This window comes from Yersinia vastinensis (assembly GCF_902726565.1).
GTDB classification, from domain to species: Bacteria; Pseudomonadota; Gammaproteobacteria; order Enterobacterales; family Enterobacteriaceae; genus Yersinia; species Yersinia vastinensis.
Map to the genome: position 1 here is coordinate 230,687 of NZ_CACVAF010000007.1, position 46,277 is coordinate 276,963.

Here is a 46,277-nt window from a genome sequence, read left to right on the forward strand (position 1 = left end):
TCGGTTCATTGGGGGAATTGAGTAGCCCGGTTATTTCCGCCTTTGCCTTGTTTCCTCTGGTCGCTATTTTTTATCAATTTGGCTGGAAAACAGCGGTTATTTCCGCGTTCATCGTCCTGCTGACCCGCTTACTGATTACTCGTTTTACTGGGCTATTCCCAGAATCCATTGAAATTTTTGTCGGGATGATTCTGCTTATTGGCATCGCCATCGCGCAAGATTTGCGAGCCAAAACCCACTTGGGAGGGGGAGGCGGGCACTCTGTTTTCGAAGAGCGAACCCAGCGAATAATTAAAAACTTGCCGATGTTAGCCATTGTCGGTGGGTTAATTTCAGCGGTGGCCAGTATGAAAATCTTCGGCGGTAGCGAAGTGTCAATTTACACGCTAGCAAAAGCCTACGCACCGGGGATCACACCCGAAGAGTCACTTGCATTGATTCATCAGGCATCATTGGCCGAGTTTATGCGTGGCCTTGGCTTTGTGCCGCTAATAGCCACTACCGCACTGGCGACGGGTGTCTATGCTGTTGCAGGCTTTACATTTGTGTTTGTCGTCGGTTATTTGGTGCCAAACCCATTGCTAGCAGGAATAATTGGTGCCGCAGTCATATCGCTGGAAGTGTTGATGCTCCGCTCTATCGGCAAATGGCTGGGCCGTTTCCCCTCAGTGCGTAATGCCTCCGACAATATTCGTAATGCGATGAACTTGTTGATGGAATATGCGCTGTTGATCGGGGCTATTTTTGCATCGATCAAAATGGCCGGTTATACCGGTTTCACTATCACGACAGCGCTCTACTTCCTCAATGAAGCTATTGGTCGCCCGGTTATGAAGATTGCCGCGCCTGTGGTGGCCGTGATCATCGCCGGTGTTGTGCTTAACCTGTTCTATTGGTTAGGGCTATTTGTTCCCGCTTAATCCATGATGCTTGAAGCCGCTGAAATTTAAGTTAAAAAGCCCGTTCGTCGCAAAACGAAACGGGCTTTTTACTGCATCACGGACGGCAATTAAATTGCTTCTTCATCCTGTTCGCCAGTACGAATACGCACTACGCGTGAAACATCAAAGACAAAGATCTTACCATCGCCGATTTTACCGGTCTGAGCAGTTTGCATAATCGCTTCTACACAGGTATCAACGATATCGTCAGCCACAACAATTTCAATTTTGACCTTTGGTAGGAAATCCACCATATACTCAGCACCACGGTACAACTCGGTATGCCCTTTCTGGCGACCAAAACCTTTCACTTCGGTTACCGTCATCCCGGTGATACCGACTTCAGCCAGTGCCTCGCGGACATCATCGAGTTTGAATGGCTTAATAATCGCGTCAATTTTTTTCATGGTGAATCCCTGTTTACCAATTCTTGCGGCCAAAGCCTGATGTAATCGGATAGCGTCTATCTTTGCCAAAATTGCGGGCGGTGATACGCGGCCCAACAGCTGACTGACGCCGTTTGTATTCATTGATATCTACCAGGCGGATGACTTTACGCACGATAGCTTCATCAAAACCGTCAGCAACCAAATCAGCAACTGACTTATCCTGCTCGACATACCCTTCGAGAATGGCGTCCAAAATATCATAAGGTGGCAGGCTATCCTCATCTTTCTGATCCGGAGCCAGTTCCGCAGATGGTGGGCGAGTGATAACCCGTTGCGGAATCACATAGGAAACAGTATTACGATATTCGGATAATTTGAAGACCAGCGTTTTGGGCACATCTTTCAGGACGTCAAAGCCCCCCGCCATATCACCGTACAGTGTGGCATAGCCTACGGCCATTTCGCTTTTGTTACCGGTGGTTAATACAATACTGCGGCGCTTATTCGACAAGGCCATCAACACCACACCACGGCAGCGCGCCTGAAGGTTTTCTTCGGTTGTATCGCGCGCAGTACCAGCAAACATCGGTGATAATTGGCCCATAAAGGCATCAAACATTGGCTCGATGGAGAGCACATCAAATTCAATGCCTAGGATTTCTGCTTCTTCTTTGGCATCAGCAATACTGATATCTGCGGTGTAACGGAACGGCATCATCAATGCCTGAACTTTATCTTTACCTAACGCATCCACCGCAATCGCCAGTGTCAGTGCCGAATCAATCCCACCGGAAAGGCCAAGAACTGCGCCATTGAAGCCATTTTTTGTAACGTAATCACGTACCGCCAATACCAGCGCTTCATAGACTTGCGCCAGTGGTGGTAACTCTGCGGCGGGGGCCATCATCGGCACCACTTCACACTCATTGAATTCTAATAGTGTGGTTTGTTCAGCAAAAGCAGCCAAACGATGTGTCATATTGCCTGCAGCATCAAACACTTTGGAGCAGCCATCAAAAATCAGCTCATCCTGCCCACCAATCTGATTGAGATACACCAGTGGCAAACCGGTACGCTGGCAATGCGCTGCCATCAGCGTTTTGCGGATATACGGTTTTTCTCGGTTATAAGGCGAGGCATTGATCGATAATACTATTTCCGCACCTGCGGCTTTAGCCGCATCGACCGGGCCATCGAACCAAAGATCTTCACAAATCAGCAGGCCTAACCGATAACCTTTTAGTGTCACCACACAAGTGTCGTGGCCAGCAGAGAAATAGCGTTTTTCGTCAAACACACCGTAATTCGGTAATTGCTGTTTGAAATAGCGCGCTTGCAATTTACCGTCAGCAAACAGCGATAACGCGTTATACAGATTGCCCTCTTCCCGCCATGGATGCCCAACCAGCACTGCCGTGTGTTGTGCTGCCGCCTGCAAACGATCCAACTGAGCCTCGCAGCGTTGATAGAAATCATTACGGTACAGTAGATCTTCTGGCGGATAACCGGACAGCGCCAGCTCGGAGAACATAACCAGATCCGCCCCCGCCTTCTGCTGCTCATGCAAGGTTTGCAACATACGTTCAGTGTTGCCTTCGATATCACCGACCAGCCAATTCAACTGGGCCAGTGCAATGGAAAGTTTTCTGCTCATTTGTATTTAAACTCTGTTTTGTCAGGGAACAATGGCTGTGGGTTAACAACCATTATTATTCTTTAAAATCATTCGCATCTAGCTCATGGCGTGACAACAATTTATAAAATTCGGTCCGGTTACGTCCGGCCATACGAGCCGCCTGAGTCACATTACCTTTGGTGATTTGTAATAGTTTACGCAAATAATTCAATTCAAATTGATTGCGCGCCTCTACAAAGGTCGGTAATGCCGTATTTTCCCCTTCCAATGCCTGCTCAACCAACGCTTCACTGATAACTGGGGCTGAGGTTAATGCTACACATTGTTCAATAACGTTCACCAACTGGCGCACGTTGCCCGGCCAACTGGCGGTCATCAGCCGTTTCATGGCGTCAGTGGAGAAGCTACGGACAAAAGGCTTATGACGTTTGGCGGACTCACGTAACAAATGATTAGCCAACAACGGAATATCTTCTGCGCGCTCATGCAGCGCCGGGATTTTGAGATTCACGACATTCAAACGATAGTAGAGATCTTCACGGAATTCATTCTTTGCCATCGCTTTTGGTAAGTCGCGGTGAGTGGCTGAAATCACCCGCACATCAATACTTAAATCGCGGTTACTGCCTAATGGACGCACTTTGCGTTCCTGCAATACGCGCAACAATTTTACCTGTAGAGACAACGGCATATCGCCAATTTCATCCAAGAATAGCGTGCCACCCTCTGCGGCCTGGAATAGCCCTTCACGGCTACTGACCGCACCAGTAAACGCCCCTTTGGCATGACCGAATAACTCAGATTCCAGCAACTGTTCCGGCAATGCACCGCAGTTGATCGCGATGAAGGCTTTTTTCGCCCGAGGACTGGCGGCATGAATCGCTTGAGCCAGCACTTCTTTACCGGTGCCGCTTTGCCCATTAATCAGCACGCTGACATCCGATTGCGCCACCATTTTAGCCTGCTCGAGCAAACGCAACATCACCGGGCTACGAGTCACAATCTCTTCGCGCCAGCTATCATCACCAGCAGGAATAGACAGTTCTAACGCTGCATCAATTGCTTTATATAAAGCGTCGCGATCCACTGGTTTGGTTAGGAAGCTAAATACCCCCTGCTGTGTGGCGGCCACTGCATCAGGAATGGAGCCATGAGCAGTCAAAATAATCACCGGCATACCGGGCTGATGCTTCTGAATTTCAGCGAACAGCGCCATGCCGTCCATTTCATCCATTCGCAAGTCGCTGATAACCAGATCAATCTTCTCACGCATTAACAGACGCAATGCTTCCTGCCCACTTTCCGCAGTGGTGACATTAAACCCTTCACTGGTTAAACGCATTCCCAGCAGCTTAAGTAAGCTGGGGTCGTCATCAACCAGCAGTAGATTGGCCGGTTTGCGTGGCGTCATGAGATTCCTTATTCGTCGCAGGTGGGACATCTGTAGGTGGTACGGCTGGCGGCGCATAGGTATCAGCCGGTTTCTCTACCGGTTGCGGCGCAGGTTTGCTGTCGACTTGAGGCGCCACTGGCTTATTCTCAGCCGGTGTGGTTTCCGCAGGCTTGGCCTCAGTTGGCTTAGTCTCCGCAGGTTTGACCTCGGCTGGCTGACTTTCAGCAGGCTTCACTTCCGACTTAGTATCTGATGGTTTACTTTCTACAGCTTTGCTTTCAAGTGGTTTAGCCTCAACAGGTTTAGCGGGTTCCGCTTTTGGTTGAGGTTTGACTTCGGCGGGTTTAGGCACCGCAGATGCTGCTGCCTTGCTATCCACGTCAGTCTCAGGAATTTCATTTTGTAACTGCTTGCGCGATGAAAGTTGGCGTTCGATATCGGTAAGGTTTTCTAACTTACGAGTGGTATCCAGCAAATTGTATTGCAAGCGAACCTGACTTTCTCGCAGCCGGTCAATTTGAGCATCAGACTCCTCTTGTAAGCGCTGATAACGCGTGCGTTCTTCCGCTAAGGAGATGCGCAGAACTTGCTGCTCACGCCACAATTGAATCAGTGGACGTACCGCACCAGGGAAGCTTTGGCTATAACTGTTCAAGCGCTCAACCACTTGGCGACGCTCTGCAATCGTAGGCTCAGAGCTACTCAGCAAAATGCCCTGTTTAAAGGCAGCAGACCACGTTACGACCGATAATGTTTTCGCCAGCGCGCGCGCTTGAGTTGAGCCTAGTCGCTCGGCACAATCCATCGCCCGCAACCAGTAAAGGGAGTTTTCAAGTGTCTCTTTATCATCGAGATCCCACAGCACATCACAGGATAGTGTCCGGTAATCAACGATTTTAGTTTCGGGTATCACCATCTGAACCGCTTGTGAAAAACGGCTACTGGCCGGGTTATCCGTACACCCGGTAAGTAATAGAGGGGCCAGCAATAAAGCTCGCCAAAAAACACCCATGCCAAGCCTGCCCATAGGCATTGCCGTTACCGTTGGCGTAGGACATAAAAAGACGGTCTTTTTAATAATGTTGCGCATAGACCATTTGTACATTAGTTATTCATTCTCGGCGGTTAATGGCAATTCAATACGGAAGCAAACTGCGGCGTAATCCACAGACACCAATTGCAAGTCGCCCTGCATACGTTTGATGCAGTCTTGAGCAATACTCAAACCCAGCCCGCTGCCTTTGACGGCCCCTTTTCGCTGATGGCTTCCCTGAAAAAAAGGCTCAAATATCATGGTTTCTTCTGATACCGGAATCGACGCTCCAGTATTAGCGATATCAATTTGTACGCGGTTATTCACCTGACGGCTACGGATCCAAATGGTACCGGATTCCTCGCCATAGTGCACCGCATTGGAGTAGAGATTATCTAATACCCGCATCAATAATGTCGGATCTGCCCAACAAATGTCCGCCTGAAGATCCATCTCAGTACGAATCATCTTTGCTCGGGCTGGTAGGCTGTGCGCGGCAATCACATCTTCGACCATCTCAAGTAGTTCCACATTTTCAAGTTCACCGGGGCCATCCGCTAATTTACGGTTATAGTCCAATAATTGCTCAATTAATAATTGTAGATGGCGGCTACTATTGTCGAGGATGGCGACCACCTCTTTTTGATCTTGAGTTAATGGCCCGGCAACTTCATCGGCAAGCAGTTCCGTTCCTTCACGCATACTGGCCAATGGTGTTTTCAACTCATGGGATATATGGCGCAAAAACTCGTGGCGCTGCGATTCTAACCAAGCTAAACGTTCACTGAGCCAAATAATACGCTGCGCTAATGAACGTAACTCTCGTGGCCCTTTAAATAACGCCGTATTACCCAGTGGCCGCCCTTCTCCCAAGCGGTTAATCATTCGTTCTATGCCTTTAACCGGCCCGATAATCATACGGGTGAATAGCACCACCAGCAGCACACTCACCAAAAACAGTAATAGGGATTGCCAACCAAAGAATTGGCCGCGCTCGGCGATATCTTTTTGTAACTGTTGCCCACGGGAGAAAATCACATCACGGGTGGCCTGTACCATTTCGGCATTTGAGCGAGAGAACTGCTCTAATAAAAGAGAAGCATTTTGCTCTGGCCCACTATTTTTACATTGGATATCAGAAAGTTGTGTCAACAAGTCACGTAAAGTCTGGTAATAACGAACATCGGGCAGAATAGAGGCATGAGCATCAAGCATTTGGGCATATTGTTTACGCTGATGCTGATAGAGCTTCGCCAATGTTGCATCATCAAGTACACAATATTGACGATAACTGCGTTCCATTTCGAGCGCGATACTGGTCATCGCCTCACTACGCCGTGCATCTGCCAGCGTCGTGCGATTAATATCAGCCGCCTGAGTGCTTAAATGGTCAAGGCTCTGATACGCCTGATATGCCAGCACCAATAAAGGGAGCAGCACCAACAGAAACGCCATGAGCACCAATTGACGTAAAGAACGGGGGAACAAACGCCATCTTTTCAACGAAATCATCTCATTACCTATCATTCTGTTGTGATGCTAACTGACTCTGTCAGGATTACAATGCTTGTGATTCATTTAACGCTGACATGCCCAGAGTCGAGATAAAAAAAAAGCACTTAGCGTTGAGCAAAGTGCTTTAAATTGATGAATATAATTTATCCATTATCGTCAGAATCATCATCAGACCTGCTTTTATAATAAGTTGCAGCGAAAATGGAGAACTTTATCTATCTTTAACAGTAATCAGATGTGACAACGGGGCAATAAATTGCCCCGTCGCAGAATATGTGGATGCCCTTAAACATCGTCTCCAGTTTGATGAAGCCAAGGCAATCATCGGGAGGATGAGACGAATAGCATCCAGACATGTCCAAAATTGATGAACCATTCATCACAGTAGGACATAGGCGGCACCTCACTCAACGTGTCGTCCGATGTTTGATAAAGTGTATTCACACGATATCGGTTTAGGTGGACGATAGGTACCAGTCTTAGGCATCATTCGGTGGCTTATGAAGCGCATATTCCGCTTTACAGCGGGACTATCATAAAAAGTGAATGAGCAACTGATAGTAATAATGCAGTTAGCGTGCCAAGTTTCATAAAAATCATATAACACAATGATTTTAAATAAAAATAAATATTATCAGGAAACTAACTTTGGCATCATGTTCAGTAATTTGAGTTATTCATCTCTATTTTGTCGCTATTTCCCGACACCTAACCTGACATAAAATAAAAACCATATAAATCAATTAATTAAACGTCTCCTTTTTGAGACAGGCTTTATCCCTGTTGTCGCAATTTGCCGACAATTAAAAATAGTTATTTTAAATCAATAAGTTGAGATGGAAAGAATAAACGGCGATGAAAGTTATCCTTAGCCTCACTATCAGCCCCTTCCCCACCGCTGACCACTGCTTAAATAATTATCACGTTATAAATTATGAGATTTAATCACTTCTATAAATGAGTCACGCTAATGACCTGACTCTGGTTTCTGATGAAAAGATCGCCAAAGTGCAGAAAATAAAATACCGACAACGACTATGCCCATGACAAAGGGGCTTCATCGGTATCTGTCTCGGCGTTTCACTGACCTGTCATCTGGGAAACACTCATATGAAAATCCACTTTATCGTCATGGCCAGTGCACTGGTGGTCAGCGCCTTCGTCACCACCCAGCCATTGGCTACCCCACGCGTAAACCCAGAGTTGATCAGCATGGGTTCGGCTGCTGATAATTTTTCGGTATATGGGATCCTAACAAGTTATTGGCTCAAGGATAAACGCGGTGAGATCCCAATAATGGTGACAACCCAAGAGCACTTATTGATTACTGCTCATATATACGATCAATATGACAATGAAAAAGCGCAGACCGCGACACTGATTAATAACCGTTCAAAGGGAATGACATTGCCATTAGAAAACTTTTCTGCCGGAGACTACCGATTAGTTATTACCTCATTAGATACAAATCATAGACATACGGATAAAACCTACTATATGACATTAACAAATACGACTGGCGAGGATTAACCTCATTAATAAAATATAAATCTGTCATACAAAGGAATCTACAGCATGATAAACATTACGGTCCTGTTATTTCCCGCAGTTATCCTTTTCTCTCCTTTAGCCTTATCCAGCTTTGATAACCTCCGTAGTAGCACTAAAATATACAACGCCGTATCCACTGAAATTGCCCACTTACTGACGATAGCAGCAAAGCAACAACAGAACACTTTAATTAACTATAATAGTTTTCCCGAATTTGATATTGAGTTTACCGGTTCATATTATAATAAAGAGTCAGCGGTGTATGAAATTTCATTTACATTGGAATCACAGGGAATGTTGAATTACAACGCATATATTATCAATAATAATGACATGGAAATGGATAATGATTTCGGATACATTAACAATAATAAGAAGAACGTAAAGTTAAAAATGAACAGTGTTCAACCGGGAACATACCAGCTCATTATTGAACTTACAGATAATAGAAAAGAGACAAAGACCCGAACCCGGACAATAAACATTTTATAAATAATTCAATACCGCTATTTGAGATTAAGGGGGCATATTGCCCCCTCTTTCAATTAGCCTAATTGCTTACGCGCATTACGGAACATACGCATCCACGGGCTATCCTCGCCCCACTCTTCTGGGTGCCAAGAGTGACTGACTGTGCGGAAGACACGCTCAGGATGCGGCATCATAACCGTTGCACGGCCGCTAGCACTGGTCACGGCCGTAATACCATGAGCCGAACCATTCGGGTTAGCAGGGTATTGCTCGGTGACTACGCCTTGGTTATTAACAAAGCGCAATGCCACCAGATTGTTCTGCTCTATTGTTGCCAAATGGGCCGCATCACGAACTTCAACCTGCCCTTCACCGTGTGAAACCGCAATTGGCATACGAGAACCGGCCATATCCTGCATAAACAGTGATGGGCTATTCGCCACTTCCACCAGACTGAAACGCGCTTCAAAGCGATCAGACACGTTGCGAACAAAGCGTGGCCAGTGCTCAGCACCGGGGATAAGATCACGCAGATTAGACATCATCTGGCAACCGTTACACACCCCCAACGCAAGCGTTTCGGAGCGATGGAAGAACGCTTCGAACTCATCACGTACACGCGTATTGAACAGGATAGACTTCGCCCAACCTTCACCTGCACCTAATACGTCGCCGTAAGAGAAACCACCACAGGCCACTAAGGTCTGGAAGGATTGCAAATCCGTGCGCCCTGCCAGTAAGTCACTCATATGCACGTCAACGGCATCAAAACCAGCGCGGTGGAAAGCCGCCGCCATCTCAACGTGCGAGTTGACCCCTTGCTCACGCAGCACCGCTACTTTTGGTCGCGCTTGCTTGATAATGTAAGGTGCGGCGATATCTTCAGACGGATCAAAGGTTAGCTTCACATTCAGGCCAGGATCACTTTCATCCTGTTTCGCCAGATGTTCCTGATCCGCACAATCCGGGTTATCGCGCAGACGCTGCATTTGCCAAGTGGTTTCAGCCCACCACAAGCGCAGGGTACTGCGTTTTTCGCTGTACACCACCTCGGTGCCACTGCGGATATCAAAGATATCCCCCTCAACCGCACGCCCCAGATAGTGAATACAGTTTGCCAGACCATGCTCTGCCAACACTTTTTCCACTGCTGCTTGCTGCTCGGCACGCACTTGAATCACAGCACCCAGTTCCTCATTAAACAACGCAGCCAATGCATCGTCACCCAAGGCCTGAATATCCGCTTGCACGCCACAATGACCGGCAAAGGCCATTTCAGCCAACGTCACCAGCAGACCACCATCGGAGCGGTCGTGATAGGCCAGTAATGCCTGATCCGCCACTAAACGCTGCATCGCATTGAAGAAACCAGCCAACTGTTGCACATCACGCACATCAGCAGGTTTATCCCCTAACTGACGATAAACCTGTGTCAGGGCAGTGGCCCCCAGAGCATTGTGACCTGCGCCTAAATCAATCAACAGCAGCGCATTATCACCCTTATCAGTTCGCAATTGCGGCGTGACGGTGTGGCGCACATCTTCGACGCGAGCAAATGCCGTGATTACCAGAGACAACGGCGAAGTCATTTCACGCTGCTCATCGCCCTCCTGCCAGCGGGTTTTCATCGACATAGAGTCTTTGCCCACCGGGATGGTGATTTCCAGCGCTGGGCATAATTCTTCACCCACAGCACGCACCGCGTCATACAAACCGGCATCTTCACCTGGGTGCCCAGCAGCAGACATCCAGTTAGCCGACAGTTTGATGCGCTTGAGTTCACCAATTTGCGTCGCCGCAATGTTGGTCAACGCTTCACCCACAGCCAGACGAGCAGAGGCCGCAAAGTCCAGCAAGGCTACTGGCGCACGTTCGCCCAGAGACATGGCTTCGCCATAGTAGCTGTCCAAACTGGCACTGGTGACGGCACAATCAGCGACCGGAATCTGCCACGGACCGACCATCTGGTCGCGAGTTACCATGCCGGTAACAGTGCGATCGCCGATGGTTATCAAGAAGGTTTTCTCAGCAACCGCCGGCAAATGCATCACACGTTTTACTGCATCAGCAATACTGATTTCAGCCCGTTGTAGCGCCTCACCCTGTGCCTGGAGGCGGGTCACATCACGCAGCATTTTGGGCGTTTTGCCTAATAGCACATCCAGCGGCATATCAATGGGCTGATTGTTGAAATGGCGGTCATTCAAGGTCAAATGTTTTTCTTCGGTGGCTTCACCGATAACAGCATAAGGCGCACGTTCGCGACGGCAAATTTCATCAAATTGCGCCATCTGTGCTGGAGCTACTGCCAGAACATAACGTTCTTGAGATTCGTTGCACCACACTTCCAACGGACTCATGCCCGGCTCATCGTTAAGGATGTCGCGCAGCTCAAAACGACCACCGCGACCACCGTCACTGACCAACTCAGGCATGGCATTAGATAAACCGCCCGCACCGACATCATGAATAAACAGAATCGGGTTGTGATCGCCTAACTGCCAGCAACGGTCGATCACTTCCTGACAACGGCGTTCCATTTCTGGGTTATCGCGCTGTACTGAAGCAAAATCCAGATCCGCATCTGACTGACCGGAGGCCATGGAAGAAGCTGCACCACCGCCCAATCCAATATTCATCGCTGGCCCACCAAGCACCACCAACTTGGCACCGACGACTATCTCACCTTTTTGCACATGATCAGCACGGATATTACCTATCCCACCAGCCAACATAATAGGCTTATGGTAGCCACGCAATTCGGTACCGTTATGGCTATTGACGCGCTCTTCATAGGTACGGAAATAGCCCAATAATGCAGGACGACCAAATTCGTTATTAAATGCCGCACCGCCTAGTGGGCCTTCGGTCATAATATCCAGCGCGGTCACAATGCGTTCTGGCTTACCGAAATTCTCTTCCCATGGCTGTTCAAAGCCCGGAATACGCAGGTTAGAAACGGAGAAACCCACCAATCCAGCTTTAGGTTTAGCGCCACGCCCGGTAGCACCTTCATCACGGATTTCGCCACCTGAGCCGGTCGCCGCCCCCGGCCACGGTGAAATGGCTGTTGGGTGGTTATGGGTTTCTACTTTCATCAAGATATGTGCCGCTTCCTGATGGTAGCCATAGACACCATTTTCTGGTGCCGCAAAGAAACGTCCAACCTGAGAACCTTCCATGACCGCCGCATTGTCTTTATAAGCAGACAGCACGTAATCCGGTGTGTGTTCAAAGGTATTTTTGATCATCTTAAACAGTGTCTTAGGCTGATTCACACCGTCAATTATCCAGTCCGCATTAAAAATCTTATGGCGGCAATGCTCGGAGTTTGCCTGTGCGAACATGTACAGCTCAATATCTGTCGGATTGCGCCCAAGGCCAGTAAAAGCAGTCAGCAGATAATCGATTTCATCCGGTGCCAGTGCCAGACCCAATTTAATGTTGGCCTGCTCTAATGCACTGCGGCCCTGAGTCAGAATATCGACCCGCTGTACCGGGGCTGGCTGATGATGAGAGAACAACTGCTCAGCCTGCTGCAAATCGGTAAACACCGTTTCCATCATGCGGTCATGCAGCAACGCCGACAATTGTTGCCATTGGCTGTCATTCAGGCCCGGGCCTTGTATATAGAAAGCCAGACCGCGCTCAAGACGCAGAACCTGCGGTAAAGCACAATTGTGTGCAATATCTGTCGCTTTGGAAGACCACGGGGAAATGGTTCCGGGCCTTGGAGTAACCAGAAGTAAGCGCCCTTGTGGCGCATGTTCCGGGAGAGATGGCCCATATTGAAGCAGCCGTTGGAGTCTGGCGTGTTCTTCAGCGCTCAATGGGGCGCTGACATCGGCAAAGTGAACATATTCAGCGTAGATATCATCTACCGGCAGATGAGCGTCCTGACAACGGGACAGCAGTTTGGTAATACGAAAAGCCGACAAAGCGGGCGAACCACGCAGTATTTCCATAATCTAAGTTTCTCTCGTCTTCGAAGCGACTGGAACAGCACTTCATTGGGCGCAACAGGGGAAAACGCGCGCCATTATAGTGAATCTAAGCCGCCGACGAAACCGTTTGCGTATCTATTATTAATAATTGCGTCAGAAACCTCTGTCAGAGATCTACAGCGAATAGCGGATAAATAAGCACGCAATAAAGTTGCACACTGACGATTTGTTGCGCAAAATGCCACTCCCCTGGGGATTTAACCATGTTGATTTTCGCTTTACAACGCACATATAAAGAGCGCTGCCGAGAGATAACTATTTGACGCGCATAAAATTAAATTACTTTGTCATCGGTGTAGTTGCCATACTTCTGGCCCTCGCGCTGTGGCCCAATATTCCTTGGCGCAATGGCCAAGAGGGGCAACTGGACCGTATAAAAGCCCGTGGTGAACTGCGAGTTAGCACAATAAGTTCACCGCTGATTTACTCAACCGGAAAGGATGGCCCTTCCGGTCTCGACTATGAGCTGGCAAAACGTTTTGCTGACTATCTAGGGGTCAAGCTGGTGATGACTCCGCATCATAATATTAACGATCTATTTGATGCTTTAGATAGCGACGATGCCGACATGCTGGCCGCTGGGCTGATTTATAACAGTGAACGCCTTAACCGGGCGCGCACCGGCCCCGCTTATTATTCTGTGTCACAACAATTGGTATACCGATTGGGCCAACCACGACCAAAATCATTCAGTGATTTAAAAGGTCAACTGATTGTCGCCTCCGGTTCCGCCCATATGACCACCTTGAAGCAGCTCAAACAGAGCAAATATCCGGACCTTAACTGGGGTTCATCCATTGATCGCTCGGGAAAAGAGCTGCTCGAGCAAGTCGCTGAGGGCAAACTCGACTATACCCTTGGCGATTCTGTCACTATCGCGCTGCTGCAACGCATCCACCCACAATTGGCAGTGGCTTTTGACGTGACAGATGAAGAACCCGTCACTTGGTATTTCCAGCAAGGTAATGATGACAGCCTGTATGCTGCAATGCTCGATTTCTATAGTCAGATGGTTGAGGATGGCAGTTTAGCGCGGCTGGAGGAAAAATATCTGGGCCATGTCGGCAGCTTTGATTATGTCGATACTAAAACTTTCCTGTCGGCCATCGATAATGTGCTGCCCGCCTTCCAGCATCTGTTTGAAAAACACGCTGGCGAAATCGACTGGAAATTACTGGCAGCAATTGCTTATCAGGAATCCCACTGGAACCCACAGGCCACATCACCGACTGGAGTTCGCGGTCTGATGATGTTAACCCGTGCCACCGCCAGTGGGTTGGGAGTTAAAGACCGGGTTGATCCTGAGGAAAGCATTAGAGGCGGCTCCATTTATTTGCAGCGCTTGATGAAAAAAGTACCGGATACCATTCCAGAAGATGAGCGAATCTGGTTCGCACTGGCCGCCTATAATTTGGGTTACGGCCATATGCTGGATGCCCGCCGGCTGACCAAAAGTCAGAACGGTAACCCGGATAGCTGGGTTGACGTAAAAATGCGGTTACCGATGTTAAGCCAAAAACGCTACTACCCAAGCACCACTTATGGTTATGCCCGTGGTCACGAAGCCTATAACTATGTCGAAAACATTCGCCGTTATCAGGTGAGTTTGGTGGGATATTTGCAGGAAAAAGAGAAAAAAGCAGCCCAACATGCCGCTATTGAGGCTGAACTGGGCAAAGCTTATCCGGTTGTCGGTCCTGGCTGGTCAATCAATAATTAGTGAGTTTCAGCTTTGACGTTGCAAAAGCAACGGCGCAGTCAATCACATCGTGTATGCGTCATTTGTTATCAGTTGTGGCACGTTTTAATGCTTTTTGCTGCTCACGGCGTAGACGGAAAAATGCGCTCAACTGATGAGAGCAGGCATCAGCCAGCACTCCCGAACAAACGTCTATCTGATGATTCATGCCGGGATGACGCAAAATATCCACCAGCGAACCGGCTGCACCGGTTTTCAAATCATTCGCGCCGTACACCAAGCGGCGAATTCGGCTATGTACCATCGCTCCGGCACACATCACGCAAGGCTCCAGCGTGACGTATAAAGTGGCATCGATTAAACGATAATTCTGCACGGCTTGCCCACCTTGGCGTAGCGCCATGATTTCGGCGTGAGCTGTCGGGTCGTTATCGCGAATAGGACGGTTCCACCCCTCGCCGATGACCTGATTATCCAGCACTAAAATAGCTCCTACCGGCACTTCACCCTCGTCTTGTGCACGCAATGCTAATGCTAACGCGCGCTGCATCCAGTACTCGTCACTGTACTCAGGGGGTGAAACACATTCAGCAGACAAATTATTATCGATAGACACATTAACCTCACTGGCACTTTTGCGGCGTGCATTATACACAGCCATGGCGGCCTCCAACCAATATAAAGTAGCGAGGCATATAATGATCAGTTAATGTTCAGACAGGATAAAAATCATTCAGACCAATGGATGCCAAACAGATGAAGCTCAGCAAGAAAAATGCCGCGACTGTACGCAAAACCCTTAAGGGATGGGCTAATGAGGGTGTGATTGGGGAAGAAGAGCATCAGCGCCTATTGGCAAATATTGATGTTCAGCCCTTTGATTGGCGTCGGCTGGCCGGTTATGCCTTTCTTGCCGCACTGGCTTCGCTGGTCATCGCCATTGGCAGCCTGATGGCCGATACTTTCCTATTAGATTGGATTAGCCAGTTCTTCCGTTTTGATCCCCCCGTGAGAGTTGCAGTCACAAGTGTGCTGGCGGCGGCTTTCTATGCTTGGGGTTTTTACCGCCGCCGACAAGACCCCAGCAAAATCTATAGCAATGAAGCGGTATTATTTCTCGGTGTCATCATGACCGCTGCCGCCATCGCCCAACTTGGCGTGTGGCTGGATAATGGCAGTGGTCGTATTTCTGCGTTATTACTACTGGGCACGGTTATCTATGCGCTGGTGGGTTGGTTTGGTCGCTCGCCACTGGTATGGCTGTTCGCCTTGCTGTCATTGGGGAATGCCTTTGGTGCAGAAACCGGTTACCTCTCAGGTTGGGGAGCTTACTGGCTAGGCATGAGTTATCCCATACGCTTTATTGCCTTTGGTTTGTTGATGTGTGCGTCAGCACTGGCATTGCAACCTCAACTGGCCGCTCGCAGACTTGAGAGAGTTTCACTGGCCATGGGGCTGCTTTATCTGTTTATCGCCTTGTGGTTGTTGTCTATTTTTGGCAATTACGGCGACATAGACCATTGGTATCAGGTGCGCCAGATTGAGCTGCTTCATTGGAGTCTCTTGTTTGCCATTGCAGCGGGTATCGCGATTTGGTTGGGGCTAAAACGAGATGATGCCATGCTGCGCGGCTTTGGCCTGACATTTCTTGCCATCAACCTCTATACCCGCTTCTTTGAGTTCTTTTGGGATGCCATGCCAAAGACCATTTTCTTCCTGCTGTTGGGTATCAGCTTATGGTTGCTCGGTAGGCATGCCGAACGGATTTGGCGGTTAGGGCATCATGAAGATGATGTCACTCATTAACGTATATTCTCTTCGTCTTTGAAGCTGCAGGGGTGTTAGCTGCGCACACCCCTGCAGCTTCAAGAGCGAAGGGTTACTCCAACTGCTGCAACTCACCCGTTCCACTCACCCGCCAGCGGTGCTCACAATATTTCAACAGCGGGTTGTCCTGCTTACTGTCACTGTACCCACTGTAGAGTTTCAAAGGAGACCCCAGCCGCTGCTCTAATTGCACCACTTTCTCTGGCCCTAAGCAGCGCAGTGGTAGCACCCAGCCGCCATTACGCCGCGCCATACGGCTACCGACCAACTGTAAACGTGGCATGAATTCCGAGTCGTGATAAACCTGTTCGACCAACTGTTGTGGCGAGCCGGTAATCAACCATACATCGGTGTCTGTACGGTCCAGATATTGACGCAAGCGCATCATGACAACCGGAAACTCCGTCACTTTCTGTCGAAACTCCTGCACAAAACGTAATTCCAGATCTTTCAGGTGCGCTTCAGATCGCCCAAAGGTTATCGCCCACAGCAGCAGGCTCACCGGCCAGCGTGCGCAGCGCCCTCCCACCAGTAATCCCAGCCCAATGACTGGCAAGAGTGGAATAACCAACAAAAGATTCAGTGGTAAATGACGCAACAGAAAACGCAAAAAGCTGCCAAACATATCCTGCTGATGCAAAGTGCCATCTAAATCAAAGAAAACAACCCGTTTAACACTTTCCGGCTGAGGCTCTGCCCTGTGTTCAAAGGCCGATTTGGCGTGCTTCACACTCAAAACATCACTCCTATTTTCAATACAAAACCCACCTTATACCCAATAGATTTCATGATACAGGAAGGCGACTTACAAGCTCACCCCATGAGCTGATGACTCTGGTGACCACGAGCAGCCAACCCACCAGCAAATTGAAAGATGAAAGGTATTACAATGCTGCGCGCAGATACCCGTTATGTCGCTGTAAATCCGAATTAGCCTGCTCAGCACTGACACCTTTTAAGATCATCAAAATAGCGGGTTTCACTTCAAATCCCGTTTGTGACAAGGCATTTTCAGCCTCTGCGCGGCCGGCTCCGGTAGCTTCAACAACAATACGACAAGCACGATCAACGAGTTTTTCATTGGTCGCTTTCACATCGACCATCAAATTTTGATAGACCTTGCCCAACTTAACCATAGCTCCGGTGGATAACATATTCAGCACTAATTTCTGAGCAGTCCCTGACTTCATACGGGTAGAACCCGTCAGAGCCTCCGGCCCGACAACGGGTGAGATTGCTACCTGAGCCTCTTGTGCGATAGGAGAATCTGGGTTGCAGGAAATTGCGGCCGTTGGACAACCGAGCTGGCGGGCATAGCGTAGCGCACCAATGACATAAGGTGTACGCCCCGAAGCGGCCAATCCAACAACCATATCTGTTGGCGTCAGTTTTAAATCTTGTAAATCTCGCTCACCAAGCAAAATATCATCTTCAGCGCCTTCGACCGCTTTGAGCAACGCTCCGGGGCCTCCAGCAATGAGTCCTACCACCATGCCATGCGGTACACCGAAGGTCGGTGGGCATTCTGATGCATCCAAAACCCCAAGCCGGCCACTGGTTCCGGCTCCAAGATAAATTAAGCGCCCCCCCTGCTTTAAAGCTTCTGCCGCTAAATCGACCGCCTGAGCTATAGCCGGAATAACCAACCGGATCGCTTCAGGTACTTTGCGATCCTCATCATTAAAGCGAGTCAACATCTCCAATGTGGAGAGCTTATCTAAATCCATCGTGGCCAGATTGCGACTTTCAGAAATCAAAGCGCCCAAATTCATGATTTTTTCCTCATTGGATTTTTCACTCATCATAATTTAGTTGTAGCCGAAAGGTATCAAAACGCGTGTTTTCTTGTTCCAGTCATCGGAATCTTACAAAAAAAGAGTGCTATTCTCCCTGACTTGACCTTCGACTTAATTATTTATGGGTATTATTAACCAACTTGGCAGAATAATTTCCCCTATTCAGGAACTGATTTATGAGTAGTCTTCTTCGCATTCGTCAGCTCTATCCAACGCTGGCACAAAATGATCGTAAGCTGGCCGATTTCCTGCTGACCCACCCCGAGCAAGCACGCCAACTCAGTTCACAAAAGCTGGCGCAACAAACTGGCATCAGCCAATCAGCAGTGGTGAAATTTGCCCAAAAACTTGGTTATAAGGGCTTCCCAGCACTAAAGCAGGCTCTCAGTGAAATCATCGCGGCTCCTGAGCAGGCGGTCACGCTCCACAATCAAATATTGAGCACTGACAGTTTAAAGACGGTCGGAGAAAAGTTACTCAGCGAAAAAGCCGCCGCATTACGGGCCACGCTAGACATCAACAGCGAACAGCGCCTTGCCCAAGCACTGGAGATGTTAAAAGGCGCACAGCGGGTGATTTTGACCGGTCTGGGTGCTTCTGGATTAGTAGCAAAAGACCTTGCCTATAAGCTATTAAAAATTGGCGTGATGGCGGTATCAGAAACGGACATGCATGCGCAACTGGCGGCAGTACAGGCGCTGGATACGCGAGATTTACTTCTGGCAATTTCATTTAGCGGCGAACGCCGTGAGATAAATTTGGCGGCAGAAGAAGCGCAACGCTGTGGCGCCAAAGTGCTGGCGCTGACCAGTTTTACGCCCAACAGCTTGCAGCAGCGCGCTGACCACTGTTTGTATACCATCTCAGAAGAACCCGCGATTCGTAGTGCCGCCATCTCCTCCAGCACGGCACAATATGCACTGACCGACCTGCTCTTTATGGCCATGATCCAGCAAAACCTTGAAAGTGCACAGGATCACATTAAGCACAGCGAAGCACTGGTGAAAAAACTGGTCTAAGGACTCCAGAGGGGTATAATCCCGCGCTGTTGTGAATACTCAAGCTAAGGTATGAGAAATTATGGCCCTGTTGATCACTCGTAAATGCATCAATTGCGACATGTGTGAGCCGGAATGCCCGAATGAGGCAATTTCCATGGGAGCTGAGATCTATCAGATTGACCCAATGCGTTGCACGGAGTGTGTTGGCCATTACGAGACGCCAACCTGTCAGCTGGTTTGCCCCATTGATAATACGATTTCTATCGATCCTGCTTGGGTTGAAACTAACGAACAGCTATGGGATAAGTTTGTCCAACTGCACCACGCTGATCGTCTGTAATCTCAGTGATTTTCCCGTGAAATGGATGATCAGTGCCTCGGTTGAAGCACTGATCATAAAATCAACTCAATACTCAATCCGCCACTAAATAAACAAGCTGATCAGCAGCACCATCGCCAAGCCAACGACTGAGTTTGTCAATTCAAGCAAGCCCCAAGTTTTCAGAGTGTCCTTAATCGACAAGTCGAAGTAACCTTTAAATAACCAGAATGATGCGTCATTAATATGGGTAAAGGTATTCGAACCCGCCGCGGTCGCCAGCACCAACAACGCGGGATCAACAGACGTAATGGTATGGGTCACTGGGTCCATAACAGCGGCACCAATAATCCCTGCCGCCGTCATTGCCGACACCACACCCTGCCCGGTCGCTAGGCGGATTAGCACGGTAATTAGCCAAGCCATAATATAAGGTGATACACCACCTGCTGACATCAACATACCAATAGTGTCGCCGATCCCGGTATCAATGATGACTTGCTTTAGCGCACCACCGGCACCGATGATCAAGATGACCATGGCAATCCCTTTTACAGCCCCCTCAAAGGAGTGCATGACCCATTCCATCTTATGGCCACGCCCGGTGCCGAAGAGAACAAAGGCCACCAGCATCGCGATAAACATGGCGATCGGCGATGACCCTAGGAAGTTGAAGATAATGTATGACGTCGTCCCTTTCACCAGCCAGATGTTCGCGACGGTGGTGAAAATCATAATAAAAGCAGGAATTAACGGGACTAAAATAGACGTACCAAACGATGGCAGATTATTTTCATCAAGCGGATTATCCGCCTTCAGGAACGTTGGGATTGGGCGTTCCAAGTTGCCCAAGAATTTTGGCAAAATCAGCCCAGCACAAACAACTGAAGGGATGGCAACCAAAACACCATAAATATAAACCATGCCCATATCAGCGCCATAAGCGCTCACCAACGCAACCGGACCGGGTTGTGGTGGGAAAAGGGAGTGCGCGGTTGTTGCCGCAGCAACTGCAGGGATCGCTAATTTGAGGAATGGGATCTTAGCTTCGACGGCAATCGCAATGATAAGTGGAGCTAAAATAATAAAGGCAACTTCATAGAACATTGCCAAACCAAAGATCAAACCGATGATAATGACTGCAAACTCAACATACTTGAGTCCGAATCGACGCAGTAGCGTCTGAGCTATCTGGTGAGCCGCTCCAGAATCGACCATGAGTTTGCCGATCACCGCACCAAATACCACAATGATTGCCAGTTCGCCCAGTGTGCCACCAAACCCCGCTTTAATGGTATGCAGCAGTTTTAGCAGATCCATCCCAGCGAGAGTCCCCACCAGCAAAGCCGCTAGCAGCAAGGCAATCATTGAGTTAATTTGATAGCGGATATTAAGCAATAGCATCAAACCAATGCCCAATACGACCCACAGGATATTAATCCATTCCATCTTTTATTTTCCCCAGTAGTTAAAATCAATTTTTCTGGTATTACGGTTTTTATATTGGTCAGACCAAACTTAATCGTTGTTGTGAACAAAAAATCGCCTTATTACCGCCGTTTTTTACGTTACCCTCGTGCTACTGAACGCAGACTATCGACTTCATTGTGCAATTTGGTATTACAAGTAGCATCAATTGGGCGACCAAATGAAGCATTGGTTAACCAACTTGTCGAACAGATCGCAAAATTAAGATTTATTCTGGGGAGTTTCTTCGTTGTGCAATTGAGAGTGCACAAATGCCGAGTGGTAAAACCGAAGTGAGAGATAAGAAAACGGCTGATAGCGGGATAAAATGCATAACAAAAAAGGGCGACATTTTCATGCGCGCCCTTCAGTTTCCGCTCGCCACATTTTAGTGACGATGAACAGTGTCAACCTTCAAGAACATCAACTTTCAATAATAACGGTCGCACAGGCATAACGCCGTTCGTCAGCCAGAGTCACATGCAACGATTTCACGCCCAGCTCAGCGGCTAACTCTGCTGCACGCTGGTGTAAACGCAGTGTTGGCTTACCAAGGACATCATTAACCACTTCGAATTGATTAAATGCCAAACCATTACGGATACCCGTACCAAATGCTTTAGCTGCCGCTTCTTTGACGGCAAAACGTTTAGCCAAAAAACGTATTGGTTGTTGGTGCTGCTGATAATGTTGCCATTCCGATGGGCTGAGGATGCGCCGAGCCAGCTTGTCACCGCTGCGCTCAACTACGGCTTCTATCCTCGAAATTTCGACAATATCAGTGCCTAACCCAAGAATGGCCATTAACGACGCGCTTCCCGCATCAACACTTTCATATCCGTAACAGCAGCAGCGAGGCCAGACATAACGGCCTGACCAATAATAGCATGACCAATATTCAGCTCATGCATCTCTGGTAAGGCAGCGATAGGTTGGACATTATGATAAGTCAGACCGTGGCCAGCATTCACTTTCAAGCCTTTGCCCGCGGCGTAGGTGGCCGCTTTCGCGATCCGTACTAATTCTGCCTGACGAGCCAAATCTGAAGTAGCATCTGCATAAGCGCCGGTATGAATTTCAATGTAAGGCGCACCGACAGCAACTGCAGCATCAATTTGGCGCATATCTGCATCGATAAACAATGAAACCAAAATACCTGCCTCGGATAATCGGCTAACTGCTACGGTCATTTTATCAATTTGACCTGCCACATCCAGCCCACCTTCGGTCGTTACTTCCTGGCGTTTTTCCGGCACTAAGCAGCAAAAATGAGGTTGCAATTCGCAAGCGATATCCACCATTTCATCGGTCACCGCCATTTCCAAATTCATGCGAGTCTGAATAGTTTTACGCAAAATACGTACATCTCTGTCAGTGATATGACGGCGATCTTCGCGTAAATGTACAGTAATACCGTCAGCGCCAGCTTGCTCGGCGATGAACGCTGCCTGAACAGGATCGGGATAAATGGTGCCACGTGCATTTCGTAACGTCGCAATGTGGTCAATATTAACGCCCAGCAACAAATCAGCCATAACAGCCCTCCAGATATGGGTGCATCTTGAAAGATGACGGGTATAAGTGCTCCGCAGTTTACACCGAGTAAGCGGCTAGCGGATAGGCTACTGAATGGGAAAGTTGAAGACAGACACTGTAAACCATCGGAATACAAGACACTAGGTCAAAGGTTCAGCCGGTGGTTTAATCACAAATTGACGGAACAGCTCGCGGCTTTTTAGTGGCTTGCCCCCCAGATAAGGTTTCAGGGCAATACGCGTAAAGCGCTTGGCTGCACGCAATGTATCGGCATCAGGGAATTCACGATGTGCCAGCGCCAATAATTGACGACCGGTAAAGCTATAATGATCAATCACTAAGCTGGCGATAAAACCTTTCTCCTCCCGATACCGGTAAGTCATTGTATCTGATACTGGCTGACCGCTGCCTGCACAATGAAGGAAATCCACGCCATAACCCAAATGGGCTAATATCGCCAATTCAAACTGACGCAAAGCATATTCAGGCGATCCATCACTGCCAGCTAATGCTTGTAAGCAATGTAAATAATCGAAGAATAATGCAGAGTAATTGGTTTGATGTTCCAGAACGCGGGAGAGCAGCTCGTTAACATATAAACCGCTATATAACATAGAGCCGCTCAATGGAAGAGCCAGAGACACTGGCTCGGCACTGCGTAATGTTTTGACTTCACCACGCCCCGTCCAGCGGACCAGTAATGGTGTAAAAGGCTGCAAGCAGCCTTTTAAGTTGGAGCGGCGACCTCGCGCACCTTTTGCTAACACCCGCATACGGCCTTCCCCCTCAGTGAATAAATCCAGCATGAGACTGGTTTCACTGTAAGGACGCCCGTGCAGGACAAATGCGCGTTGCCAACCGTCCATCGGCGAGCCTTATTTCAGGTCGTCGGTATAGCCTAAGCTGCGCAATGCACGTTCGTCATCTGCCCAGCCTGATTTCACTTTTACCCACAGCTCAAGATGTACCTTGGCGTCGAACATCTGTTCCATGTCCTGGCGGGCTTCAATACCGATCGTCTTGATTTTTGAACCTTTATTACCGATGACCATTTTCTTCTGGCCTTCGCGTTCAACCAGAATCAGCCCGTGGATGTTATAACCACCGCGCTCATTAGGAACAAACTGTTCAATTTCAACCGTCACCGAGTAAGGTAATTCCTCACCCAAGAAGCGCATCAACTTTTCACGGATAATTTCTGACGCCATAAACCGCTGAGAGCGGTCAGTGATGTAATCTTCCGGGAAGTGATGTTCCGCTTCCGGTAATAACTTACGCACGATGTTGGCAATAGTATCCACATTCATGCCTTTTTCGGCGGAAATTGGCACAACATCAAGGAAATTCATCTGCTGGCTAAGGAACTGAATATGTGGCAACAGCTTGGTTTTATCCGTTACGTTATCCACTTTATTGATAGCCAATAACACCGGGCACTTCAGACTGCGTAGCTTGTTCACTACCATCTCGTCATCAGCAGTCCAGTTCGTTCCTTCAACCACAAAAATCACTAACTCCACATCACCAATAGAGCTACTTGCCGCGCGATTCATCAAACGGTTAATAGCGCGTTTTTCTTCAATATGCAGCCCTGGGGTATCAACATAGATAGCCTGATAAGGCCCTTCAGTATGAATCCCCATAATACGGTGACGTGTGGTTTGCGGTTTACGTGAAGTAATGGAGATTTTCTGCCCCAATAATTCATTCAGCAAGGTCGATTTGCCCACATTTGGGCGACCTACAATTGCAACAAAACCACAATACGTTTTTTCTACTTCGCTCATTCAAGCTCCAACTGTTTCAGCGCTTGTTCCGCTGCCGCCTGCTCGGCTTTACGGCGACTTGAGCCAGTACCAACGACCGGTTCATTCAAGCCACTCACCTGGCAGTGGATAGTAAATTCCTGATCATGTGCTTCACCACGAACCTGCACAACCAGATAAGAAGGTAATGGCAGATGTCGGCCCTGCAAATATTCTTGCAGGCGCGTTTTTGGGTCTTTCTGCTTATCACCAGGGCTGATTTCCTCTAAACGACTGCGATACCAGTCGAGAATCAGCCGTTCAATCGTATGAATATCGCTATCTAAGAATACACCGCCAATTAAGGCTTCTACTGTATCTGCCAAAATTGACTCGCGACGAAAACCGCCACTTTTTAATTCACCCGGCCCAAGGCGTAAACATTCACCGAGGTCAAACTCACGGGCCATTTCGGCTAGTGTATTACCTCTTACCAATGTTGCTCGCATCCGACTCATATCCCCTTCATCGACACGAGGGAAACGACGGTACAACTCATTGGCAATAACGAAACTTAATATAGAGTCACCCAGGAACTCCAAACGCTCATTGTGTTTGCTACTGGCGCTACGATGAGTCAGTGCTTGCAGCAAGAGCTCCTGCTGTTGAAAAGTGTAGCCCAGCTTCCGCTGTAGCCTATTTATTACGATGGGGTTCATGAGTTACCAATAGATCAAGAATGCGTCAAAAACTACAGCAGACGGAACAGGTCTGATTGGCCAATATTACCAAAACAAAACTGTTTCGTGTGCAGTGGCCCCCATAAAAGAGCCAACTCTTATCGCTCGAAAGGTTATTCTACAACGAGTGGAAATATAATGCTGCGTTTAAATACCCTGCTTACTTGAAGTTACAGCAGTGTTAGCTGCTCTTACCCACCCAAATCACTGACTTTTGTCAGCTCATTGGGATGCGCTCATTTGCTGCCTTGCTGTAACATCAATTACTTTGGGTAAATACCCTGCTTACTTGAAGTTACAGCATTGTCAGCTCGATTGCTCACAACGCTGTAACGCCAATGATGCAGGTATAACCAGAATTAATGAATTCCACCAATCCGGCTTAAACGAACTCCCGTTGGCCATTCACCTTCTTGCTTTTCAAAACTCATCCAAATAGCAGTGGCTTTCCCTACCAAATTGCGTTCTGGTACAAACCCCCAGTAGCGGCTATCTGCACTATTATCCCGATTGTCGCCCATCATAAAGTAATGGCCTTCAGGAACAACCCAAACCCCTAATGGTTGGTTAGGTTGCTGATAATAAGCGCCCAGTTGCTCTTGGCGACCTGGAACTGTCAGAATTTGATGTGCAACCGGCCCGAGGCTCTCGGTACGCTCACGTAGGCGCACACCACCATCAGGTACTGCCTGATTCAACGGGATCTGGAAGAACCCGGCAGAAGCCTCACCATTACCGCTATAACGGAATGTCTGTACAAATTCGCTTGGCTCCGACGTACTGTAAGTAATCGGCAAGGCACTATCACAAGAGGTGCCAGTATTACATGCAGGCTGAACCGTCACTTCTTTGCTGATTGGATTGTAACTAACCCTATCCCCCGGTAAGCCCACCACACGTTTGATATAATCCAACCGTGGGTCTAATGGATATTTAAAGACAGCGATATCACCACGCTTAGGATGCCCAGTAGGGATTAATGTAGTTTGGGTAATCGGGTCTTTAATACCATAAGCAAATTTCTCAACCAGGATGAAATCACCGATCAATAGCGTTGGCATCATCGAACCAGAAGGAATCTGGAAAGGCTCGTAAATAAACGAGCGCACGATAAACACCAATGCCAGCACCGGGAACACTGAGGCGCAAGTCTCGATCCAACCTGGCTGTTTTGCCGCAGGAGCTAGAGTCTTGTTATCTACAGCACAACCTGTTTGTGCCTTGATCGCCGCAGTTTGCGCATTAACTGCCGCAATTTTTGCCTGACGAGCCGGGCCCCATTTGAACCTCTCGAAGCACCAGATAACCCCAGTCACCAGCGTTGCTATCGCTAAAATCAAGGCAAACATGTTAGCCATCAAAACTCCTTATTTACTGTCTTTTCCGACATGCAGAATAGCCAGGAAAGCTTCTTGCGGTAATTCAACGTTACCGACCTGCTTCATACGTTTTTTACCGTCTTTCTGTTTCTGCAGAAGTTTTTTCTTACGGCTAACGTCACCGCCATAACACTTCGCCAGTACGTTTTTACGTAACTGTTTCACAGTTGAGCGGGCAATGATGTGGTTGCCGATAGCCGCCTGAATGGCAATATCAAATTGCTGGCGTGGGATCAGCTCTTTCATTTTCTCAACCAAATCACGGCCTCGATACTGGGCATTATCACGGTGAGTGATAAGCGCCAAGGCATCAACACGCTCATTGTTGATCAACACATCAACACGCACCATGTCTGAGGTCTGGAAGCGTTTGAAGTTGTAATCCAGTGAGGCATAACCGCGAGACGTTGATTTCAGACGATCGAAGAAATCAAGCACCACTTCAGCCATCGGAATTTCATACGTCAGCGCCACTTGGTTACCGTGGTAAACCATATTGGTCTGCATACCGCGTTTTTCAATACATAGTGTAATGACGTTACCGAGATATTCCTGCGGCAACAGCATATGACATTCAGCAATAGGTTCGCGCAGTTCTTCAATATTGTTCAGTGCAGGTAGCTTGGAAGGGCTATCTACATAAACAGTTTCTTGAGCGGTCGTAATCACCTCATACACTACGGTTGGTGCGGTAGTGATCAGTTCGAGATCATACTCACGTTCCAAGCGCTCCTGAATGATTTCCATATGCAGCAAACCGAGGAAGCCACAACGGAAACCGAAGCCCAGTGCTGTGGAGCTTTCTGGTTCATAGAACAAGGAGGCGTCATTCAGGCTCAACTTACCCAATGCGTCACGGAAAGCTTCATAATCATCAGAACTAATTGGGAACAGGCCGGCATAAACCTGAGGTTTGACTTTCTTAAAACCAGGCAAAGATTTTTCGGCTGGGTTACGAGCTAATGTCAGCGTATCGCCGACTGGCGCCCCCAGAATATCTTTGATAGCACAGACCAACCAACCCACTTCACCGCAATTTAGCACATCGCGATCAACGCGTTTTGGTGTAAAGATACCCAAGCGATCTGCGTTATAGGTTTGCCCTGTACTCATCACCTTAACTTTGTCGCCTTTGCGCAGCGAACCATTCTTGATGCGAATTAATGACACCACGCCCAGATAGTTATCAAACCAAGAGTCAATAATCAGGGCTTGCAATGGCCCTTCAGGATCACCTTCTGGTGGCGGAATATCGCGCACCAAACGTTCAAGAATATCAGGCACACCTACGCCAGTTTTTGCCGAACAACGGACAGCATCAGTCGCATCAATACCGACGATATCTTCAATTTCTTCAGCTACACGCTCCGGATCGGCAGCAGGCAAGTCGATTTTATTCAGAACTGGAACGACTTCCAGATTCATTTCCATCGCGGTATAGCAGTTTGCTAATGTCTGAGCTTCAACACCTTGCCCTGCATCAACCACCAATAAAGCCCCTTCACAAGCCGCTAAGGAGCGAGAAACTTCATAGGAGAAGTCAACGTGGCCGGGAGTATCGATAAAGTTAAGCTGATAGGTTTGACCATCTTTGGCGTGATAATCCAGTGTCACACTCTGCGCTTTGATAGTGATGCCGCGCTCACGCTCCAGATCCATAGAATCCAGAACTTGAGCGGCCATTTCACGCTCTGATAAACCGCCACAAATCTGAATAATACGGTCCGACAGTGTCGACTTACCGTGGTCAATATGGGCAATAATAGAAAAGTTTCTTATGTGCTTCATTTATATGAATTTTTCTCTAGTCGTTGTCTTTAATTAATTATTGGTGGACACAGCGATGGACTCAAACCCAAAACTACCCACATAAATATGCACGCATCTTACACTGTAAGTCAGCCTCGTGAAAGGCATCACACTTAGCTTGTTGCCTGATTTATCCTGTTAAAATGTATCAGCCGCATTCTGTTCGTTGCTATATAGGTTCGTCGCAATATAAAACAGAGGGCCTCCTGCCCTAGAGGCGAGTGCATTCTTATTTCAGTATGAATATCTGTTAAGTCACTTTAGGAAAATGCTCATATACCCAGTGGGTAGATAACCTAGAGTATTAATGTGATTTAATCACAACCAAGTGAAATATCCTCTTGGCGGCCCAATGGAGAATATTATGATTGACGAAGGAAAAATACTTAGCCGTCATGAATTGAGAAATAAAAACTCAAATTTAAACATTGGTGCAATAGTATTCATATTAGCATTAAGTTTTATAATTATTACACTGTCAATTACAACATCTATCTTTTCAAGCCCATCAATCCTTTCTATTTTATGTGTTGCTATCGCAGGAATTTCATTAAGTTCATGTCTTTACTTTCGGTTATATAACAACCCAATGTTTACCTATTTTCTTTACGAGAAAGGTGTGCGAGTTTTCAACCATCATAATGAAAACGTTTATTTCATTCCATTTAATAAAATAGAATACATTTATAAATATCACGCTGGAATAAATCCTAATGGTGGAATTAATGCCATGGCATTTCGCACATCAAAAAAACAGCAATGGAATATTATTATTAATAATATAACCAATGCTTACCCACTTATAAATACAATAATTCACCAACAAGTTATGCACGTAGGTGTAATTAGCTTAAATTCGTTATCTAGAGGAAAAACAATTGTATTTGATATAGTCAAAAAAAATGACAATGACTTTAAATCACTAATTTTAAAAATTGCCAATATGAAAAAAATTCAGGTAGACACAACGCCACTGTCACTCAGTGCGCAGTCTTTGATAACAACAAAAGGGGTAATTAATATCGAAGATATTTTACGTATTGAGACATTACGTGAAGCACATCATGACAAAATACGGCTATTTGACGCTAAGGGTAACATACTCTTTTCTGTCGATTACTCATCGCTTATCAGCGCTGATCTTTTTATTGCACTACTGGAGCATATGATACAAAACCGAATTCCAGCCTACTATGGCTAAAATTAATCTTGCTGGATACGTAAAGCTGTTGGTGGTAAACCAATCTGTAAAACAGTTGGTTGATAATCACTCTCTCCTTCAATTTTCGCAGCTAATGCCCTAGCCAATAAAAAACCGAGTACCGCACCTGAAATAGCGCCTAGAGCAGTAAAAGCATCAGTAATAAATAAGGCTTGAAACAATGCTCCTCCAGCAATCAACCCAGCAAGTGGTGTCAAATATACCAAGGAAGCAGAACGTAATAAGCTACCTTCGCTAATTCCAACTTCAACTTTCTGCCCCGGCTCTAGTGGCTGAGAAATCGCAACTTCTAATTGATGTTCAGACTCAGGCCCCAATTCATTTAATAAATGACTGCCGCATCCAGAACGTGCATTACAGCTCCCACAACCAGAATGTGGTTCGCAACGCAGAAGCGCAACCCCATTTTGCCATGAGATGACTGTCGCCCATTCTTTCATCATTTTGTTGGCTCCAAAATCACACTATCAGCAATACGTTTTGCTGTAGAAGGAGGAAGCTCACCGACTACCGTAATTTCTACATTATTCCGAGTTTCGGAATGAACTGTCCGCCGCCCTTGACGCAGAGACTGTTCTGAAGGTGCATCCTTACCAATAGGATTTACATTAACCGAGAAACTGAACAAACCATCTGTATATAACCGGGATTCAGTTGGTGCATCCATGTTAGGTAGTGTGCGACGACTACGTGAAACCTCAGTAACCCCTTCTGGCAACCAACGTGGGGCCCAATCAAAGTCCACCTTGGTTTTTGCCGGTAAGGTAAGTAATGGCGGTAAAGACAATTTTAATACACCTTGCAGGATCTCCTGAATAGGTTCGCCGACTGCAAAAGAAATTACCCGAAACTGCTCAAGAGTCTCACCATCGCGATCTAAAAGGTCTACTCGCATTGGGAGTTTTGTTGTCTCGTCCATCCAAATAATATAGCTGTATCGCGAACTGTCACGGGAGACGACTCTAATAACCTGACATGGTCGGTCAGCGACACGGGCGCGACCAAGCGCAATATAGTTATAGTATTTTGACAGTTTTTCAAAATCGGGGAAAACAATAGAAGGTAAGGCATCGATAATATGCTCACCGCTCAACGTGAAAGAGTCAAATCCAGGCTCGAAATAACTTATCTCATTGCCACGTTGAATAATCTCAGTCCGCGGGCCATCCATTCGCAGTAATTGCGCTAGTGTTTTTTTATCTTGGATAGCATGGCGATAGCGAAGAGAATCAATCCCTTGCTTATTAACATTGATGTAGGATAGCTCATAATTGAGCGACTGACTGGCACTGCTCATTTCTTGCAACATTGCTATCGGCGGGGTTTCCGCCGATGCAATTGTTGGCATGAACAGGCTGCCCGCCATTAAACAGACGGAAAACCAAAATTGCTTCATTACTGCTGCTGCATTCCTAAGGACTGAGTTCCAGGGACCTGAATAGCGGCTTGTGTAGATGATGAAGGTTCCTGCAGCGTACCAGTTTGTGGCAAACGACGTTGTAATTCAAAATCTTGCAGCTGAGTCATCATATTGACACGGCGACGTTGCTCTTGAACCTGATGCTGCTGAGATGTCCCGAAAGAGCCATCAGCAGGTACGCCGAAGCTGACTGGCGATGCTTTACCCATCATCGGTAATGTATTAAATGCAGGCGCTTCTGGCTGTAAGTTGCTAGATGTGGGCTGGTTATATTGTTGAACCCCCACAATAACAGCGAGAGAAACACACGCGGCAACCCCAACCTGAGTAATCTGGCTGGCCCATGGGCGAACTTTTTGCCAGAAAGGCATTTTCTGCCAGACATGAGGTTGTGGCTGAGATTCAGGTACAGCAATAGGAACAAAACGAGCTGGCTCATTTTTGAGCGCCTCTGCGACACGGCTGGCGATATCCAGATGCAAGACTTCACCAACATCCCCCCGCAGGGTATCACGGATTAAATGATAGCTCTGCCAGCTTTGCTGCAAGGCTTTATCTTTCGACAAAGAACCTATCAGCTCACTATCAAGAGTTTCTCCGTCCATCAGAGCGGAAAGCTTTTCTTTCTGCATGCCAAATACCCTTTATGTGTCCGCTTATCGCTGAATCAGCGGCTGAACTTTGTTATCGATAGCCTCTCTGGCGCGGAAGATACGGGAACGAACAGTACCAACCGGACAGTCCATAATAACAGCTATCTCTTCATAGCTTAGACCATCTAACTCCCTGAGTGTAATCGCCATCCGGAGATCTTCAGGAAGTGACTCTATGGTTTTAAAAACTATCTGCCTCAATTCCTCAGACAACATTAAGTTCTCAGGGTTCGATATTTCTTTTAATGCACCCGCATTTTCGTAATTTTCAGCATCATTTGCATCCACATCACTGGATGGCGGGCGCCGCCCCTGAGCGACTAAATAATTTTTTGCTGTGTTAACAGCAATACGGTAAAGCCAAGTATAAAACGCGCTATCGCCACGAAACGACTCTAGTGCACGATATGCTTTAATAAAAGATTCCTGAACCACATCAGGAACATCGCCCTGAGGCACATAGCGGGATACGAGGCTCGCAACCTTATGCTGGTATCGAATTACCAGTAAATTGAACGATTGCTGATCACCTTTCTGGACCCGTTCAACCAGCATCTGATCCGTTAACTGCTCGCTCATCCGAGGTGAACTCTCCCGAAATCTATCCCCACGCTAAAAGTTGTACTGCCAGCCATATCTTTATTTTCCTGAGCAAGCACACGCTTGGAGTTTATAAAAAGTGCAAAGTTCCATGTTGCCAGATTATTTGTCTGAATATTCTTTAGACATCTTATAGCCATAGCTTTTGCTCTGGCAGATAGGCTAACATGAATTTCACTCTTCTTCTGCACACATCATACGATATGCAATCATCATCTGAACACGTTAGCGATGTATTGATCATCGGGAGTGGCGCTGCCGGTTTATCACTGGCTTTACGTCTTGCGCCACATTGTAAAGTCACTGTTCTGAGCAAAGGGCCCTTGAATGAAGGCGCCACTTTTTATGCTCAGGGAGGTATTGCTGCCGTTTTTGATGAAACAGACAGCATCAGCTCACATGTCGATGATACCCTGATTGCCGGGGCCGGCCTTTGCGATAAAGAGGCCGTAGAGTTTATCGCCAGTAATGCTCGCTCTTGCGTGCAATGGCTTATTGATCAAGGTGTCCTTTTTGATACCGAGACCAACGCCAGTGGCGAAGAACGTTATCACCTTACCCGCGAGGGTGGTCATAGCCATCGCCGTATACTACATACAGCAGATGCAACAGGCAAAGAAGTAGAGACCACTCTGGTAGGCAAAGCAAGTACTCATCCCAATATTTTAGTTAAAGAACGCTGCAATGCCGTCGATCTTATCACGTCCAATAAAATTGGGCTGGCGGGGACGAAACGCGTCGTCGGTGCATACATCTGGAACCGCGAGCTTGAGAAAGTGGAGACATTCCGCGCTAAAGCTGTCGTTTTAGCCACTGGCGGTGCGGCAAAAGTCTATCAATATACTACCAACCCAGATATCTCTTCTGGTGATGGGATTGCAATGGCGTGGCGTGCTGGGTGCCGGGTCGCTAATTTAGAGTTTAATCAGTTTCACCCCACCTGCCTATTTCACCCGCAAGCACGTAACTTTTTGCTGACTGAAGCATTACGTGGCGAAGGGGCCTATCTCAAACGGCCTGATGGCACCCGCTTCATGCTCGATTTTGACCCGCGTGGCGAACTCGCTCCTCGCGATATCGTCGCCCGTGCCATAGACCATGAAATGAAACGTCTGGGTGCCGATTGCATGTATCTGGATATTAGCCATAAACCCACTGATTTCGTGATGCAGCACTTCCCGATGATTTACGAAAAACTATTGTCATTGGGTATTGATCTGACCAAAGAAGCGATTCCTATCGTTCCAGCAGCACATTATACCTGCGGTGGTGTTATGGTCGATCAGCATGGGCGTACGGATCTGGACGGTTTATATGCCATTGGTGAAGTTAGCTATACCGGTTTACACGGGGCTAATCGTATGGCCTCCAACTCATTGCTTGAGTGTTTGGTTTATGGCTGGTCTGCCGCAGAAGATATTCTGACGCGCTTGCCGACGGCCAAATTAGCCAAGCAATTACCTGATTGGGATGAAAGTCGGGTTGATAATTCAGACGAAAGGGTTGTTATTCAGCATAACTGGCATGAATTGCGTCTATTTATGTGGGATTACGTTGGCATTGTTCGTACAACCAAACGCTTAGAGCGTGCCTTGCGCCGGATTAATACCTTGCAGCAGGAGATTGACGAATATTATGCCAATTTCCGCATCTCAAATAATCTGCTGGAATTACGTAATTTAGTGCAGGTTGCCGAGCTGATTGTTCGTTGTGCTATGGATCGCAAAGAGAGCAGAGGGTTGCACTACACCCTTGATTACCCTGACCAACTTGAGAATCCAAAACCAACCATTCTCCATCCGTAAGGTTTTTTCAGGGCGCGATGTTTTTCAAAACACAGAATATCGCGCCCTATTAACTCATACATCTCACTACCTCGCCAGTCCGTGGCTAATAATTTAGGTAAAACTCACTGATTAGCGCGCAGAATTCTGGTGAATAGACGCCTTCAGATTGGCGCAGGTCCAAATGCTGATATTGAGTCTCGCCTGATTGGCGCGATAATGTTAGCAGCATCCGATGCAGCGGCTTACCGGGGCGATCTCTGATATCAACTTGGCAGCGAACGAACCAATGTTGTGCGACCGCAAGGCGAGCAAGTTCGCCCCCCAAATCGTGGGGTAAAACCACACAAAAGATCCCCTCCTCTGTGATAAGCTTCTCCGCGCAATTCAGTAAGGCGTCATGAGTGAGTGAACCGGTATAACGTGCGGTATCCCGGGCTTCATCACGACAAGCCACCGCCGGCGCAAAATAGGGTGGATTACTGACAATAAGGTCATACTGATGAGGATGATTTTCGGCGAACTGGTGTACATCTTGTGCATAAATACAAACTCGTTCAGCCCAAGGAGATTGCGCTACGTTGCTGCTGGCCTGCTCTGCCGCTGCCGGCTCCAACTCAACACCGTCAATCATCACTTCAGAGTTCGAACGCTGGGCAATCATCAGCGCAATCAGCCCACTGCCACAGCCGATATCCAGTACTTTGCGAGCTTTTTCTACTGGAACCCAAGCGCCGAGCAGAACGCCATCAGTCCCCACTTTCATTGCGCAGCGATCATGCGCCACAAAGAATTGTTTAAAAGTGAAGCCACCACCACGCAACGCCGGTTTTTTTTTCAATTGTTCGCCCACATTAGTCACCAGAATCTATAACCGGCGTAGCATAGGACAATATGATTGAAGGGAAAAGACATCATTACCGCTTAAACAGGTGAAGAATTCGGCTAACCCGTCTATAATCGGCGCCCCAAGTAGAGGAAGACCATGACTGTAACCAATTTTTCCGAACTCGATCTCGATGAACGCCTGATTGACGCATTGCGCGACAAAGGCTATGAGCGCCCAACAGCCATTCAAGCTGCGGCTATTCCGCCAGCTATGGATGGGCGCGATGTATTGGGTTCGGCACCAACAGGTACGGGCAAAACTGCCGCCTTTTTGCTGCCTGCCTTGCAGCATTTGCTGGATTTTCCACGCAAAAAATCTGGCCCACCCCGCATTCTGATCCTGACGCCAACCCGTGAACTGGCCATGCAAGTAGCAGATCAAGCGCGTGAGCTGGCCAAGCATACACAACTGGATATCGCGACGATTACCGGCGGTGTGGCATATATGAACCACGCGGAAGTCTTTAGTGAGAATCAGGATATTGTGGTTGCAACCACAGGCCGCTTGCTGCAATACATCAAAGAAGAAAACTTTGATTGTCGCGCAGTCGAAACGCTGATTCTGGACGAAGCTGACCGTATGCTGGATATGGGTTTCGCCCAAGATATTGAAACTATTGCCGCAGAAACCCGCTGGCGTAAGCAGACATTATTATTCTCTGCCACCCTAGAAGGGGAAGCTATCCGTGAATTTGCGGAGCGCATTCTGGAGGAACCAGTAGAACTGGAAGCCGATCCATCGCGGCGAGAACGCAAAAAAATTCTGCAATGGTACTATCGTGCGGACAATATCGAACATAAAACCGCCTTGCTAGTGCATCTGCTCAAGCAGCCAGAAGTGCAAAAATCCATCATTTTCGTTCGTACTCGTGAAAAGGTACACCAACTGGTCAGTTGGCTACGTGAAGCAGGGATTAACGCTTGGTTCCTCGAAGGCGAAATGGTTCAGGCCAAACGTACTGAAGCCGTTATACGTTTAAGTGATGGCCGGGTTAATGTTCTGGTTGCCACTGATGTTGCCTCACGCGGTTTGGATATCGATGATATCAGCCACGTGTTCAACTTTGATCTGCCACTAACTGCTGATGTTTACCTTCACCGTATTGGCCGTACGGGCCGTGCCGGGCGTAAAGGTGTCGCTATATCATTGGTTGAAGCGCATGACCATTTGTTGCTGGGTAAAATTGGCCGTTATCTGAAAGAGCCTCTGAAACCACGGGTGATTGATGAACTGCGCCCAACCAGCAAAGCACCAAGCGAAAAAACCACGGGTAAACCGTCGAAGAAAGTTTTAGCAAAACGTAAAGAACTAAAAGAAGCTAGTAAAGAGAAAGCAAAGGTTAAGGTTCGTCATCGTGATGCCAAAAATGTTGGTAAGCGCCGTCAACCCAAGGATAAACCTGCTAGCAAATAGAGTGGTGATTAACACCGCATTCAAGTAAAAAAGCCGCTGATAAATAGCGGCTTTTTTTATATTTATCTGATAAACATGAACTCTATTGCTGATAAATCTCGGCTAATCTTTTACCCCGCAGCCAGATATCCAACTGCCGATATTTTTGCTGCACTTCAGTGCTGTGCATACTCAATGGCGTCGTCGCCAAATACTGCTGGAAGGTCGCGCCCTGCTGGTTACGTAATTTAGGATCAGCCCCCGCTTTTAGCAGACGCAATGCTAAATCCGGGGCATTCGTCTTACCAGCCAGATGCAATGGAGTGTCTCCCATCCGATCAGCAAGATTGGGATCAACACCAGTGACCAACAACAAGATCACCTGGATCTCGCGCCCGGCCATCACTGCAGCAGCCAAGGGTGTCGCGAGTGTCACACTATTTCTCACATCGGGTCGAATAGGGTTTCTGAGTAGGATCTGCATGTAATGAGCATCTTGAACGCTTGCTGCGGTATGCCACGCAGTATCACCCTGCATCCCCGGCTGAAAAGGATCTGCATTTTCTTGCAACAATGCAGCCAAACTTTCGGGTTGTTGATTGAGAATAGCCCACTGCATCAGTGTGACAGACTGCTCGCCTTGTTGTTGTAGCAAGGTTTTATTAGCCAATTGATGGATCTGTTTTACATCTCCGTGAACAATAGCATCAGCGATTGGTATTACTGCAGGATCAGTGAAAGCAGTCGTAATCTCAGCCATTGCCTGCCCCTCAAAACTGATTAATGGCATCAAAACACCGTAAATGGCGTAACGTAAATTGCGTCTCACCCTCATTATCAGTGCTGATCCAGACATACTACCGCTCCCTAACTTATTGTTATATCGATGAACTAGACACGCTACCTCTACTTTTCACCACCTGGCTACATAAAGTGCTCTAAAGATAGTCTCAATACTGAGTTATGCTCAATAAATTTATCTATCGACACGTCGGATGAGTTCTTAAGTGGAATTGGTAAAATTTATTTATATAAAGGCAAAGATGTGATCAGACTCTAACTTATTGATTAATAAAATACAGATACAAAAAGGGAGCCATAAAGGCTCCCTAATATTTTTGAGATGTCATTGCTATAACATGAATTACAGACTTTCGGTGAAAGTACGAGTAATGACATCACGTTGCTGTTCAGGTGTCAGTGAGTTGAAACGCACGGCATAGCCAGATACACGAATCGTTAGCTGAGGATATTTTTCTGGATTCTTCACTGCATCTTCCAGAGTTTCGCGGCGCAGAACGTTCACGTTCAAATGCTGACCACCCTCAACACGCACAGTCGGTTGCACTTCCAGTGGAACTTCACGATATTCGATCTGACCTAATTCACTGACTGGAACGATTTGGTCTTCTGCATAACCTGATTTAGCGCAAACACAGCGCAGTTCATCTTTTTCGTCATCCAGCAGCCAGAAAGAGTTCAGTAAGGCTTCATTGTTAGCTTTAGTAATTTGAATACCAGTAATCATTTGGTGCCTCCGTAATACGGCTATAAATTCCAAGGGGGAGAAAACTATCTTGGTTATTTGGTAAAACCATTGTTGTCTTATTGTTCTATATACCAGTCAGACTGCCGCAATTCTTTGACTTAAATCAATCTTTCAAGCGTGGCGACAATCACGTCACTGGCAAATTTTTGTTTTATATCAATTTTATCAAATCAGTCCATCGCAATTATTTTTGTAAATTTTCAACATTTTTTATGTTAATCGAGCAAAAAACAACCATCGCGTCACAGACTCAGGTTTAACGGTTTCACTCGTAAGGGCGAACCGGTAAGCTAACGCACATCAATATCTTACCGAAACAAGGAGAGTGTTTATGACCGCCTCCCTTAGCTGGCACGATGTGATCGGCCAAGAAAAAGAACAGCCTTATTTTAAAGATACGCTAGCCTATGTGGCAGCAGAGCGCAGTGCAGGTAAAATCATTTATCCGGCACAAAAAGATGTATTTAATGCGTTTCGCCTAACCGAGTTGGATCAGGTAAAAGTGGTTATTTTGGGCCAAGACCCTTACCACGGGCCTAACCAAGCTCACGGACTATCATTTTCAGTCTTACCTGGCGTACCAGCACCGCCCTCATTGGTGAATATGTACAAAGAGCTGGCTACTGACATTCCCGGATTTCAGCGCCCCAATCATGGCTTTTTACAAAGCTGGGCCGAACAAGGCGTGCTGTTACTGAATACCGTGCTAACGGTTGAAGCGGGTAATGCCCACTCGCACGCTAACCTTGGCTGGGAAACCTTTACTGATAAAGTCATTGCGGCACTGAATGAACATCGTAACGGGGTTATTTTTATGCTGTGGGGAGCGCATGCACAGAAAAAGGGCCGAATCATTGATGCCCAGCGCCATTTTATTTTGAAGGCTCCACACCCCTCACCACTCTCGGCACACCGTGGTTTTCTTGGCTGTAAGCACTTTTCACAAGCTAACCAGCTATTACAACAGCAAGGTCTACCGCCTATTGACTGGCAGCCTAAATTGCCTACGTTAGAATAAAACGTTATTCACTTAGCCACAGACATAAAAAAGGCACCACAGAGGTGCCTTTTATCTGTCAGGACACCTTAGGCTTTCGCTTTAGATACCGCTACCATCGCCGGGCGCAGCAGACGGCCATTCAACGTGTAACCTTTCTGCATGACCATCATGACCTGATTTGGCTCATGATCAGCTGATTCAAGCATCGTCATTGCCTGATGAACTTCAGGATTAAATGGCACGTTAGTATCACCGACAACCTCAATACCGTATTTGCCAACTGCATCAAGTAATGATTTTAGGGTCAGTTCTACACCTTCAATCATGGCAGTCAACTCGGTATTGCTCTTATCGGCAGTATCCAGCGCGCGTTCCAAGTTGTCGATTACTGGCAATAATTCAGCTGAGAATCGTTCCAAAGCAAACTTATGTGCCTTTTCAACATCCAATTCAGTACGACGACGGATATTTTCAACTTCGGCCTTGGCGCGTAGCAAGCTTTCGCGCTCACGCTGTAAGGCTGCAGCCAACTGCGCTTCAAGCTCGGCAACACGCGGATCTACACCTTCACCCGTCTCTTGTGTCGCTTCCACTTGCTGCTCTGCTGCATTTTCCATTTCTTCCGAGACTTGCTCGTTTGGTGTTTTCTGTTCTTTACTACTCATGGATATCTCCGCGTTTTAGCATTAATCTCGCTACTTGGCTTATTATGGGGATCAAAACCGGGGATTCAAGGGAACCGGTCATAATGTGGGGTAAAAGACACCCCCAGTGAGGAAAATCACGGCAATGAATAATAAAAGATTCAATTGTATTGGTATTGTCGGTCACCCACGGCACCCAGCTGCACTTGCCACTCATGAAATGCTCTACCACTGGTTAAACGCTAGAGGTTATGACGTGATGGTGGAACAACAGATTGCTAAAGACCTCAAGTTAACCAACGCTGTGACTGGCAGTTTGGCTGACATCGGCCAAAAAGCTGATTTAGCTGTTGTCGTCGGCGGCGATGGCAACATGCTCGGTGCTGCTCGGGTACTTGCTCGCTATGATATCAAAGTGATCGGTGTCAACCGAGGCAACCTAGGCTTTTTGACCGATTTAGACCCAGATAACGCCCAGCAGCAACTTTCTGATGTGCTGGAAGGCGAATACCTCAGCGAACAACGCTTTTTGCTTGAAGCGCAAGTCACACGGACAAATCAGCAAAGCCGCATCAGCACGGCCATCAATGAGGTGGTTTTGCATCCTGGCAAAGTTGCCCATATGATTGAATTCGAAGTGTATATTGATGACCGCTTCGCATTTTCACAACGTTCTGATGGGCTGATTATCGCCACCCCTACGGGTTCTACCGCTTACTCACTCTCTGCGGGCGGCCCCATTTTAACACCAACACTGGATGCCATTGTATTAGTTCCCATGTTCCCTCATACGCTGACAGCTCGCCCACTAGTTATTAATAGTAGCAGCACCATCCGTTTGAAGTTTTCTCAAATTACCAGCGATCTGGAAATTAGCTGTGACAGCCAGATAGCCTTGCCAATTCAAGAGGGGGAAGAGCTTTTAATTCGGCGTAGCGATTTTCACTTAAACCTAATTCATCCTAAGGACTACAGCTATTTCAATACGTTAAGCACAAAGTTGGGCTGGTCAAAAAAATTATTCTAAAAAACGCCTCAAGGACTTTACTGTATATAAAACCAGTTTATACTGTATTCAAATACAGACATGTGTTTATGTACAGGAGATTTACCATGCTGGCCCAATTAACCATCAGTAATTTTGCTATTGTGCGTGAGTTAGAAATTGATTTTCAGCCCGGAATGACTGCAATTACTGGTGAAACAGGAGCGGGTAAATCTATCGCTATAGATGCATTAGGGTTGTGTCTTGGTAGCCGCTCAGACGGCAGTATGGTGCGTTTAGGGGCAACACGTGCGGATATCTGTGCACGCTTCTCACTCGCAGATACTCCCTCAGCTCGCCAATGGCTAGAAAACAATCATCTCGATGACAGCAATGAATGCCTGCTGCGGCGTGCAATAGGAACCGATGGCCGCTCAAGAGGATTTATTAATGGGACTGCCGTTCCTTTGTCCCAATTACGGGAATTGGGGCAGCATCTGATTCAAATCCACGGCCAACATGCACATCAATTATTGTTAAGACCAGACCATCAAAAACAATTATTAGACGCTTACGCAGACCAATCCTCTCTGTTGGCTGAAATGAAAGCGTCCTATCAAATATGGCATCAAAGCTGCCGCGCATTAGCCCTGCATCAGCAACAATCACTTGAGCGAAATGCGCGTCATGAGCTACTGCAATATCAGTTGAAAGAGCTGAATTCATTCGCTCCACAGGCTGGGGAATACGAACAAATTGATATCGAATATAAGCGACTGGCTAACAGTGGTCAGTTGCTGTCACTCAGTCAACAGGCTTTGCAGTTACTGGCAGACGACGAACAGAATAATATTCTTAGCCAACTTTACTCAGCCAAGCATCAATTGACTGAACTGGCGGGTATGGATGATCAATTTAACAACCTGCTAAATATGCTGGAAGAAGCGTCCATCCAAATCAGTGAGGCCAGTGATGAATTACGTCATTATGCTGAACAGTTTGATATGGATCCCAACAGATTGTATGAGCTGGAACAACGGTTATCTCGTCAATTAAATCTGGCTCGTAAACACCATGTTTCCCCAGAAGAACTACCGCAATTCCATCAACAGTTGCTAGATGAGCAAGAACAACTATCACAACAAGAAAATGATCATGAACAACTTAGTCATGCAGTCAATATTCATTATCAAAACGCATTGGTCATCGCTAAGCGGTTACATGAGGAACGCCAGCATTATGCTGACGAACTGGCCGCACTGATTACCGAAAGCATGCATGAACTATCTATGCCCCACGGTAAATTCACCATAGAAACCCAATTTGAGCCTGAACATCTCAGTGCTGAAGGAGCAAGCCGTATTGAGTTCTGCGTGACGACTAACCCAGGTCAACCACTACAACCACTGGCTAAAGTGGCCTCGGGTGGTGAACTATCACGTATCGCCTTGGCTATTCAGGTTATTACAGCCCGTAAAATGGACACACCTGCGCTGATCTTTGATGAGGTTGATGTAGGTATCAGTGGGCCGACGGCCGCCATAGTGGGTCGCTTATTGCGTCAGCTAGGTGAATCAACTCAGGTTATGTGTGTAACTCACCTTCCACAAGTTGCAGGTTGTGGTCATCAACATTTCTTTGTGAGTAAACAAACTGATGGCACTGAAACCGAAACACAGATGCATCGGTTAGATAAAAAAGCCCGCTTACAAGAGTTGGCGCGCCTTCTGGGCGGAAGTGAAGTGACGAAAAACACCTTGGCAAATGCAAAAGAATTGCTCGCAGCGTAGAAAAGATTAACTTTTTTCCTTTCCAGAGGTCATACAGGTGCCCTGTAAAGGTTTCCAACTGCTGCAAGGTCTATTATCATCGTCATCCTACGCCCTAAAGGAATGTGATTACTATGCGCTGTAAAATGCTGACTGCCGCCGCTGTGATGCTTGCAATGCTTACTGCGGGTTGTTCAACGCTGGAGAAGGTGGTCTACCGGCCTGATATTAATCAGGGTAACTATTTATCACCTAATGACGCGTCCAAAATCCATAAAGGTATGACCCAACAACAAGTGGCATATACCTTAGGCACTCCAATGTTGCAGGACCCGTTTGGCACTAAAACTTGGTTCTATGTGTTCCGCCAACAACCAGGCCACGAGAAAGTCACACAACAAACCTTAACGTTGACCTTCGATAGCAGTGGTGTACTGACCGATATCAAGAATGAGCCAACATTAGCAGGAAATTAATTTATCCGAAGATTGCAGAGCACGTTGAGGGAGCAAATGCTGATGGGGCTTTAAGTGTTAAGCCTATTGATGTTTATACATCCGCACGATAGTACGCGTTTTCCTTCAATAGCAGTCCAGGGCTACAACAAAAAATAAGGCGCATATTGTGCCTTATTTTTTTGCCTGCTCCGCACGCTGTCGACGCAACTCTTTAGGATCGGCAATTAAAGGGCGATATATCTCGACGCGATCACCATCATTAAGTTTATCACCAAGCTTTACCGGGCGGCTGTAAACCCCCACTTTGTTCTTTGCCAGATCAATATCAGACCGTAACTCAAGCAGACCCGATGTATTGATAGCATCCTCAACTGTGCTTCCCTCGACAAGAGTCACAGTACGTAAATATTGGCGTTCAGGTAAGGCATAAACTACCTCAACGCGAATATTAGACACTGTAAACCTCTTTAGCTCGTTGGGTGAAAGCTTGCACCATATTCCCCGCTAATTCTTTGAATATTTTACCAAAAGCCAATTCAATCAACTTATTGGTAAATTCAAAATCAAGGTGCAATTCAACTTTACAAGCATCCGCACTCAATGGGGTGAAATGCCATCCCCCCATAAGTTTACGAAACGGCCCATCAACCAGCTGCATAGCAATGCTCTGGTTATCAGTTAATGTATTACGTGTTGTGAACGTTTTACTGATCCCGGCTTTCGCAACATCAACGGCAGCCGTCATTTCATTTTCAGTAGCATCAAGAACCCGGCTTCCGGTACAACCGGGCAAAAATTCTGGGTAAGAGCGAACATCATTAACCAGTTGATACATCTGTTCTACACTAAATGGAACCAGCGCAGAGCGGCTAATCTGTGGCATAACATTTCCTGTGTGACATAAAACGCACTGATAATACCATTTATCTATCGCCATACAAAAAATCTGCTAGGCATTCCGTGCAACAAATGAGACAAAATGCACAAGCATCCTATGGGAAAGGATTTCATTCGTCTGCGCATACAGTATAATGATCAACACTATGACAAAGAAAAAAGCATACAAACCCGGTTCCGCGACCATTGCGCAAAATAAACGTGCCCGTCATGAATACTTCATCGAAGAAGAATTCGAAGCAGGTCTTGCATTGCAAGGTTGGGAAGTAAAATCACTGCGTGCGGGCAAGGCAAACATCAGCGATAGCTATGTTATGTTTAAAAACGGCGAGGCATTTCTATTTGGTGCCACGATTACGCCGTTGAACGTAGCATCGACTCATGTTGTCTGCGAGCCAATGCGTACTCGTAAACTGCTGCTGAACAAGCGCGAATTGGACTCTCTATTTGGGCGAGTCAATCGTGAAGGTTATACCGTAGTCGCACTCTCCATGTACTGGAAGAATGCGTGGACAAAAATTAAAATCGGTGTAGCTAAGGGTAAAAAAGATAACGACAAGCGCGATGATATTCGTGATCGCGAGTGGAAATTAGACAAAGCGCGTATCATGAAGCACGCAAATCGTTAAGTCACTGGCTTAGCAGGACATAGTTCTGTTATACTGACGAAGTTCTTTGGGGCTGATTCTGGATTCGACGGGATTCGCGAAACCCAAGGTGCATGCCGAGGTGCGGTGGCCTCGTAAAAAACCGCAAAAAAATAGTCGCAAACGACGAAAACTACGCACTAGCAGCTTAATACCCTGCTTAGAGCCCTCTCTCCCTAGCCTCCGCTCTTAGGACGGGGATCAAGAGAGGTCAAACCTAAAAGAGCTCGTGTGGAAACCTTGCCTGGGGTGGAAGCATTAAAACTAATCAGGATAGTTTGTCAGTGGCGTGTCCATCCGCAGCTGGCCGGCGAATGTAATGATTGGACTAAGCATGTAGTACCGACGGTGTAGTAATTTCGGACGGGGGTTCAAATCCCCCCAGCTCCACCACTTTTAGTTTTACCGAAGTATAGTAAAGTCTACTAAGCCCGCTTGGAACCAGCCTTGCGGGCTTTTTTACGTCTATAGTAGTCTACCGAGAATTGCTAGAAACCACTACTTATGGCACCCTCCTTGGGACCCAACACAAAGGGTCCAAAACTTGAGGGTCCCAAAATGGCAAAACTCGCAAAAAAACTCACGGATACAGAAATCAAAAGCACTAAACCTTCAGACAAAGAAATCAACTTGTTTGACGGTGATGGCTTAATGCTAAGAATCGCCCCCCTCTCAAGGGGTGGAAAGAAAAATTGGTATTTCAGGTATGCAGTGCCAGTAACTAAAAAGCGAACAAAGGTAAGCCTCGGAACCTACCCCCACCTCACGTTAGCAAGAGCAAGAGTTTTGCGGGATGAATACCTATCCTTACTTGCCAATGGCATCGATCCACAAGTCCATAACAACGATAAGGCTAATGCATTAAAGGATGCTACTGAGCACACGCTCCAAGCCGTTGCTCGAAAGTGGTTAGATGAGAAGGTAAAGACATCTGGTATATCCAAAGACCATGCAGTAGACATCTGGCGTAGTCTTGAACGAAATATCTTCCCCGGATTAGGCAATGTTCCTATCAAAGAGATCCGGCCTAAGTTATTGAAGCAGCATCTTGACCCCATTGAGCAACGCGGTGTATTGGAAACCCTGCGCCGAATCATTTCCCGCCTGAATGAAATCTTCCGCTGGGCAGCGACAGAAGAACTTATTGAGTTTAATCCTGCTGATAATCTCGGTCAGCGTTTTAGTAAACCTAAAAAGCAAAATATGCCCGCCCTTCCCCCCAGCGAACTACCAAGATTTATGGCTGCACTGGCTAATGCTTCCATACGGCTGGAAACACGTATGCTGATTGAATGGCAATTGCTTACTTGGGTTCGCCCCGGAGAGGCTGTTCGTGCGCGTTGGGCTGACATCGATACAGAGAACAAAATCTGGAACATCCCCCCCGAATTTATGAAGATGAAACGTCCTCATAAGGTGCCGCTCAGCAAAGAAGCTCTTCGTATATTAGAAAATATGCAGCCTATCAGTAGCCATCGTGAATGGGTGTTCCCCAGCATAAAAACTCCGCTGACCCATATGCATGAGCAAACAGCCAATGCAGCGTTAATCCGTATGGGGTTAGGGGGTGAATTGGTCGCCCACGGTATGCGATCTATCGCAAGGACAGCAGCAGAGGAATGCGGTAAGTTCAGGACAGAAGTTCTCGAATCGGCTTTGGCTCATACCAAAAGCACTGAGATTATAGCCGCTTACAATCGTGCAGAGTATCTCGTCGAAAGAGCAGATCTTATGCAATGGTGGGGGGATTATATTCAAGTGCAGAAACATAAGGCTATTGCAGCGTGATAGTGATGTGATCTTACGGCTCCAACGAGATCTGTGTTAAATGACCCAAACAGAAGTTTATGGTCTTGGTTTCCGTGCGATGGCTTGTATCGCATTGGTTGAATAAGGTCAATGGTCAATGGTCAATGGTCAATGGTCAATGGTCAATGGTCAATGGTAGGCAGCTTACCTTAATGCAAATTGTGAAGGGATGGTTAGACCGTTTGTGTGTGCTAAATAACCGAATATATAGCAGAAAATTATTGAGTTTTCTTTGAACGATTATATCTAAATTTCATAAATTCTCTGCTATATTATCAATAATCTAAGCACTCACGGCGGAGTTGTTT

43 protein-coding genes and 1 other RNA gene (1 of these 44 cut by a window edge) are annotated in these 46,277 nt (G+C 47.1%); 17 read left to right on the forward strand and 27 right to left on the reverse strand.

What is annotated here, in order from left to right; all coding sequences use genetic code 11:
* Positions 1–920 carry the 3' portion of a YhfT family protein gene (locus tag HUZ92_RS12840; RefSeq protein ID WP_072086691.1) on the forward strand. 376 nt of this gene lie to the left of the window's left edge, so 920 of the gene's 1,296 nt are visible here — the last part of the coding sequence; the start codon falls outside the window, past its left edge; it ends in the stop codon at positions 918–920.
* 89 nt (positions 921–1,009) lie between these two features.
* Here HUZ92_RS12840 and glnB read toward each other — a convergent pair whose 3' ends face one another.
* From glnB to HUZ92_RS12865, 5 genes are all read right to left on the reverse strand, one after another.
* Positions 1,010–1,348 (reverse strand): nitrogen regulatory protein P-II, encoded by a 339-nt coding sequence (gene glnB, locus HUZ92_RS12845; protein WP_002231018.1) that lies wholly within the window; start codon positions 1,346–1,348, stop codon positions 1,010–1,012.
* A gap of 13 nt (positions 1,349–1,361) precedes the next feature.
* Positions 1,362–2,984, reverse strand: a complete 1,623-nt coding sequence (locus tag HUZ92_RS12850; RefSeq protein WP_145579617.1) for an NAD+ synthase — start codon at positions 2,982–2,984, stop codon at positions 1,362–1,364.
* Positions 2,985–3,039: 55 nt separating this feature from the next.
* Complete coding sequence (glrR, locus tag HUZ92_RS12855) at positions 3,040–4,377, reverse strand: two-component system response regulator GlrR (protein WP_050100809.1); 1,338 nt, start codon at positions 4,375–4,377, stop codon at positions 3,040–3,042.
* On the reverse strand, positions 4,340–5,392 hold the full coding sequence (qseG, locus tag HUZ92_RS12860) for a two-component system QseEF-associated lipoprotein QseG (RefSeq protein ID WP_235896984.1): 1,053 nt from the start codon (positions 5,390–5,392) through the stop codon (positions 4,340–4,342). Before qseG ends, glrR begins: the two co-directional genes overlap by 38 nt.
* 75 nt (positions 5,393–5,467) lie before the next feature.
* A complete protein-coding gene (locus tag HUZ92_RS12865; RefSeq protein ID WP_050100812.1) occupies positions 5,468–6,904 on the reverse strand; it encodes a sensor histidine kinase in 1,437 nt (478 codons plus the stop codon).
* A gap of 1,113 nt (positions 6,905–8,017) precedes the next feature.
* Between HUZ92_RS12865 and HUZ92_RS12870 the strand changes: the two genes are divergently transcribed.
* Together HUZ92_RS12870 and HUZ92_RS12875 are read left to right on the forward strand one after the other, a co-directional pair.
* Positions 8,018–8,437 (forward strand): hypothetical protein, encoded by a 420-nt coding sequence (locus HUZ92_RS12870; RefSeq protein WP_050100817.1) that lies wholly within the window; start codon positions 8,018–8,020, stop codon positions 8,435–8,437.
* Positions 8,438–8,482: 45 nt separating this feature from the next.
* Positions 8,483–8,950 carry a hypothetical protein gene (locus tag HUZ92_RS12875; protein ID WP_145579618.1) on the forward strand — a complete coding sequence of 156 codons (468 nt, stop codon included), beginning with the start codon at positions 8,483–8,485 and terminating at the stop codon, positions 8,948–8,950.
* A 53-nt stretch (positions 8,951–9,003) separates the two neighbouring features.
* On the opposite strand, the gene purL is transcribed toward HUZ92_RS12875, so the two are convergent.
* The gene (gene purL / locus HUZ92_RS12880; RefSeq protein WP_050100822.1) at positions 9,004–12,894 is read right to left on the reverse strand and encodes a phosphoribosylformylglycinamidine synthase; all 3,891 of its coding nucleotides are present in this window, start codon (positions 12,892–12,894) and stop codon (positions 9,004–9,006) included.
* Positions 12,895–13,192: 298 nt separating this feature from the next.
* Between purL and mltF the strand changes: the two genes are divergently transcribed.
* On the forward strand, positions 13,193–14,653 hold the full coding sequence (gene mltF, locus HUZ92_RS12885; RefSeq protein WP_050100824.1) for a membrane-bound lytic murein transglycosylase MltF: 1,461 nt from the start codon (positions 13,193–13,195) through the stop codon (positions 14,651–14,653).
* Between the two features lie 58 nt (positions 14,654–14,711).
* Here mltF and tadA read toward each other — a convergent pair whose 3' ends face one another.
* Positions 14,712–15,287, reverse strand: coding sequence for a tRNA adenosine(34) deaminase TadA (gene tadA, locus HUZ92_RS12890; protein ID WP_050295840.1), 576 nt, complete (start codon positions 15,285–15,287; stop codon positions 14,712–14,714).
* A gap of 101 nt (positions 15,288–15,388) precedes the next feature.
* Here tadA and HUZ92_RS12895 point away from each other — a divergent pair, with 101 nt between their 5' ends.
* Entirely contained in the window at positions 15,389–16,438 is a 1,050-nt protein-coding gene (locus tag HUZ92_RS12895; RefSeq protein WP_050100921.1) for a DUF2339 domain-containing protein, read from the forward strand.
* 73 nt (positions 16,439–16,511) lie between these two features.
* Here HUZ92_RS12895 and yfhb read toward each other — a convergent pair whose 3' ends face one another.
* Positions 16,512–17,195, reverse strand: coding sequence for a phosphatidylglycerophosphatase C (gene yfhb / locus HUZ92_RS12900; RefSeq protein ID WP_164908355.1), 684 nt, complete (start codon positions 17,193–17,195; stop codon positions 16,512–16,514).
* Between the two features lie 148 nt (positions 17,196–17,343).
* Complete coding sequence (gene murQ / locus HUZ92_RS12905) at positions 17,344–18,261, reverse strand: N-acetylmuramic acid 6-phosphate etherase (RefSeq protein ID WP_260653988.1); 918 nt, start codon at positions 18,259–18,261, stop codon at positions 17,344–17,346.
* Positions 18,262–18,431: 170 nt separating this feature from the next.
* Between murQ and HUZ92_RS12910 the strand changes: the two genes are divergently transcribed.
* Positions 18,432–19,274 carry a MurR/RpiR family transcriptional regulator gene (locus HUZ92_RS12910; RefSeq protein ID WP_050140661.1) on the forward strand — a complete coding sequence of 281 codons (843 nt, stop codon included), beginning with the start codon at positions 18,432–18,434 and terminating at the stop codon, positions 19,272–19,274.
* A 61-nt stretch (positions 19,275–19,335) separates the two neighbouring features.
* On the forward strand, positions 19,336–19,596 hold the full coding sequence (locus HUZ92_RS12915; RefSeq protein WP_025379234.1) for a YfhL family 4Fe-4S dicluster ferredoxin: 261 nt from the start codon (positions 19,336–19,338) through the stop codon (positions 19,594–19,596).
* Positions 19,597–19,680: 84 nt separating this feature from the next.
* Here the strand turns inward: HUZ92_RS12915 and gntP are convergent, their stop codons facing one another.
* The 8 genes from gntP to lepA form a co-directional block, all read right to left on the reverse strand.
* Positions 19,681–21,024 (reverse strand): gluconate permease GntP, encoded by a 1,344-nt coding sequence (gene gntP / locus HUZ92_RS12920; protein ID WP_050100834.1) that lies wholly within the window; start codon positions 21,022–21,024, stop codon positions 19,681–19,683.
* A gap of 441 nt (positions 21,025–21,465) precedes the next feature.
* The gene (gene acpS / locus HUZ92_RS12925) at positions 21,466–21,846 is read right to left on the reverse strand and encodes a holo-ACP synthase (RefSeq protein WP_050100835.1); all 381 of its coding nucleotides are present in this window, start codon (positions 21,844–21,846) and stop codon (positions 21,466–21,468) included.
* On the reverse strand, positions 21,846–22,577 hold the full coding sequence (pdxJ, locus tag HUZ92_RS12930) for a pyridoxine 5'-phosphate synthase (RefSeq protein ID WP_050100837.1): 732 nt from the start codon (positions 22,575–22,577) through the stop codon (positions 21,846–21,848). The genes acpS and pdxJ overlap by 1 nt, the downstream gene beginning before the upstream one ends.
* A 141-nt stretch (positions 22,578–22,718) precedes the next feature.
* Positions 22,719–23,444, reverse strand: coding sequence for a DNA repair protein RecO (recO, locus tag HUZ92_RS12935; protein WP_050100838.1), 726 nt, complete (start codon positions 23,442–23,444; stop codon positions 22,719–22,721).
* A gap of 9 nt (positions 23,445–23,453) precedes the next feature.
* A complete protein-coding gene (era, locus tag HUZ92_RS12940; protein ID WP_050100840.1) occupies positions 23,454–24,365 on the reverse strand; it encodes a GTPase Era in 912 nt (303 codons plus the stop codon).
* Positions 24,362–25,042: a ribonuclease III gene (gene rnc / locus HUZ92_RS12945; protein ID WP_050100841.1), complete on the reverse strand. Its 681-nt coding sequence runs from the start codon at positions 25,040–25,042 to the stop codon at positions 24,362–24,364. Before rnc ends, era begins: the two co-directional genes overlap by 4 nt.
* Before the next feature lie 380 nt (positions 25,043–25,422).
* A complete protein-coding gene (lepB, locus tag HUZ92_RS12950; RefSeq protein ID WP_050100842.1) occupies positions 25,423–26,421 on the reverse strand; it encodes a signal peptidase I in 999 nt (332 codons plus the stop codon).
* A 9-nt stretch (positions 26,422–26,430) separates the two neighbouring features.
* A complete protein-coding gene (lepA, locus tag HUZ92_RS12955; protein WP_050100843.1) occupies positions 26,431–28,230 on the reverse strand; it encodes a translation elongation factor 4 in 1,800 nt (599 codons plus the stop codon).
* Positions 28,231–28,615: 385 nt separating this feature from the next.
* On the opposite strand from lepA, the gene HUZ92_RS12960 reads away from it, so the two are divergent.
* The gene (locus tag HUZ92_RS12960) at positions 28,616–29,452 is read left to right on the forward strand and encodes a hypothetical protein (RefSeq protein WP_050100844.1); all 837 of its coding nucleotides are present in this window, start codon (positions 28,616–28,618) and stop codon (positions 29,450–29,452) included.
* A gap of 2 nt (positions 29,453–29,454) precedes the next feature.
* Here the strand turns inward: HUZ92_RS12960 and rseC are convergent, their stop codons facing one another.
* From rseC to rpoE, 4 genes are read right to left on the reverse strand one after another with little or no spacing between them, the layout of a single operon-like run.
* On the reverse strand, positions 29,455–29,916 hold the full coding sequence (rseC, locus tag HUZ92_RS12965) for a SoxR-reducing system protein RseC (RefSeq protein ID WP_050100845.1): 462 nt from the start codon (positions 29,914–29,916) through the stop codon (positions 29,455–29,457).
* The gene (gene rseB / locus HUZ92_RS12970) at positions 29,913–30,869 is read right to left on the reverse strand and encodes a sigma-E factor regulatory protein RseB (protein WP_050100846.1); all 957 of its coding nucleotides are present in this window, start codon (positions 30,867–30,869) and stop codon (positions 29,913–29,915) included. The genes rseC and rseB overlap by 4 nt, the downstream gene beginning before the upstream one ends.
* Positions 30,869–31,525, reverse strand: coding sequence for an anti-sigma-E factor RseA (gene rseA / locus HUZ92_RS12975; protein ID WP_050100847.1), 657 nt, complete (start codon positions 31,523–31,525; stop codon positions 30,869–30,871). Before rseA ends, rseB begins: the two co-directional genes overlap by 1 nt.
* A 24-nt stretch (positions 31,526–31,549) precedes the next feature.
* Complete coding sequence (rpoE, locus tag HUZ92_RS12980; protein WP_005159396.1) at positions 31,550–32,125, reverse strand: RNA polymerase sigma factor RpoE; 576 nt, start codon at positions 32,123–32,125, stop codon at positions 31,550–31,552.
* Between the two features lie 224 nt (positions 32,126–32,349).
* On the opposite strand from rpoE, the gene nadB reads away from it, so the two are divergent.
* On the forward strand, positions 32,350–33,951 hold the full coding sequence (gene nadB, locus HUZ92_RS12985) for an L-aspartate oxidase (protein WP_174846834.1): 1,602 nt from the start codon (positions 32,350–32,352) through the stop codon (positions 33,949–33,951).
* An 85-nt stretch (positions 33,952–34,036) separates the two neighbouring features.
* On the opposite strand, the gene trmN is transcribed toward nadB, so the two are convergent.
* Entirely contained in the window at positions 34,037–34,783 is a 747-nt protein-coding gene (trmN, locus tag HUZ92_RS12990; protein ID WP_050100849.1) for a tRNA(1)(Val) (adenine(37)-N(6))-methyltransferase TrmN, read from the reverse strand.
* A gap of 132 nt (positions 34,784–34,915) precedes the next feature.
* Here trmN and srmB point away from each other — a divergent pair, with 132 nt between their 5' ends.
* Positions 34,916–36,232: an ATP-dependent RNA helicase SrmB gene (gene srmB, locus HUZ92_RS12995; RefSeq protein ID WP_050100850.1), complete on the forward strand. Its 1,317-nt coding sequence runs from the start codon at positions 34,916–34,918 to the stop codon at positions 36,230–36,232.
* Between the two features lie 82 nt (positions 36,233–36,314).
* Here the strand turns inward: srmB and HUZ92_RS13000 are convergent, their stop codons facing one another.
* Both HUZ92_RS13000 and grcA read right to left on the reverse strand, forming a co-directional pair.
* Entirely contained in the window at positions 36,315–36,971 is a 657-nt protein-coding gene (locus HUZ92_RS13000; RefSeq protein ID WP_145579627.1) for an ankyrin repeat domain-containing protein, read from the reverse strand.
* A gap of 384 nt (positions 36,972–37,355) precedes the next feature.
* Positions 37,356–37,739, reverse strand: a complete 384-nt coding sequence (grcA, locus tag HUZ92_RS13005) for an autonomous glycyl radical cofactor GrcA (RefSeq protein ID WP_050100851.1) — start codon at positions 37,737–37,739, stop codon at positions 37,356–37,358.
* 352 nt (positions 37,740–38,091) lie between these two features.
* On the opposite strand from grcA, the gene ung reads away from it, so the two are divergent.
* Entirely contained in the window at positions 38,092–38,778 is a 687-nt protein-coding gene (gene ung, locus HUZ92_RS13010; protein WP_050100852.1) for a uracil-DNA glycosylase, read from the forward strand.
* A 68-nt stretch (positions 38,779–38,846) separates the two neighbouring features.
* On the opposite strand, the gene grpE is transcribed toward ung, so the two are convergent.
* The gene (grpE, locus tag HUZ92_RS13015; protein WP_050100853.1) at positions 38,847–39,425 is read right to left on the reverse strand and encodes a nucleotide exchange factor GrpE; all 579 of its coding nucleotides are present in this window, start codon (positions 39,423–39,425) and stop codon (positions 38,847–38,849) included.
* A 124-nt stretch (positions 39,426–39,549) separates the two neighbouring features.
* On the opposite strand from grpE, the gene nadK reads away from it, so the two are divergent.
* The 3 genes from nadK to bamE all read left to right on the forward strand — a co-directional run bounded on the left by nadK (position 39,550) and on the right by bamE (position 42,634).
* Positions 39,550–40,431 (forward strand): NAD(+) kinase, encoded by an 882-nt coding sequence (gene nadK / locus HUZ92_RS13020; RefSeq protein ID WP_050100854.1) that lies wholly within the window; start codon positions 39,550–39,552, stop codon positions 40,429–40,431.
* Between the two features lie 86 nt (positions 40,432–40,517).
* Positions 40,518–42,179, forward strand: a complete 1,662-nt coding sequence (gene recN, locus HUZ92_RS13025; RefSeq protein ID WP_050140660.1) for a DNA repair protein RecN — start codon at positions 40,518–40,520, stop codon at positions 42,177–42,179.
* A 113-nt stretch (positions 42,180–42,292) separates the two neighbouring features.
* Complete coding sequence (gene bamE, locus HUZ92_RS13030) at positions 42,293–42,634, forward strand: outer membrane protein assembly factor BamE (protein ID WP_019212230.1); 342 nt, start codon at positions 42,293–42,295, stop codon at positions 42,632–42,634.
* A 153-nt stretch (positions 42,635–42,787) separates the two neighbouring features.
* On the opposite strand, the gene HUZ92_RS13035 is transcribed toward bamE, so the two are convergent.
* Together HUZ92_RS13035 and HUZ92_RS13040 are read right to left on the reverse strand one after the other, a co-directional pair.
* On the reverse strand, positions 42,788–43,072 hold the full coding sequence (locus HUZ92_RS13035) for an RnfH family protein (protein ID WP_050100856.1): 285 nt from the start codon (positions 43,070–43,072) through the stop codon (positions 42,788–42,790).
* A complete protein-coding gene (locus tag HUZ92_RS13040; protein ID WP_050100857.1) occupies positions 43,065–43,499 on the reverse strand; it encodes a type II toxin-antitoxin system RatA family toxin in 435 nt (144 codons plus the stop codon). The genes HUZ92_RS13035 and HUZ92_RS13040 overlap by 8 nt, the downstream gene beginning before the upstream one ends.
* A gap of 160 nt (positions 43,500–43,659) precedes the next feature.
* Here HUZ92_RS13040 and smpB point away from each other — a divergent pair, with 160 nt between their 5' ends.
* The 3 genes from smpB to HUZ92_RS13055 all read left to right on the forward strand — a co-directional run bounded on the left by smpB (position 43,660) and on the right by HUZ92_RS13055 (position 45,948).
* Positions 43,660–44,142 (forward strand): SsrA-binding protein SmpB, encoded by a 483-nt coding sequence (gene smpB, locus HUZ92_RS13045; protein WP_032910756.1) that lies wholly within the window; start codon positions 43,660–43,662, stop codon positions 44,140–44,142.
* A 48-nt stretch (positions 44,143–44,190) separates the two neighbouring features.
* Positions 44,191–44,553: a transfer-messenger RNA gene (ssrA, locus tag HUZ92_RS13050) on the forward strand.
* A 165-nt stretch (positions 44,554–44,718) separates the two neighbouring features.
* The gene (locus tag HUZ92_RS13055; RefSeq protein WP_145579619.1) at positions 44,719–45,948 is read left to right on the forward strand and encodes an integrase domain-containing protein; all 1,230 of its coding nucleotides are present in this window, start codon (positions 44,719–44,721) and stop codon (positions 45,946–45,948) included.
* Positions 45,949–46,277 lie beyond the last annotated feature (329 nt).

Excerpts from the sequence above, each read along its gene's own strand:
- rseA (WP_050100847.1), bottom strand. The coding sequence starts at position 31,525 with ATGCAGAAAGAAAAGCTTTCCGCTCTGATGGACGGAGAAACTCTTGAT.
- lepA (WP_050100843.1), bottom strand. The coding sequence starts at position 28,230 with ATGAAGCACATAAGAAACTTTTCTATTATTGCCCATATTGACCACGGT.
- grpE (WP_050100853.1), bottom strand. The coding sequence starts at position 39,425 with ATGAGTAGTAAAGAACAGAAAACACCAAACGAGCAAGTCTCGGAAGAA.
- HUZ92_RS12895 (WP_050100921.1), top strand. The coding sequence starts at position 15,389 with ATGAAGCTCAGCAAGAAAAATGCCGCGACTGTACGCAAAACCCTTAAG.
- HUZ92_RS12850 (WP_145579617.1), bottom strand. The coding sequence starts at position 2,984 with ATGAGCAGAAAACTTTCCATTGCACTGGCCCAGTTGAATTGGCTGGTC.
- glnB (WP_002231018.1), bottom strand. The coding sequence starts at position 1,348 with ATGAAAAAAATTGACGCGATTATTAAGCCATTCAAACTCGATGATGTC.
- HUZ92_RS13040 (WP_050100857.1), bottom strand. The coding sequence starts at position 43,499 with ATGCCACAGATTAGCCGCTCTGCGCTGGTTCCATTTAGTGTAGAACAG.
- nadB (WP_174846834.1), top strand. The coding sequence starts at position 32,350 with ATGCAATCATCATCTGAACACGTTAGCGATGTATTGATCATCGGGAGT.
- murQ (WP_260653988.1), bottom strand. The coding sequence starts at position 18,261 with ATGAGTGAAAAATCCAATGAGGAAAAAATCATGAATTTGGGCGCTTTG.
- HUZ92_RS12865 (WP_050100812.1), bottom strand. The coding sequence starts at position 6,904 with ATGATTTCGTTGAAAAGATGGCGTTTGTTCCCCCGTTCTTTACGTCAA.
- HUZ92_RS12875 (WP_145579618.1), top strand. The coding sequence starts at position 8,483 with ATGATAAACATTACGGTCCTGTTATTTCCCGCAGTTATCCTTTTCTCT.
- pdxJ (WP_050100837.1), bottom strand. The coding sequence starts at position 22,577 with ATGGCTGATTTGTTGCTGGGCGTTAATATTGACCACATTGCGACGTTA.
- HUZ92_RS12910 (WP_050140661.1), top strand. The coding sequence starts at position 18,432 with ATGAGTAGTCTTCTTCGCATTCGTCAGCTCTATCCAACGCTGGCACAA.
- gntP (WP_050100834.1), bottom strand. The coding sequence starts at position 21,024 with ATGGAATGGATTAATATCCTGTGGGTCGTATTGGGCATTGGTTTGATG.
- recO (WP_050100838.1), bottom strand. The coding sequence starts at position 23,444 with ATGGACGGTTGGCAACGCGCATTTGTCCTGCACGGGCGTCCTTACAGT.
- rseC (WP_050100845.1), bottom strand. The coding sequence starts at position 29,916 with ATGATGAAAGAATGGGCGACAGTCATCTCATGGCAAAATGGGGTTGCG.
- nadK (WP_050100854.1), top strand. The coding sequence starts at position 39,550 with ATGAATAATAAAAGATTCAATTGTATTGGTATTGTCGGTCACCCACGG.
- recN (WP_050140660.1), top strand. The coding sequence starts at position 40,518 with ATGCTGGCCCAATTAACCATCAGTAATTTTGCTATTGTGCGTGAGTTA.
- rnc (WP_050100841.1), bottom strand. The coding sequence starts at position 25,042 with ATGAACCCCATCGTAATAAATAGGCTACAGCGGAAGCTGGGCTACACT.
- acpS (WP_050100835.1), bottom strand. The coding sequence starts at position 21,846 with ATGGCCATTCTTGGGTTAGGCACTGATATTGTCGAAATTTCGAGGATA.
- era (WP_050100840.1), bottom strand. The coding sequence starts at position 24,365 with ATGAGCGAAGTAGAAAAAACGTATTGTGGTTTTGTTGCAATTGTAGGT.
- lepB (WP_050100842.1), bottom strand. The coding sequence starts at position 26,421 with ATGGCTAACATGTTTGCCTTGATTTTAGCGATAGCAACGCTGGTGACT.
- HUZ92_RS12960 (WP_050100844.1), top strand. The coding sequence starts at position 28,616 with ATGATTGACGAAGGAAAAATACTTAGCCGTCATGAATTGAGAAATAAA.
- qseG (WP_235896984.1), bottom strand. The coding sequence starts at position 5,392 with ATGCCTATGGGCAGGCTTGGCATGGGTGTTTTTTGGCGAGCTTTATTG.
- HUZ92_RS12915 (WP_025379234.1), top strand. The coding sequence starts at position 19,336 with ATGGCCCTGTTGATCACTCGTAAATGCATCAATTGCGACATGTGTGAG.
- srmB (WP_050100850.1), top strand. The coding sequence starts at position 34,916 with ATGACTGTAACCAATTTTTCCGAACTCGATCTCGATGAACGCCTGATT.
- HUZ92_RS13055 (WP_145579619.1), top strand. The coding sequence starts at position 44,719 with ATGGCAAAACTCGCAAAAAAACTCACGGATACAGAAATCAAAAGCACT.
- bamE (WP_019212230.1), top strand. The coding sequence starts at position 42,293 with ATGCGCTGTAAAATGCTGACTGCCGCCGCTGTGATGCTTGCAATGCTT.
- smpB (WP_032910756.1), top strand. The coding sequence starts at position 43,660 with ATGACAAAGAAAAAAGCATACAAACCCGGTTCCGCGACCATTGCGCAA.
- rseB (WP_050100846.1), bottom strand. The coding sequence starts at position 30,869 with ATGAAGCAATTTTGGTTTTCCGTCTGTTTAATGGCGGGCAGCCTGTTC.
- glrR (WP_050100809.1), bottom strand. The coding sequence starts at position 4,377 with ATGACGCCACGCAAACCGGCCAATCTACTGCTGGTTGATGACGACCCC.
- HUZ92_RS12870 (WP_050100817.1), top strand. The coding sequence starts at position 8,018 with ATGAAAATCCACTTTATCGTCATGGCCAGTGCACTGGTGGTCAGCGCC.
- HUZ92_RS13000 (WP_145579627.1), bottom strand. The coding sequence starts at position 36,971 with ATGGCTGAGATTACGACTGCTTTCACTGATCCTGCAGTAATACCAATC.
- purL (WP_050100822.1), bottom strand. The coding sequence starts at position 12,894 with ATGGAAATACTGCGTGGTTCGCCCGCTTTGTCGGCTTTTCGTATTACC.
- grcA (WP_050100851.1), bottom strand. The coding sequence starts at position 37,739 with ATGATTACTGGTATTCAAATTACTAAAGCTAACAATGAAGCCTTACTG.
- rpoE (WP_005159396.1), bottom strand. The coding sequence starts at position 32,125 with ATGAGCGAGCAGTTAACGGATCAGATGCTGGTTGAACGGGTCCAGAAA.
- ung (WP_050100852.1), top strand. The coding sequence starts at position 38,092 with ATGACCGCCTCCCTTAGCTGGCACGATGTGATCGGCCAAGAAAAAGAA.